This window comes from Tessaracoccus rhinocerotis (assembly GCF_007197885.1).
GTDB classification, from domain to species: Bacteria; Actinomycetota; Actinomycetes; order Propionibacteriales; family Propionibacteriaceae; genus Arachnia; species Arachnia rhinocerotis.
Window position 1 is genome coordinate 903,035 of record NZ_VKKG01000001.1, and the last position, 56,241, is coordinate 959,275.

At 69.7% G+C, this 56,241-nt stretch carries 53 protein-coding genes and 1 tRNA gene (2 of these 54 only partly in view); 29 read left to right on the plus strand and 25 right to left on the minus strand.

Annotation, left to right across the window (positions count from 1 at the left end; translation table 11 throughout):
• From FOJ82_RS04360 to FOJ82_RS04375, 4 genes are all read right to left on the minus strand, one after another.
• Positions 1-1,268: the 5' portion of a sugar ABC transporter ATP-binding protein gene (locus FOJ82_RS04360; protein WP_143937188.1), read on the minus strand. It extends 304 nt beyond the left edge of the window; 1,268 of the gene's 1,572 nt are visible here — the first part of the coding sequence; it begins with the start codon at positions 1,266-1,268; its stop codon lies beyond the left edge, outside the window.
• Between the two features lie 105 nt (positions 1,269-1,373).
• Entirely contained in the window at positions 1,374-2,381 is a 1,008-nt protein-coding gene (locus FOJ82_RS04365) for an ABC transporter substrate-binding protein (RefSeq protein WP_185975609.1), read from the minus strand.
• Between the two features lie 164 nt (positions 2,382-2,545).
• Positions 2,546-4,069 (minus strand): sugar ABC transporter ATP-binding protein, encoded by a 1,524-nt coding sequence (locus FOJ82_RS04370; RefSeq protein WP_143937189.1) that lies wholly within the window; start codon positions 4,067-4,069, stop codon positions 2,546-2,548.
• Positions 4,066-5,094: a LacI family DNA-binding transcriptional regulator gene (locus FOJ82_RS04375; RefSeq protein ID WP_143937190.1), complete on the minus strand. Its 1,029-nt coding sequence runs from the start codon at positions 5,092-5,094 to the stop codon at positions 4,066-4,068. The genes FOJ82_RS04370 and FOJ82_RS04375 overlap by 4 nt, the downstream gene beginning before the upstream one ends.
• A gap of 199 nt (positions 5,095-5,293) precedes the next feature.
• On the opposite strand from FOJ82_RS04375, the gene FOJ82_RS04380 reads away from it, so the two are divergent.
• Positions 5,294-7,660, plus strand: a complete 2,367-nt coding sequence (locus FOJ82_RS04380) for a beta-L-arabinofuranosidase domain-containing protein (protein WP_143937191.1) — start codon at positions 5,294-5,296, stop codon at positions 7,658-7,660.
• Between the two features lie 23 nt (positions 7,661-7,683).
• Positions 7,684-9,948, plus strand: a complete 2,265-nt coding sequence (locus tag FOJ82_RS04385) for an Ig-like domain-containing protein (protein WP_143937192.1) — start codon at positions 7,684-7,686, stop codon at positions 9,946-9,948.
• 86 nt (positions 9,949-10,034) lie between these two features.
• Here FOJ82_RS04385 and FOJ82_RS04390 read toward each other — a convergent pair whose 3' ends face one another.
• Entirely contained in the window at positions 10,035-11,549 is a 1,515-nt protein-coding gene (locus FOJ82_RS04390) for an NCS2 family permease (protein ID WP_246099736.1), read from the minus strand.
• A 110-nt stretch (positions 11,550-11,659) separates the two neighbouring features.
• Here FOJ82_RS04390 and FOJ82_RS04395 point away from each other — a divergent pair, with 110 nt between their 5' ends.
• The gene (locus FOJ82_RS04395) at positions 11,660-12,187 is read left to right on the plus strand and encodes a lipoprotein LpqH (RefSeq protein ID WP_143937194.1); all 528 of its coding nucleotides are present in this window, start codon (positions 11,660-11,662) and stop codon (positions 12,185-12,187) included.
• A gap of 105 nt (positions 12,188-12,292) precedes the next feature.
• Here the strand turns inward: FOJ82_RS04395 and FOJ82_RS04400 are convergent, their stop codons facing one another.
• The 3 genes from FOJ82_RS04400 to nagB form a co-directional block, all read right to left on the minus strand.
• Positions 12,293-13,060, minus strand: a complete 768-nt coding sequence (locus FOJ82_RS04400) for a DUF3027 domain-containing protein (RefSeq protein WP_143937195.1) — start codon at positions 13,058-13,060, stop codon at positions 12,293-12,295.
• A 3-nt stretch (positions 13,061-13,063) separates the two neighbouring features.
• Positions 13,064-13,447, minus strand: a complete 384-nt coding sequence (locus FOJ82_RS04405; protein ID WP_143937196.1) for a cold-shock protein — start codon at positions 13,445-13,447, stop codon at positions 13,064-13,066.
• 95 nt (positions 13,448-13,542) lie between these two features.
• Entirely contained in the window at positions 13,543-14,358 is an 816-nt protein-coding gene (nagB, locus tag FOJ82_RS04410; RefSeq protein WP_143937197.1) for a glucosamine-6-phosphate deaminase, read from the minus strand.
• 188 nt (positions 14,359-14,546) lie between these two features.
• Here nagB and FOJ82_RS04415 point away from each other — a divergent pair, with 188 nt between their 5' ends.
• The gene (locus FOJ82_RS04415) at positions 14,547-15,281 is read left to right on the plus strand and encodes a hypothetical protein (protein WP_143937198.1); all 735 of its coding nucleotides are present in this window, start codon (positions 14,547-14,549) and stop codon (positions 15,279-15,281) included.
• On the opposite strand, the gene FOJ82_RS04420 is transcribed toward FOJ82_RS04415, so the two are convergent.
• Both FOJ82_RS04420 and FOJ82_RS04425 read right to left on the minus strand, forming a co-directional pair.
• Entirely contained in the window at positions 15,245-15,796 is a 552-nt protein-coding gene (locus FOJ82_RS04420) for an NUDIX domain-containing protein (protein WP_185975610.1), read from the minus strand. The genes FOJ82_RS04415 and FOJ82_RS04420 overlap by 37 nt on opposite strands.
• The gene (locus FOJ82_RS04425) at positions 15,793-16,503 is read right to left on the minus strand and encodes a copper homeostasis protein CutC (protein ID WP_143937200.1); all 711 of its coding nucleotides are present in this window, start codon (positions 16,501-16,503) and stop codon (positions 15,793-15,795) included. Before FOJ82_RS04425 ends, FOJ82_RS04420 begins: the two co-directional genes overlap by 4 nt.
• Before the next feature lie 65 nt (positions 16,504-16,568).
• Between FOJ82_RS04425 and FOJ82_RS04430 the strand changes: the two genes are divergently transcribed.
• On the plus strand, positions 16,569-17,096 hold the full coding sequence (locus tag FOJ82_RS04430) for a GNAT family N-acetyltransferase (RefSeq protein WP_185975611.1): 528 nt from the start codon (positions 16,569-16,571) through the stop codon (positions 17,094-17,096).
• Positions 17,097-17,166: 70 nt separating this feature from the next.
• On the opposite strand, the gene groL is transcribed toward FOJ82_RS04430, so the two are convergent.
• The 4 genes from groL to FOJ82_RS04450 all read right to left on the minus strand — a co-directional run bounded on the left by groL (position 17,167) and on the right by FOJ82_RS04450 (position 22,233).
• Positions 17,167-18,804, minus strand: coding sequence for a chaperonin GroEL (gene groL / locus FOJ82_RS04435; RefSeq protein WP_143937202.1), 1,638 nt, complete (start codon positions 18,802-18,804; stop codon positions 17,167-17,169).
• 211 nt (positions 18,805-19,015) lie between these two features.
• On the minus strand, positions 19,016-19,834 hold the full coding sequence (locus FOJ82_RS04440; protein WP_143937203.1) for a hypothetical protein: 819 nt from the start codon (positions 19,832-19,834) through the stop codon (positions 19,016-19,018).
• A gap of 24 nt (positions 19,835-19,858) precedes the next feature.
• The gene (locus FOJ82_RS16450; protein WP_221933012.1) at positions 19,859-21,514 is read right to left on the minus strand and encodes a hypothetical protein; all 1,656 of its coding nucleotides are present in this window, start codon (positions 21,512-21,514) and stop codon (positions 19,859-19,861) included.
• The gene (locus tag FOJ82_RS04450) at positions 21,511-22,233 is read right to left on the minus strand and encodes a hypothetical protein (protein ID WP_143937204.1); all 723 of its coding nucleotides are present in this window, start codon (positions 22,231-22,233) and stop codon (positions 21,511-21,513) included. Before FOJ82_RS04450 ends, FOJ82_RS16450 begins: the two co-directional genes overlap by 4 nt.
• Before the next feature lie 99 nt (positions 22,234-22,332).
• Between FOJ82_RS04450 and FOJ82_RS04455 the strand changes: the two genes are divergently transcribed.
• Positions 22,333-22,800: a hypothetical protein gene (locus FOJ82_RS04455; RefSeq protein ID WP_185975612.1), complete on the plus strand. Its 468-nt coding sequence runs from the start codon at positions 22,333-22,335 to the stop codon at positions 22,798-22,800.
• A gap of 4 nt (positions 22,801-22,804) precedes the next feature.
• On the opposite strand, the gene FOJ82_RS04460 is transcribed toward FOJ82_RS04455, so the two are convergent.
• A complete protein-coding gene (locus tag FOJ82_RS04460) occupies positions 22,805-23,077 on the minus strand; it encodes a DUF3263 domain-containing protein (protein ID WP_143937205.1) in 273 nt (90 codons plus the stop codon).
• A gap of 100 nt (positions 23,078-23,177) precedes the next feature.
• Between FOJ82_RS04460 and manA the strand changes: the two genes are divergently transcribed.
• From manA to FOJ82_RS04475, 3 genes are all read left to right on the plus strand, one after another.
• On the plus strand, positions 23,178-24,362 hold the full coding sequence (gene manA / locus FOJ82_RS04465) for a mannose-6-phosphate isomerase, class I (RefSeq protein WP_143937206.1): 1,185 nt from the start codon (positions 23,178-23,180) through the stop codon (positions 24,360-24,362).
• A gap of 58 nt (positions 24,363-24,420) precedes the next feature.
• Positions 24,421-24,496: transfer RNA gene (locus tag FOJ82_RS04470), tRNA-Thr, on the plus strand.
• A gap of 14 nt (positions 24,497-24,510) precedes the next feature.
• Positions 24,511-25,119: a class I SAM-dependent methyltransferase gene (locus FOJ82_RS04475; RefSeq protein ID WP_143937207.1), complete on the plus strand. Its 609-nt coding sequence runs from the start codon at positions 24,511-24,513 to the stop codon at positions 25,117-25,119.
• Here the strand turns inward: FOJ82_RS04475 and FOJ82_RS04480 are convergent, their stop codons facing one another.
• The gene (locus FOJ82_RS04480; protein WP_246099738.1) at positions 25,120-25,875 is read right to left on the minus strand and encodes a DedA family protein; all 756 of its coding nucleotides are present in this window, start codon (positions 25,873-25,875) and stop codon (positions 25,120-25,122) included. It abuts the gene before it with no gap.
• 160 nt (positions 25,876-26,035) lie between these two features.
• Here FOJ82_RS04480 and FOJ82_RS04485 point away from each other — a divergent pair, with 160 nt between their 5' ends.
• The 8 genes from FOJ82_RS04485 (at position 26,036) to rlmB (ending at position 36,301) form a co-directional block, all read left to right on the plus strand.
• Positions 26,036-27,133 (plus strand): ABC transporter ATP-binding protein, encoded by a 1,098-nt coding sequence (locus FOJ82_RS04485; protein WP_143937208.1) that lies wholly within the window; start codon positions 26,036-26,038, stop codon positions 27,131-27,133.
• A 124-nt stretch (positions 27,134-27,257) separates the two neighbouring features.
• Positions 27,258-28,415, plus strand: coding sequence for a cystathionine gamma-synthase (gene metB, locus FOJ82_RS04490; protein WP_143937209.1), 1,158 nt, complete (start codon positions 27,258-27,260; stop codon positions 28,413-28,415).
• Between the two features lie 36 nt (positions 28,416-28,451).
• Positions 28,452-29,840 carry a DUF4032 domain-containing protein gene (locus FOJ82_RS04495; protein WP_143937210.1) on the plus strand — a complete coding sequence of 463 codons (1,389 nt, stop codon included), beginning with the start codon at positions 28,452-28,454 and terminating at the stop codon, positions 29,838-29,840.
• A gap of 113 nt (positions 29,841-29,953) precedes the next feature.
• On the plus strand, positions 29,954-31,441 hold the full coding sequence (locus tag FOJ82_RS04500; protein WP_143937211.1) for a UxaA family hydrolase: 1,488 nt from the start codon (positions 29,954-29,956) through the stop codon (positions 31,439-31,441).
• Between the two features lie 47 nt (positions 31,442-31,488).
• Complete coding sequence (locus tag FOJ82_RS04505; RefSeq protein WP_143937212.1) at positions 31,489-32,499, plus strand: zinc-binding alcohol dehydrogenase family protein; 1,011 nt, start codon at positions 31,489-31,491, stop codon at positions 32,497-32,499.
• Between the two features lie 14 nt (positions 32,500-32,513).
• Positions 32,514-33,899, plus strand: coding sequence for a tagaturonate reductase (locus FOJ82_RS04510; RefSeq protein WP_143937213.1), 1,386 nt, complete (start codon positions 32,514-32,516; stop codon positions 33,897-33,899).
• A 9-nt stretch (positions 33,900-33,908) separates the two neighbouring features.
• Complete coding sequence (gene cysS, locus FOJ82_RS04515) at positions 33,909-35,351, plus strand: cysteine--tRNA ligase (protein WP_143937214.1); 1,443 nt, start codon at positions 33,909-33,911, stop codon at positions 35,349-35,351.
• Positions 35,351-36,301 (plus strand): 23S rRNA (guanosine(2251)-2'-O)-methyltransferase RlmB, encoded by a 951-nt coding sequence (gene rlmB, locus FOJ82_RS04520; RefSeq protein ID WP_143937215.1) that lies wholly within the window; start codon positions 35,351-35,353, stop codon positions 36,299-36,301. Before cysS ends, rlmB begins: the two co-directional genes overlap by 1 nt.
• A 15-nt stretch (positions 36,302-36,316) precedes the next feature.
• On the opposite strand, the gene FOJ82_RS04525 is transcribed toward rlmB, so the two are convergent.
• On the minus strand, positions 36,317-37,471 hold the full coding sequence (locus FOJ82_RS04525) for a hypothetical protein (RefSeq protein ID WP_143937216.1): 1,155 nt from the start codon (positions 37,469-37,471) through the stop codon (positions 36,317-36,319).
• 62 nt (positions 37,472-37,533) lie between these two features.
• Here FOJ82_RS04525 and FOJ82_RS04530 point away from each other — a divergent pair, with 62 nt between their 5' ends.
• Positions 37,534-39,000 (plus strand): glycine hydroxymethyltransferase, encoded by a 1,467-nt coding sequence (locus FOJ82_RS04530; protein WP_143937217.1) that lies wholly within the window; start codon positions 37,534-37,536, stop codon positions 38,998-39,000.
• Positions 39,001-39,074: 74 nt separating this feature from the next.
• On the opposite strand, the gene FOJ82_RS04535 is transcribed toward FOJ82_RS04530, so the two are convergent.
• Positions 39,075-40,784 carry a DUF2207 family protein gene (locus tag FOJ82_RS04535; protein ID WP_185975613.1) on the minus strand — a complete coding sequence of 570 codons (1,710 nt, stop codon included), beginning with the start codon at positions 40,782-40,784 and terminating at the stop codon, positions 39,075-39,077.
• A 118-nt stretch (positions 40,785-40,902) separates the two neighbouring features.
• On the opposite strand from FOJ82_RS04535, the gene FOJ82_RS04540 reads away from it, so the two are divergent.
• On the plus strand, positions 40,903-42,075 hold the full coding sequence (locus tag FOJ82_RS04540; RefSeq protein ID WP_185975614.1) for a neutral zinc metallopeptidase: 1,173 nt from the start codon (positions 40,903-40,905) through the stop codon (positions 42,073-42,075).
• Between the two features lie 6 nt (positions 42,076-42,081).
• On the opposite strand, the gene ispF is transcribed toward FOJ82_RS04540, so the two are convergent.
• Genes ispF through FOJ82_RS04555 form a run of 3 tightly spaced genes read right to left on the minus strand, consistent with a single transcriptional unit; the run spans position 42,082 to position 43,750 of the window.
• Entirely contained in the window at positions 42,082-42,552 is a 471-nt protein-coding gene (ispF, locus tag FOJ82_RS04545) for a 2-C-methyl-D-erythritol 2,4-cyclodiphosphate synthase (RefSeq protein ID WP_143937220.1), read from the minus strand.
• Positions 42,552-43,247 (minus strand): 2-C-methyl-D-erythritol 4-phosphate cytidylyltransferase, encoded by a 696-nt coding sequence (gene ispD, locus FOJ82_RS04550; protein WP_143937221.1) that lies wholly within the window; start codon positions 43,245-43,247, stop codon positions 42,552-42,554. Before ispD ends, ispF begins: the two co-directional genes overlap by 1 nt.
• Positions 43,248-43,264: 17 nt before the next feature.
• Entirely contained in the window at positions 43,265-43,750 is a 486-nt protein-coding gene (locus FOJ82_RS04555; RefSeq protein ID WP_143937222.1) for a CarD family transcriptional regulator, read from the minus strand.
• Positions 43,751-43,862: 112 nt separating this feature from the next.
• Here FOJ82_RS04555 and FOJ82_RS04560 point away from each other — a divergent pair, with 112 nt between their 5' ends.
• Positions 43,863-44,348, plus strand: coding sequence for a hypothetical protein (locus FOJ82_RS04560; protein WP_143937223.1), 486 nt, complete (start codon positions 43,863-43,865; stop codon positions 44,346-44,348).
• 14 nt (positions 44,349-44,362) lie between these two features.
• Here the strand turns inward: FOJ82_RS04560 and FOJ82_RS04565 are convergent, their stop codons facing one another.
• Both FOJ82_RS04565 and FOJ82_RS04570 read right to left on the minus strand, forming a co-directional pair.
• Positions 44,363-45,040 (minus strand): response regulator transcription factor, encoded by a 678-nt coding sequence (locus tag FOJ82_RS04565; protein ID WP_143937224.1) that lies wholly within the window; start codon positions 45,038-45,040, stop codon positions 44,363-44,365.
• Positions 45,037-46,212 carry a sensor histidine kinase gene (locus FOJ82_RS04570; RefSeq protein WP_143937225.1) on the minus strand — a complete coding sequence of 392 codons (1,176 nt, stop codon included), beginning with the start codon at positions 46,210-46,212 and terminating at the stop codon, positions 45,037-45,039. Before FOJ82_RS04570 ends, FOJ82_RS04565 begins: the two co-directional genes overlap by 4 nt.
• A 220-nt stretch (positions 46,213-46,432) precedes the next feature.
• Here FOJ82_RS04570 and phoU point away from each other — a divergent pair, with 220 nt between their 5' ends.
• The 3 genes from phoU to FOJ82_RS04585 all read left to right on the plus strand — a co-directional run bounded on the left by phoU (position 46,433) and on the right by FOJ82_RS04585 (position 48,904).
• The gene (gene phoU / locus FOJ82_RS04575) at positions 46,433-47,098 is read left to right on the plus strand and encodes a phosphate signaling complex protein PhoU (RefSeq protein WP_143937412.1); all 666 of its coding nucleotides are present in this window, start codon (positions 46,433-46,435) and stop codon (positions 47,096-47,098) included.
• Positions 47,099-47,140: 42 nt separating this feature from the next.
• Positions 47,141-47,890, plus strand: a complete 750-nt coding sequence (locus FOJ82_RS04580) for a phosphoglyceromutase (protein WP_143937226.1) — start codon at positions 47,141-47,143, stop codon at positions 47,888-47,890.
• A gap of 273 nt (positions 47,891-48,163) precedes the next feature.
• On the plus strand, positions 48,164-48,904 hold the full coding sequence (locus tag FOJ82_RS04585) for an SDR family oxidoreductase (protein WP_143937227.1): 741 nt from the start codon (positions 48,164-48,166) through the stop codon (positions 48,902-48,904).
• Between the two features lie 159 nt (positions 48,905-49,063).
• Here FOJ82_RS04585 and FOJ82_RS04590 read toward each other — a convergent pair whose 3' ends face one another.
• The gene (locus FOJ82_RS04590; protein WP_143937228.1) at positions 49,064-49,561 is read right to left on the minus strand and encodes an ASCH domain-containing protein; all 498 of its coding nucleotides are present in this window, start codon (positions 49,559-49,561) and stop codon (positions 49,064-49,066) included.
• A gap of 12 nt (positions 49,562-49,573) precedes the next feature.
• The gene (locus tag FOJ82_RS04595; RefSeq protein ID WP_143937229.1) at positions 49,574-50,710 is read right to left on the minus strand and encodes an iron-containing alcohol dehydrogenase; all 1,137 of its coding nucleotides are present in this window, start codon (positions 50,708-50,710) and stop codon (positions 49,574-49,576) included.
• A gap of 184 nt (positions 50,711-50,894) precedes the next feature.
• On the opposite strand from FOJ82_RS04595, the gene FOJ82_RS17010 reads away from it, so the two are divergent.
• From FOJ82_RS17010 to FOJ82_RS04620, 6 genes are all read left to right on the plus strand, one after another.
• Complete coding sequence (locus tag FOJ82_RS17010) at positions 50,895-50,981, plus strand: putative leader peptide (protein WP_425472476.1); 87 nt, start codon at positions 50,895-50,897, stop codon at positions 50,979-50,981.
• Between the two features lie 98 nt (positions 50,982-51,079).
• Positions 51,080-52,780 carry a nitrite/sulfite reductase gene (locus tag FOJ82_RS04600; RefSeq protein ID WP_143937230.1) on the plus strand — a complete coding sequence of 567 codons (1,701 nt, stop codon included), beginning with the start codon at positions 51,080-51,082 and terminating at the stop codon, positions 52,778-52,780.
• On the plus strand, positions 52,777-53,535 hold the full coding sequence (locus FOJ82_RS04605; RefSeq protein ID WP_143937231.1) for a phosphoadenylyl-sulfate reductase: 759 nt from the start codon (positions 52,777-52,779) through the stop codon (positions 53,533-53,535). Before FOJ82_RS04600 ends, FOJ82_RS04605 begins: the two co-directional genes overlap by 4 nt.
• Positions 53,532-54,449, plus strand: a complete 918-nt coding sequence (gene cysD, locus FOJ82_RS04610; protein ID WP_221933013.1) for a sulfate adenylyltransferase subunit CysD — start codon at positions 53,532-53,534, stop codon at positions 54,447-54,449. Before FOJ82_RS04605 ends, cysD begins: the two co-directional genes overlap by 4 nt.
• Positions 54,449-55,798 (plus strand): sulfate adenylyltransferase subunit 1, encoded by a 1,350-nt coding sequence (locus FOJ82_RS04615; protein ID WP_143937233.1) that lies wholly within the window; start codon positions 54,449-54,451, stop codon positions 55,796-55,798. The genes cysD and FOJ82_RS04615 overlap by 1 nt, the downstream gene beginning before the upstream one ends.
• Before the next feature lie 137 nt (positions 55,799-55,935).
• A protein-coding gene (locus FOJ82_RS04620; RefSeq protein WP_185975615.1) for a sirohydrochlorin chelatase crosses the window boundary here: on the plus strand, positions 55,936-56,241 show its beginning. It continues 384 nt past the right edge of the window; 306 of the gene's 690 nt are visible here — the first part of the coding sequence; the start codon lies at positions 55,936-55,938; its stop codon lies beyond the right edge, outside the window.

Here is a 56,241-nt window from a genome sequence, read left to right on the forward strand (position 1 = left end):
GGCTTCGTGGCCAGCCAGCGGCCGAGGAGCGCCTTCTGCTGGTTTCCGCCGGAGAGGTTCCGCATGGCGCGGTTGGGGTCGGAGGGCCTCACGCCCAGCTCGACCATGTACTTGTCGACGATCTCGTCGACCTGCTTGCGCGGCAACGGCCTGGCCCAGCCGCGCTTGGCCTGCACGCCGAGGACGAGGTTCTCCCGGACCGTCAGGTCCCGGATGATGCCCTCGTCGCGGCGGTTCTCGCTGGAGAACGCGATCCGCCGGCGGAGTCCGGCTGCGGGGGTGTGCACGGCGACCTTGTGGCCGTGGATCTCGACGTCGCCGGAGTCGGGCCTGTCGGCCCCGTAGATGAGCCGGGCGAGTTCGGTACGACCGGAACCGAGTAGCCCGGCGAGGCCGACCACCTCGCCCCGCTTCAGTTCGATGTCGAACGGCTCGATGGAGCCCTTGCGGCCCAGGCCCCGGGCGAGGTAGACCGTCTCGGCGTCCTGCCGGTGGCCCCTGGCCGCGGACTGGGAGTCGAGGCTGCGCAGGGCGGTGATCTCCTTGCCGATCATCTTGCCGATCAGGCTGGCCTGGTCCAGTTCACCGGTGGCGTACTCCCCGACGAACTGGCCGTTGCGCAGCACCGTCAGGCGGTCGCTGATGGCGTAGACCTGCTCCAGGAAGTGGGAGACGAACAGGATCGCCACTCCCTCGTCGCGGAGCTGGCGCATGACCGAGAAGAGTTGCTCGACCTCGTTGGAGTCGAGGCTGGAGGTGGGCTCGTCGAGGATCAGCACGCGGGCCTGGGTGACCATCGCGCGGCTGATGGCCACGAGCTGCTGCATCGCCAGGGAGATCGACGCGAGGGACGCCCGCGGGTCGAGGTGCCCCAGCCCGAGCTTGCGGAGGGTCTTGGTGGCCGCCTCGTGGGTGGCCTTCCAGTTGACGCCGAAGCGGCCGCGGACCTCGTGGCCCAGCATGACGTTCTCGCCGATGCTCAGGTTCGAGCAGAGGTTCACCTCCTGGTAGACGGTTGACACCCCCGCCTCCTGGGCGTCGGCGGTGCCCTGGAACTGCACGACGTCGCCGTCGACCGAGATCACGCCCTCGTCGATCCGGTAGACGCCGGTCAGCGCCTTGATGAGCGTGGACTTGCCGGCACCGTTCTCACCCATGAGGGTGTGGACCTCGCCGGGGAACAGACGGAAGTCGACTCCGTCCAACGCCTTCACGCCCGGAAAACTGATGGAGATGTCCTTCATCTCCACGATTGGCGACTGCGACATCGCGATCTCCCTGAATCTGGTTGGCCGCCGCGAGTCTCCTCGCGGCCCGGAAAGTCGGGTGCGGGGCCCGGTGGGACCCCGCACCCGCCTCATTGCGTCAGTGGCTCAGAACTTCCGGTCCGGCAGGGCCTCCTCGGCGGCCTCCGGCGAGTCGAACGTCAGGCTCGGGACGATGATGTAGGAGTCCACGGACTCCCCGGCCAGCGTCTTGTTGACGACGTCGAGTGCGGTCTCGCCGAAGAGCGGGTTGTACTCCGCGACGAAGCTGAGCTTGCCGTCGGCGAGCGCCTGCAGGGCGTTCTTGGTGCCGTCGATCGTGGCGATCTTGACGTCCTCACCGGGGACCAGTCCGGCCTCCTCGACGGCCTGGACGGCGCCGAGACCCATCTCGTCGTTCTGCGCGAAGACCATCTGCACGTCGTTGTTGTTCGACTTCAGGACGGTCTCGAAGACGCTCTTGGCCTCCTCGGTGGACCAGTTGGCGGTCTGGGCGCCCAGCTTGTTGAAGCCCTCGGCCTCGCCGATCACGGCGTCCCAGCCCTCGTTGCGCTCGTTGACCACGGACACGCCGGCCGGGCCCTCGAGGACGAAGTAGTTCGCACCCTCGGGGAACTCCTCGATGGCCCAGTTGGCCACCGCGGACGAGACCTCGATGTTGTCCGGCGCGATGCGGGTGACGTAGAGGTCGGTGTTGTCCGGCTCGATGCCACGATCGATCAGGATGACCGGGATCTCGGCCTCCTGCGCACGGGTCAGGGAGTCCTCCCAGCCCGAGCCCTCTGTGGCAGAGAGCAGGATCACGTCCACGCCCTCGTCCACGAACGAGGTGAACGCGTCGATCTGGGACTTCTGGTCAAGGTTGGCCGCAGGCGCGTACTTCAGTTCGAAGCCAGCGTCCTCGGTGAACGTCTCCTGGATGTTCGCCTCGTTGGCCTGCCGCCACGCCCCCTCGGGGCCGACTGCCACGAAACCGACGGTGGTGAGGTCCCCCGAGGTTGCCTGGCCCTCTTCGGTCCCCTCGCCCCCGGCGGGGTCACCGCCGCAGGCCGTCAGCGCGAGCGCGCCGACCGCGACAAGTCCCATGAACTTGGCGAGGAATCTGTTGTTTGCCATGAATCTCCTCCTTGAGATGCCGCGGATCGGTGCGTTGCCTGCGCTGCTGCAGGCGGACCCGGTCCGACGAATCGTGCACGCGACCTCCGCGTGCAACACCGATGTTACCGGGAACATTCGGAACACTGCAAGCCCTGTGGCCCGTCGACAAGGTAACGATTTGGTCAAGCAGTGTCGTCGTCGGCGGCGATCAACTCGACGACCGTGTCCACGCTCACGCCTGGGCCGTTGCTCAGTTCCCCGATCTTGCGCCGGTCCTTCAGGACAACGATCCTGTCCCCCAGCCGCACCACCTCGTCCAACTCCGAGGAGATGAAGACCACCGCCATACCCTCGTCGGCGAGGTGGGCGATCTGCTTCTGGATCGCGAGCTTCGCCGCGATGTCGATCCCCTTGGTGGGCTCGTCGAGCACCAGGACCCGGGGGCGGGTGGCCAGCCAGCGCGCCAGCAGCACCTTCTGCTGCGCACCGCCGGACAGCGTGCCGACCAGCGTCTCCGGGCGGACGTCGCCGATCCCCAGGACCTCGATGTACCACTCGACGGTCTCCTGCCGCTCCTGCCTGGAGACCGGCCTGCCCCAGCCGCGGTTCGCCTGCAGCGCGAGCATGATGTTGTCGGAGATGCTCATCGACTCGATGACCCCGCCGAGGTGCCTGTTCTCGGGTGAGAGGACGAGTCGACGCCGCAGCCCCGCTCCCGGCCCCGAGCGGGTGACGGGCCTGCCTGCAACGAGCAACGCACCGCTCTCGGAGCGGTCGGTGGCCGTGAGCAGCCGGGCCAGCTCGGTCCGCCCGGAGCCGCGCAGCCCGGCCAGGGCCACGATCTCGCCCGGGAACAGCTCGAGGTGCGTGGCCTCGAACTCGCCGTCGCGGCCAATGTCGCGGGCCACCAGCACGGGGGGCCCCTCTGGGTCCTGCTGGTGGGCACGGCGCTGCGATCCGAGGGCCTGCAGCTCCTCGAAGTCCTGGCCCAGCATCTTGGAGATCAGCTCGGCACGGTCGATGTCGTCGGTGGCGAACTCGCCCACCACGCGCCCGTCGCGCAGCACTGTGATGCGGTCGCTGATGGCGTAGACCTGTTCGAGGAAGTGCGAGACGAACACGACCGCGACGCCGCTGTCGCGGAGCTGGCGGACCACCTTGAACAACCGGTTGACGTCGGCTGGTTCGAGCGACGAGGTGGGCTCGTCCAGCAGCACCACCCGCGGATCGCCAACCATGGCGCGGGCAATGGCGACGAGTTGCTGGACGGGCGGGGTCAGCGCGTCCAGCCTGGTGCGCGGGTCGAGGTCAGCGAGCCCGAGGCGCGCCAGTTGCTCACTGGCGGAGGTGCGCAGGGCACGCCAGTCGATCCCGAACCTCCCGCGCGGCTCGTTGCCCAGCATGATGTTCTCCGCCACGCTCAGCCGGTGGCCCAGCTCGATGTCCTGGAACACCGTGGCGATGCCGAGGTCCCGGCTGGCCGCCGGTGAGTTGAGCACCACCGACTCCCCGTCGAGGAGCACCTCGCCGGAGGCAGGGGCGTTGACGCCGGTGAGCACCTTCACGACCGTCGACTTGCCGGCGCCGTTCTGGCCCATGAGGGCGTGCACCTCACCGGGGAAGAACCGGATGCTCGCGTCCTGCAGCGCCTCCACCCCGGGGAAGCTGACGGTGACTCCCCTGAGCTCGACCAGCGGCTCGGTCATCTCGCACCGGACCTCGGCGCCGCCGTGGAGGACCGCACCACCAGGTCCACCCCCAGCTTCGTGCGCTGTGGGATCTCGCTGCCCTCGGCGGCAGCCTTCATCACCTCGACGGCCTTCACGCCCAGGTCGTGGAAGCCCTGTCGGACGGTGGTCAGTGGAGGCAGGAAGTGGGAGGCCAGCGGGACGTCGTCGAAGCCGACGACGCTGATCTCGTCGGGGACCGAGATGCCGCGGTCGTGGAAGCCGTGGACCAGACCGAGGGCCATCTCGTCGTTGGCCGCGAAGATCGCCGTGTAGTCGGGCCGGCGCTTGAGGCCCTTGGCGAAGTCATAGGCGAAGTCCGCGGACCAGTCCCCCACGACGATGGGGCGCTCGCGCATCCCCCACTCCTTGCGCCTGTGGTTGTAGGCCCGCTCGCGGGCGCGGGCGTCGAGCCAGTCGAGCGGCCCCGACAGGTGCAGGACGTCGCGGTGCCCGAGATCCGCCAGGTGGTCGACGAGCAGGTTCGCGCCCTGCTTCTGGTCCAGGGAGACGGTCAGGAAGTTGGGGTCGCCCTCGGCCTTGATCACCAGCACGGGCACGTCGATGTTGATCCGACGCAGCGTCGCCACCGATGAGGACCGGGGAGCGATGACGCACAGGGCGTCGACACCCTGGCCCGTCAGGTGGTCCACTGCGGCCTGCGGTGACAGTTCGCCCTCCTCGTCCTGCAGACCCACGGAGGTCACGAAGTAGCCGGCCGCGCGGGCGGCGGTCTCCACGCCGCGCAGCATGCTGCTGGGCCCGTACTCCTGGGCGGCCTCCACCAGCACCCCGAAGCGTCGGGTCTTCTGGGTTGCCAGCGCCCGGGCGGCGACGTTGGGACGGTAGTTGAGTTGCGCGATCACCTCCAGGACCCGCTTGCGGGTCTCCGGTCGGATGCTCGGGTGGTTGTTGACGACGCGGGACACGGTCATGTGCGAGACACCGGCGGCGGCAGCCACCTGCCGGATGTTGGGCCGTGCCGGCAACGTCTGGTCACTCATCGGCACTCCCTTCCCGGACATCGTGACGGCCCCGCTGGCGTTCGTCCGCGGGTCAGGCACCAGTGTGGCACCACTGTGCGGGAAGGGTGTGAATCGCCCTCCCGAAAAGGGTTATCGAAACCGATTGTTCCCGGTAACATCCCTCGGACGGACGTCACCGAACGACGTTTCCGGAGCTCGACTCGAGGAGGAGTAGGCAATGAAATCGTCACAACCATGGCACGCACGGCTTTCCCGTCGCGGTGTCCTCGTGGGGGGCGCGGTCGCAGGGGGAACGCTGACCGCAGGCACCCTGCTGCCGCAGCTGGGGTCCGCGGCACCACCCACCCCCGCGGCGACCGCGGCAGCCCGGCTGATAGCCAACCCGGCGGGCTGGTCGGTGGAGCCGTTCCCCCTCTCGGACGTCACCCTGGACCCGGGCAGCGTCTTCGAGCGCGGCCGACGCAACATGCTGGAATTGGCACGTCGCTACCCGCTCGAGAGCCTGTTGGTCATCTTCCGCCTGCAGGCGGGACTCATCACCCGGGAGGAGGCCCTGGCCGCCCGTCCTGCCGGCGGTTGGGAGGGCTGGCCCGACGGGGGCGTCGATGCCGCCATCGAGCAGCGCTGGGGTGACGACTATGTGCGGGGCACGAACCGGGCCGGGGCATCGGGCCTGCTGCGCGGCCACTACAGCGGACACATGCTGTCCATGCTCTCCATGGCCTATGCATCCACCCACGACGAGGCCATCCTGCAGCGGGTGCAGCAACTCGTCGACGGTCTCGAGGAGTGCCGCGCCGCGATGGCCGCGGGCAAGGGCGGCGTCACGTACTCGCACCCCGGCTTCCTGTCCGCCTACGGCGAGTGGCAGTTCTCGGCGCTGGAGGAGTTCGCCCCCTACGGCGAGATCTGGGCGCCGTACTACACCCTCGCCAAGATCCTGGCCGGGCTGGTGGAGGCGTACCGCCACTGCGGATACCAGCCCGCGCTGGCACTGGCGCAGGGCATCGGGCACTGGGTGCACAGCAGGCTCTCCAAGTGCTCCGTCGAGCAGCTGCAGCGGATGTGGTCCATCTACATCGGCGGCGAGTTCGGCGGCATGAACGAGGCGCTCTACGACCTGTGGGTCATCTCGGAGGGCCAGCCGGACCCGTACGACGCGCCTCGCGACGAGTTCCTCGAATGCGCGCAGCTCTTCGACCAGGATCGACTGATCGCCTCCTGCACGGCCGGCGAGGATCCCCTCACTGACCTGCACGCGAACCAGCACATCCCCCAGTTCGTCGGCTACGCCAAGCTGGCAGCGGCCGAACTGACGCCCCGGGCCGGCGCGGAGGGCTTCGACTACCACGCCACGGCCCGGAACTTCTACGCGATGATCAATCCGGGTCGGATGTATGCCCACGGCGGTACCGGCGAAGGCGAGATGTGGGGTCCCCCGCACACCGTCGCCGGGGACATCGGCAGCCGCAACGCCGAGTCGTGCGCGGCATACAACATGTTGAAGGTGTCCCGGTCCCTGTTCTTCATGGAACCGGACGCCGCCTACATGGACTACTACGAGCGCACCCTGCTCAACCACGTCCTCGGCGGGCGCACCCGCGGACTCGACAACGCCGACAACGAGGGCACGGCCCTGAGCCCCGGCAACTGCTACATGTATCCGGTCCACCCCGGGGCCACCAAGGAGTACGGCAACGGCAACATCGGCACCTGTTGCGGCGGCAGCGCCCTCGAGAGCCACATCAAGTACCAGGACACCATCTGGACCCACGCCAAGGACGACTCGGCGCTCTACGTGAACCTGTACATGCCCTCAACCCTGGACTGGACCACCAAGGGGGTCGTGGTGCAGCAGATCACGGAGTACCCCCAAGCGGAAACGTCCAACATCACCGTCACCGACGGTGGGGGCGAGTTTGCGCTGCACGTCCGGATCCCCGCCTGGACCAACGGTGCGACCGTGGCCGTCAACGGCGCGGAGCCGGAGTCGGCGGCCAGCGGCGGCTACCACGTCGTCCCGGCCCGGAGGTGGGCCGTCGGCGACACCGTCGAGGTCACGATCCCGATGGAGCTGCGCACGGAGGCCTCCGACGACCGGGCCGACATCCAGTCCCTGTTCTACGGACCGACCCTGCTCAATGCACTCGGCAGTTCCAAGTCGTTCCTGAACTTCAGCTTCTACCGGCGGCTGGGGCTCGATGCCACCATCCAGCACGGGTACCGGCGTCGGACCGACGAGACCCACGGCCACTTCCTGTTCGAGATCGACGGCACCACCTTCGAGCCCGCCTGGAACGGCAACAACTCCGCCTACCACATGTACTTCCAGCGCTCGGAGGACACCATCGCCTTCGCCGGCGCCGACTCGGGGCTGCGGAACCCGCAGCGCACCCTGGTCCGGGACGGCCGGGAACAGACTGTGACGCTGCTGGACGAGGTCTGGGAGTCGGCCCCGTTCGTCGACCGAGGCGAGTTCCTGGCGGCGGTGCGCGACGTCACCGACGACTGGCAGGCAGCCGGGCAGCTCAGCTCCCGCAACCGCCAGACCATCCTCGTGACGGCCGGGAAGGCGAGGCTCTGACAATGACTACGAAGGAGAAGAACGTGAACAGGAGCCGAGGCCCAATCGGGCGGCTCGCCGTGGCGGCGCTGGTGTTGGCCACCGCCGTGATGGGATCGCTGGCCCCCGCCGCGGGAGCCGCCCCCATCAACGTGGCCCTGGCCACCAACCCGGGCGGCAACGGCCCCACCGTCGAGTTGTCGCACGTCAACGCGGGCTCACCGGAGATCCTCATCGATGGCGCCTCCGGCAACGGGAGCGACCGGGGGACCAACTGGAACGCCTGGCCGGAGAGCAGCGGCACGACCGTCACGCTCAGCTGGCCGTTCCTGGTGGACGTGAGCAGCACCACGTTCCACGCCTGGACCGACTGCCCCACCACCACCAGCTGCGGCGGCGGGGTGTACATCCCCTCCGACGTGGAGGTCCAGACCTGGGACAAGGAGTCCGAGGACTGGGTCGCCGTCACGCTGGCCGGTGCGGCACCGATGATGCCCGTCGGCGTCGACGACGTGCGGGACTACCCGATCAGCCACGAGTTCGAGGAGGTGCGCACGTCGTCGCTCCGCTTCACCTTCCCCGGCCAGAACCGGCCTGTGGGAGCCACGGAGGTGGAGGTCTTCGGTGAGAACACCGACGTCCCGAGCATCGATCCCGACCCGATCGACCCCGGCCACCCCGGTGTCTTCATCGAGCACGAGCAGGTGGAGCTGCGCACGGTCCCCGGCGAACTGCCAGACCTCCCCGATACCATCTGGGCCCTGTACGAGGCCGACGTGGACCGAGCAGACGCCGGCCTTTCCCCTCTGGTCAATGATCTTGCCGTGGTCTGGGACGCCGACGCGGTGGCCGCAACGGACTATGACGAGGCCGGCGATTCCTTCACCATCCCCGGAACCGTCGACGCCGTCGCTCTCTCGGCGACGGTCACGGTGCACGAGTCCCTCTCCGACGAGGTGAGCGAGGTCGACCCGGCCTCCACCCTCACCACACCAGGGCTCGCGCCGGTGTTCCCGGCAACCGTCACCGTCACCTACGCCGACGGTTCCCGCTCGAGCGGGGTTCCGGCCGACTGGGCCGCCGTCGTGGCCGGGGACTACGACGCCGTGGACGACTTCGCCCTGGTGGACGCAACCGTCGCCGGAGTCGTCAGGGAGGCGCTCGGCGTCTTCTTCGTCGTCGCACCCTCCCCCGCGGACGCCCCGCCGGTGCTCCTGCTCGACTTCGCCGAGGACTCCCTGGCGGCCAGCGGCTGGCACACCACCGCGCCGCGCGTCAGCGTCCAGGCTGACCGGGGTGTCACCGACTCCGAGATCGTCGCACTCGAGTACTGCCTGACCGACTGCACCGAGGGTGGCGCGGGCTGGGCGGACTACTCCTTCCCGGTCTTCATCGAGGAGCAGGGCGAGGTGACCTTCCGTGCCCGGGCCACCGACGACGGCGGCCGCGTCGGCGAGGCGGAGATCCGGATCCGGATCGACACCTCGGCACCGACCACGACCGCCACCGAGGCGGTCGAGGGCCGCGACGCAGTGGTCGAGCTCAACGCCTCCGACGGCGAACACGGCTCGGGCGTGACCCGGACCGTGTGGTCCTCCGGCCCCTCCAGCGACCCGAACAGCTCGGAGAACGTGATGTGGGGTACCTACGACCCGGCCGAGAAGATCCAGATACAGCTGTCCACGGAGCGCCGGACCTACGTCCACTTCCGCTCGGAGGACGCGGCGGGCCACGTCGAGGATGTCCGGACGCTCGAGTACGAGCCGGCCGAGGAGGCCGAGCCGACCCCGACCCTCGAGCCGAGCCCGGATCCCAGCCCCGAACCGACCGGTGAGCCCAGCACGACGCCGAGCGGGCGGCCCACTCCAGCGCCCACCACCTCGCCGTCCACCCCGGCGCTCGACGTCTATTCAACGCCGGGCTTCCACAACGTGAACGGCCGGCGGTGGTACACCACCTGCGAGCCGTACTCGCAGACCATCCGGTGCACCACCCAGATCTGGGCCACCCAGGTCACCGGCGAGAACGGCACCTTCGCCAATCGGTCCGGATGGTACTTCAACAACCTGACCTACCTGCCGTACATGAGCCGCACACAGTGGGCGGCCAACCCGCTGGGCAGGGCGGGCGCCTTCACCAGTGATGGGCGCCAGTGGCGAACCGAGTGCGACACGGCTGCCACCGGGCGCGGTGGTTGCCGCTCCTTCGTGATGGCAGACGTCGTGCACGCCACGAAGGCCGCCGACGGCACCTGGCAGTTCCGGCAGCGGCACGAGTGGGTGTTCAACAACATCGTCCGCTTCGGCTGACCCGGACGCTCCAAGGAGCAGAGCGACGACGGCCACCCCGCCCGGGGTGGCCGTCGTCGTCGTGGTCGAGGGTGTCGTACCGGGTCTCAGCCCTCGATCAGCGAAAGGATCGGGCCCTGCATGAAGTAGATGATGAACATGACAGCCACCACGTACATCAGCGGGTGGACCTGCTTGGCCCGACCGCGCACCAGCTTGATGAACACGTAGGCCAGGAAGCCTGCGCCGATGCCGACGGTGATCGAGTAGGCGAACGGCATCAGGATGATGGTCAGGAAGGCCGGGATAGCGAGGTCGGCGTCCTTCCAGTTGACGTCCACCACCTGGGCGATCATCAGGAAGCCCACGAACACCAGGACCGGCGAGGCCGCCTCGGAGGGGACCATGTTGATCAGTGGCGAGGCGATGATGGCCAGCAAGAAGGCGATGCCGGTGAACACCGACGCGAGACCCGTGCGGGCGCCCTCGCCGACGCCGGCGGTCGACTCGACGTAGGCGGTGTTGGAGGAGACGGAGCCGAGGCCACCGGCCACGGCGGCCAGGGAGTCGACGAGCAGGATCTCGGTGGTGTGCGGCGGCATGTCGTTCTCGTCGAGGATGCCACCTTCGGCGCCGACGGCCACCATCGTGCCCATGGTGTCGAAGAAGTCAGCGAGCAGGAGCGAGAACACGAGCACCAGCAGGGCGACGAAGCGCGTGACGGAGAATTGGCCGTCCACGAAGAAAGCGCCCACCATGTCCACGCGGCCCAACAGGCTGAGGTCCGGTGCGGCGAAGTTGCCGAGCTCGGGGACGTTGAGCGCCCACCCGGTCGCGTTCTCGGCGCTCTGCGGGCCGAGCTTCGAGACGGCCTCGATGATGATGGCGAGGACGGTGGCGGTGACGATCGAGATCAGCATCGCGCCCTTGACCCTGAGCACGTGCAGCGCGATCAGCAGGAACAGTCCGACGACGAAGACGAGGATGGGCCAACCCATGAGCGAGCCGGCGATGCCGAGCTCGACCGGCGGGGTGGCGGTGCTGCGGACCACGCCGGCGTTGATCAGGCCGACGAAGGCGATGAACAGGCCGATGCCGACGCTGATGGCTGTGCGCAGCGCCTTCGGCACCGCCTTGAACACGGCGGTCCGGAAGCCGGTCAGCACCAGGATGGTGATCAGGATGCCCTCCCACACCACCAGGCCCATGGCCTGCGGCCACGTCATCTGCGGCGCGAGGACGTAGGCGACCAGGGCATTGAGGCCCAGTCCTGTCGCCAGACCGATCGGGAACCGGCCGATGACGCCCATCAGGATGGTCATGACGCCGGCGATCAGTGCGGTGGCAGCGGCCACCATGCCGATCGAAGCGGCGACCGCGCCGTCGACGTCCGGCGAGACGCCCGAGATGAGCAGGCCGTTCTTGTCGGTGGCCGTGCCGATGATGAGGGGGTTCAGCGCGATGATGTAGGCCATCGCGAAGAAGGTCACGAGGCCACCGCGCAACTCCTGCCCGACGGTGGAACCGCGGCCGGTGATGTTGAAGTGTCGTTCGATCCAGGAGCTGGTGTCCGCCGGGGCGGACTCGGGCCGACGGACGGCCTTTGGGGACTTGTTGATCACGGGCGACCATGTTAGCGGCCCTGAGCTGATCACGCCGCGTGCCCGCGTGGTACCGAGCGACCTCCTGGACCCGGTAGATTCTGACATGAGGAAAGGCAGGATCCACGAACATGAAGAACTGGAAGTCAATCACCCTCTCCGGAGTCGGCATCGTCGCCGTGCTCGCCATGTCGGCCTGCACCGATTCCGGGGTCGAGGTCCCCTTGCCCGGCGAGGGAACCGGCTCGGCGAACGCCAGCCAGCCACAGGCCGAACCCGAGCAGCCGGCCGAGCCCGGCGAGGTGGAAACCCCCGCCCCCGAGGGTGGCGCCGCCGCCCGCGTGGGTGATACCGAGATCACGATCGACAAGGTCGCGTGCACCGTGATCCAGGGCAAGTGGTCGATGAGCGGCAGCGACGCGGAGGCCGACGACAAGGTGGCCGTCACCGGACCCGAGGACCGTTCCGCCGTCGAGACTGCCAGCGTCGTCCTCGCCGACGGCACCGTCGTCCAGGTCATGCCCGGCACCGGCACCGCCTCCATCGCCTGGGAGGGCGAGACCTTCACCGTCACCGGCACGGGTGCCCTGATGAACCTCAACGAGCCCGACGCCACGGGCGAGGAGGAGGACTTCGTCATCACGGCCACCTGCGGCTGACCGACGCACCGCGAGCGAAGCGAGCCCGGTTCGTCGGAATACGAAGTCCGCGCGAGCGGAGCGAGCACCTGGCTCGGGGCCCACGGGGGCGGGCCCCCGTGCGTGTCAGTCGAAGAGGCCGTCGTCGATGCTGATGGTGTCGAAGACAGGCGCGGGCAGCTCCCGGGGACGCTCCGCCGCGACGACGTCGGAATGGCCCCCGCACCCGTGGTCCAGGCTCACCACGCGGCCGTCGGAGGGCGAGTACTCGTTTGCGCAGGCGCCGAACAGGGTCCCCAGCGAGCCGCGCAGCGGCACGAAGTAGGCGCAGGTGGCGCAATTGGCCGGCGCCTGGCGGGAGGCCTCGTCGTCGGGTCCGGGAGGGCCTGCGAGCCAACGCTCGGCCGCCAGGTCCCTGCCCTCGCGGGAAAGGACGCGTTCACGACCGAGGCCGAGCTCGGCGACGGTGGAGCGCAGCTGCACCCACTCCGCCGGATCGGCGTCGACGGGGAGGTCGGTGGCGGCGAACCCTGGCTCGAGGCGTGGGTCATTGTCCGGCGTCGCCATGAGCATGCCGGCGCCGATGTCACCGGGACCGATCCGGTCCTCCCAAGGGATCCAGTCGGGCGCGAGGAGGGCGCCGCTCTGCGGCAGCAGGACCACCTCGTTGACCGTGGGCTCCTTCGCCCGGGAGGCCCGCACGAGGGTCACTGCCCAGTGCCAGCCGGCGTAGCCGGGCAGCTGTGCGTCGAAGTAGTGGGTGACGATGCGCTCGGCCTCCGCCACGGCTGCCTGGTGCTCGCCGACGGCGTCGGCACCGGCCTGCTCGACGGCGGCCTCGCGGGCGAGGTCGACCGCAGCCGCCGTGACTGCATCCAGTTTGGGGGAGGCCATTGGTCACAACTCCAGTTCGTCGGCGACGCGGCGCAGCAACTGCGCCGTGCTCGCGGCTTGCTTGTCATCGGGGTGGCGGCCACGGCGGTATCCGTTGCCCAGTGAGTCGAGGAGGCTGATCAGGTCCTCGACGATGACCGCCATCTGTTCGGGCTTCTTGCGCAGCGCCTTCGACAGCGATGGCGGTGCGTCGATCAGCTCCACGGAGAGCGCCTGCTCGCCGCGGCGGCCGTCCATGACGCCGAACTCAACGCGCTGCCCGGCCTTCAGGGAGGACACTCCCGCGGGCAGGACGTTGGCGCGCACGTAAACGTCGCCGCCGCCGTCCTTGGTGATGAAACCAAAACCCTTGTCGGCGTCGAAGAACCGCACCTTTCCAGTGGGCACAGCCATTCCCTCGCTATCTACTCGCTCGACTTCCCACTGTATCGCGCCGGGGAAGCCCGCGCCCACCCGGGAGCCGGGCGGGCTCGGCGGGCGGGTCAGCCGGCGGAGACGTTGGACAGCTGGGACCCATCGTCGGGGCCCCCGGTGATGGGGAGCTCGAGCGAGTGGCGGAAGTAATCGGCGTAGCGGAGCTTGGCCCCGGCGGCCTCGTCCACCACGACGAACACCTTGGGATGGAACTGCAGGATCGACGCCGGACACACCCCCGCGACGGGTCCCTCCACCATGGCCGCCACCGCGTCGGCCTTGTGCTCCCCGGAGGCCACCATCACGATCGCCCGGGCCTCCATGATGGTGCCGAGGCCCTGGGTGACGCAGTGCGTGGGCACGGCCTCGCCGTCGGAGAAGAAGCGCGCGTTGTCCTCCCTCGTCTGGCGGGTGAGGGTCTTGACCCGGGTGCGGGAGGAGAACGACGAGGTGGGCTCGTTGAAGCCGATGTGGCCGTTGGTGCCGATGCCCAGGATCTGGACGTCGACGCCGCCGGCGTCGGCGATGGCGTTGTCGTACTCGAGGGCGGCCGCCGCCAGGTCGGGTGCGAAGCCGTTCGGCACGCGGACCCGTGCGGGGTCCATCCGGAACGGCTCCTGGACCGTGCGGCGGATGGTCTCCTTGTAGCTGAGCGGGTGCTCGGGCGGGATGCCGACGTACTCGTCGAGCGCGAACGCCAGCCCGTGGGAGAGGTCGACCTCCCCGGCCTCGATGCGGCGGGCGAGCTCCTCGTAGAGCTGGACGGGTGAGCTTCCGGTGGCAACTCCGAGGACCGGGGTCTGGTTGCCGGCGATGCTCGAGATCACGCGATCGGCCGCGACGGCACCGACTTCCGCCTCATTCGGACAGATGACGACTTCCATTGCTGTACTCCTGTTGATGGCCCCGACACGGGCGTTGCTGCGGACTCCGAACATTTACTGGGGGCCCCAACAAATGGTGGCGCCTGCGGGTGAATCTATCTGGCGGCGGTCCTCGCGCACAGGCCGGGGCCCTGTTTGCACCGAACTGCTCACGCGGGCTGCACAGCACCCACCGTTAGGATGGCTCCATGGCCACTTGGACCGACGGTGCGGCGTACGCGCCCCTTGAGCGCCCCGACGGCTTCGCCACCCCAGAGGTGGAGGAGCTGGAGGTGGCAGTCCCCCAACTGGCACGAACCCCCGGGCCGATCCCGCCGCCGCAGGGCTTCCACCCCTCCGCGCCGCAGGCCCCCCTCGACCAGATCCGCACGGACCCCCCACCCACGCGGGATCCGGCCGCACCCTTCACCACCGCCTCGGCAGCCCTGACCGCAGGTCCGGACCGGCTCCCCGGCGCCGGGCGTGACCCCCGCCAGCCGTTCCACACCTACAGCGCCACCGTCGGCTCGCAGGAACTGCCACCGCCGTCGGGCGATCCCCTGCCCCCGCCGACCGGGGCCCCGCTGTCGCTCTCCGAGCTGCCGCCGCCGGGCCAGTTCAGTATCCCCGGGCCCGCGCCGTTGAACGCGGACACGCTCAAGACGCTGCGCACCCTGTTGGTGCTGGCGATCGTCGGACTGGGCATCGGCGTGCTGGTGCCCGGCACCACCGCGTGGCTGGTCCTGGCCGCCGGCCTCCTCGGCCTGCGCACGAAGCCCTTGACCGGCCGGATGGGAACCGCGGCCTGCGTGGCCGGGATCTCGCTGCTGCTGCTCGGGGTGGTGCTCCCCGAGGTGCCGTGGCTGTTGGGCTTCAGCGCCGCCACGGTCTTCATCGTCTGGGCCTCCTACGGGCTCCGGCGCGGGGCGGAGCCCCGCAGGTAGTCCTGCACCCTCGAAAGCTCCGCGCGGTCCAGCGCGACGGTCGACTCGTCCATCACCCCGAGTTGCACCGGCTCCCCGCCGTCCCACCGCGCGAGTCGTGGCAGGTCGGCGGGCCAGACCTCTTCCGGCAGTTCCGGGACGGGCCACCACCGGAAGCCCTTTAGGCGCCGGTTCTCGTTGTCGCTCCAGGCGAGCCGGTCGGGCTCGAACCGCTCGGTCCGGAGCAGGAAGAAGGACTCGGGCTGCACCAGCACCCGGTCCGAGTAGCCATGCACGGCGATGCGTTCCGCGACGGGCCCCTCGAGTTGTTCGGGGGCGACCGGCAGCCCTGTCTCCTCGTGCGCCTCCCGGGCCGCGGCCTCGCGGGCGCTCTCGCCGTCGTCGACGCCTCCCCCTGGCGTCACCCACCAACAGGAACCCGCGACGCCGGGGTCCGAGTCCGCGATCAGCAGCACCGCGTCCCCCGCGAGCACGAGCACTCGGGCTCCCGGGCGGTGGTGCACGGGGCGCGTCACCGGGTGGGCTGTCGTAGGTGGCGGACGGTGTCGTCGAGGAGGTCGCGCCAGGTCTGCACGAGGTCGGAGTCCACGTAGGCCTTGAACGATCGGCCGGGGCGCGCGGGGCTGCCGATGTGGAACGCCCGCACGCCGGCCCGGACGAGCCACGGTACGTGCTCGGGGCGGAGCCCGCCCCCGGCCATCACCAGTCTCGCGACACGCTCGTCGGCCTTGGCGCGGCGGATCAGTTCCTCCAGCCCCTGCTCCACCCCGCGGGCCGAGCCGGCGGTGAGGACCTGGTCCAGTCCGGGCAGCTCCAGGAGCGTTGCCCAGGCCCGGTCCAGGTCGAGGCAGTGGTCGACAGCCCGGTGGAAGGTCCACGGCCAGTTCCCCTCCCCCGCGAGCTCGGTGACCACCTCGACGTCGACGTGGTTGTGGCCGTTGAGGAACCCGAGCACGACGCCGTCGGCCCCGGAATCCAGGTAGCTCTCGATCAGGCCCTTGAGCCGCACCACCTCGCCCCCGTCCGTGCCGAAGCCAGCCCGCAGCCGCACCATGGGTCGGATGTGGATGGACGTGGCGCGGCGGACCTTCTCGACGGTGCGCGGTTCCGGGGACAGCCCGTCGTGGTCCATGGTGCCGAGGAGTTCGATGCGGTCGGCTCCCCCGGCCTCGGCGCGCTCCGCGTCTGCCGCGTGCAGCGCGATGACCTCCAACATGCTCATGACCCCATCTTGCCAACGCCCACCCCGAACCGGCGGCAGACACTCTGCTCCAGTAGCCTGCGCTGGTGCACTCGCCCGTCATCGCCCCGCCGCAGCCCGAGGATGCGGGCGACTGGTTCGACTTCCTGGTCGCGCAACAGGCCGAGGCCTACCGCGGGATCGTCCCGGACGACTTCGCGGATCGGCAGCGGCTGCAGCGCGACGAGCGGGTGCAGGAACTGCGCGAAAAATTCGCCGAACCCGGAACCGGCAGGCGGCTGGCGGCGAAGGTCGCCGGACGGATCGTCGGCGTGGTCTCCGTGGTCGACGCCCCCATGGACTGGGAGACGGCACTCGGGTTCGTCCCGGCTCCGGAGCCCCGCCAGCTGGACCGGCTGTACCTGCACCCGGAGTTCCGCAACCGCGGGCTCGGGAGCGCCCTGCTGGATGCCGTCGACGACGGCCGGGACCTCTACCTGTGGTTGGTGAGCGCCAACAGGGCAGCCCAGCGGTTCTACCGACGACACGGATTCGTGGACCTCGACGAGTCGCACCGCGCCGGGCAGTCCTGGGGCGGCGTAGCGATGCACCGCATGGTCCGCCGCCGTCCCTGAGCCCGAGCATGCCGAAGGGCGGCCCGACCGGAGTCGGACCGCCCTCGAGATGCGGATCAGCGGTGCGGGCTCAGAAGCCCATGCCGCCCATGCCACCCATGTCGTCGCCACCGCCGGGCATCGGGGCAGCCTTCTCGGGCTTGTCCGCGATGACCGCTTCGGTGGTGAGGAACAGGGCCGCGATGGAGGCCGCGTTCTGCAGTGCGGAACGGGTCACCTTGGCCGGGTCGATGATTCCGGCCTCGACCATGTTGACGTACTCGCCGGTGGCGGCGTTGAGGCCTTCACCCTGCGGCAGTCCTGCAACCTTCTCCGCGACGACGCCGCCCTCGAGGCCGGCGTTCGTGGCGATCTGGCGCAGCGGCGCCTTGGCTGCGGTGATCACGATCTGCGCGCCGATGGCCTCGTCACCCTCGAGTCCGTCGATGACGGAGGCCGCAGCTGCGGAGGCCTGGAGGAGGGCCACGCCACCGCCGGGCACGATGCCCTCCTCGACGGCCGCCTTCGCGTTGCGGACGGCGTCCTCGATGCGGTGCTTGCGCTCCTTGAGCTCCACCTCGGTGGCTGCGCCGACCTTGATGACTGCGACGCCACCGGCCAGCTTGGCGAGGCGCTCCTGGAGCTTCTCGCGGTCGTAGTCGGAGTCCGAGTTCTCGATCTCGCGACGGATCTGGGCCACGCGACCCTCGATGGCGGCGGACTCGCCGGCGCCCTCGACGATGGTGGTCTCGTCCTTGGTGACGAGCACGGAACGCGCACGGCCCAGCAGGTCCAGGGAGACGGCGTCGAGCGACAGGCCGACCTCCTCGGAGACGACCTGGCCACCGGTCAGGATGGCGATGTCGGCCAGCATGGCCTTGCGGCGGTCACCGAAGCCCGGCGCCTTGACTGCGACGGACTTGAAGGTGCCACGGATCTTGTTGACGATCAGGCCGGCGAGCGCCTCGCCCTCGACGTCCTCAGCGATGACCAGCAGCGGCTTGCTCGACTGCATGACCTTCTCCAGCACGGGCAGCAGGTCCTTGAGCGATGAGATCTTGGAGTTGACCACCAGGATGTAGGGGTCGTCCAGGGTGGCTTCCATGCGCTCGGCATCGGTCACGAAGTAGGGCGAGATGTAGCCCTTGTCGAAGCGCATGCCCTCGGTCAGTTCGAGGTCCAGCCCGAAGGTGTTGGACTCCTCGACCGTGATGACGCCTTCCTTGCCGACCTTGTCCATGGCCTCGGAGATGATCTCTCCAACACCTGCGTCAGCGGCGGAGATGGAAGCCGTCTGGGCGATCTGCTCCTTGGTCTCGACGTCGATCGCGAGCTTGGTCAGCTCGTCGCTGATGGCCTTGACGGCCTTCTCGATGCCGCGCTTGAGACCCATCGGGTTGGCGCCGGAGGCAACGTTGCGCAGGCCCTCGCGGACCATTGCCTGGGCCACGACGGTGGCCGTGGTGGTGCCGTCGCCGGCGACGTCGTCAGTCTTCTTGGCGACCTCCTTGACGAGCTCGGCGCCGATCTTCTCGAAAGGCTCCTCGAGCTCGATCTCCTTGGCGATGGAGACGCCGTCGTTGGTGATGGTGGGGGCGCCCCACGACTTCTGGAGCACGACGTTGCGGCCCTTGGGGCCGAGCGTGACCTTGACCGCGTCGGCGAGGGTGTTCATGCCCCGCTCGAGCCCGCGGCGGGCCTCTTCGTTGAATTCAATCAGTTTTGCCATGGTGTTTCGGGAGTCCTCCCGTCAGTGGGGGCGGTTGCCCCGGATGTTCGTTCTGGGTAGATCCGCGACGGTGCCCGCGACGGACGGTCCGTGGACCTCACCTTGCAGATCGGTAGCACTCAGACGAGCCGAGTGCTAAGTCCATTCTTAGCACTCCACCCAAGCGAGTGCAAAGAACTCCCGCCCGAACACCGGAGACCTGCGGCATTCCTCAGATGGCCGCCCTGGGCCACTGCGAGCCGGGCACCGAGCTGGCTGCGTTGTTCATCTCGCTGACCTGCGCGATGATGCCCATCATCGCCTTCACGTAGACCATGATGTAGGTGAAGATCGCGGCCACCAGCGCCAACACCTGGGCGGCACCGATGGCGGTTCCCACGGGCACCGCCGCCATCTCGACGATGGCGATGATGATGCCGCCGATGGCCGTGACCAGCGACGTGATGAACGTCACGGTCGTGGTCACGCCGTCGGCACCGATCTTCTGGACGGCCTGTCCGAACTTCTTCACCGCCTCCGCCACGTCGTTGGCATGGTTGTACTGACGGTCCATCTTGGAGCTGAACATCTCCGCCGCCGGGCCGGTCCACGTCGACCCCGCGGACTTGAGGTTCCCCGGGTGGAGGGTCATGGCGAAGTCGGCACACTTCGGCGCCAGCTGGTCGCGCAGCTGCTCACCCGCGGAGCGGACCTCCCAGGGGGCCAGGACGTGCTTCATGGCCTCGTAGATCCGGTCGTAGATGGTCGCAATGGTGTCCACCGCCCTGCGCAGCACCCTGCAGGCGTTGTCCACAACGGCCTTAGCGAACTTGCCTGCAGGCATCCAGCAGAACCAGGTGAGGATGCCGGACAGCTTGTCCAGGATCCGCTCCGCCTTGTCCAGGACCTGGTGGCAGAACGTCTTCACCTTGCCGATCATGTTCTGGACCTTGTCGATGATGTCCAGGATCCACTGGACGTCCAGCTGGAACGAGCACGCCTCGATGCTCGCGACGGCGCTGGACGAACCGCTGCCCATTCCACGTGTCACTGCATGTGCCATTTCAGTTCACCCTCACTCGTTGATGCTGGCCGCAACCTGCACGGCATCGGATTCTTGCGTCTGGTAGTCGGTGGCCGTCTGCTGGAGGCCCTCCGAGATGGCGGCCAGTTCCCTGGCCGCCCCTGCGTACTGGTTGGCGAACTTCTCGTTGCCCCCGGTGTAGGGGCCCGCGGCCGCGAACCAGAGTCCCCAGTGCTGGACCAGCGGCGAGGCCGCCTCGAAGCACGCCTTCAGGGTCTCCGCGAGGGGCACGAGGTCGGCGACGTACGCCGCGTCGTCCCGGATGTCGGACAGGTCGACGGTGAAGTCCTCCGCAGTCGCGGTGCCGGGCCCACCATCGCTCGGACCACCGCTGGGACCGCCCCCGCCGCCGGGTCCACCACCGGTCGGGCCACCGCCACCACCGGGTCCACCGCCGCTCGGGCCACCGCCACCGCTGGGGCCGCCCCCACCACCGGGTCCACCACCGGTCGGGCCGCCCCCACCACCGGGTCCACCACCGGTCGGGCCGCCCCCACCACCGGGTCCACCACCGCTGGGGAGTCCGCCGCCACCGATGCCGCCGCCGGGTCCCCCACCGCCCGGGGGCGTCTCGCCCGGACGGGGCAGGCCCTCGTCGGGGCGCGCCTCGACGTAGTCGGGGATGCCGTCGTTGTCGGAGTCGACGTCGCGGTAGTCGGGGATGCCGTCGGCGTCAGTGTCGACCGGGTTGTGCACCAGGCCGTCGTCACCGATCCCGGGCGAGGTCACGCCCGACCCGTCATCGACGGTCGTCGGTCCGCCTGTGGGGGGCTGCGGGTAGCTGCCGGACGGGCTCACGCCGGTGTCCGAACCGGGCCAGGTGACGTTTCCGCCGGGGACGGGATCAGCGACACCGCCGGAGGGCAGGCCGCTGCCGACGCCTCCGCCGGGCATCCCTCCGCCGGACGGGAGGCCGCCGCCGATACCGCCGGCGGGACCACCGCCCGCGCCGCCGCCGAGACCCGCACCGGGGTCCTCGCCACCACCGCCGCCGGACGAGCCGCCACCGGAGGGTCCGCCCCCGCCGCCGCCCTCCTGGGCCGCGGGCTCCTCCTCGCCGGCGCCGTCACCCTCGGGGCCGCCGCCACCTCCCTCGGAGCCGATTCCCCCCTCGGCGCCCGAGCCGTGACCCTCGGGGATGTCGACGTCGACGGTGCCGTCTGGGTTGATCGTCATGGTCTGGCCGTTTGCCTGCTCGATCGTGATCGAACCGTCCTCGTCGCGGGTGACGACGGTGCCGGCCTCGGTCTCGAAGGACCCGCCGACCGCCAGCGTGGAGATGTCCAGGACCTCCTCGCCGTTGGTGAAGTCGGAGTCGACGCTCACCGTGCCGTCCGCCGCAATCGTGATCTCGACCCCCTCCGACGTGCTGATCACGGTGTCCTCGCCGCTGGTGTCCACGACGGAACCGTCGGGTGCCACAGCCACCGTGCCGTCGACGACGGTGGTGTCGCCGGTGATGTCCACGGCGTCGTCCGGTACCGAGGTGACGGCCTCGCCGGTGACGTAGTCCTCGGCGGGCTCGGCCTCCTCGGTGAGGGTCCCGGTCTGGGCGTCCGGGCCGGACTGGCCGCCGCGCATGGTGCCGTAGTCGGTCCCGGAGTCGGGCCAGGAGAATCGGCTGCCCGGGGTCACGTTCTCGCTCACAGGGAATCTCCTTGCTTGTTCTGGGCGGCCACGACTGCGGGCAACCGCTCGATGATCTCGTTGAACGACTCGGTGAGGGCGTTGCCGGACCTGCCTGCCGCCCAGCTCTCCTTGATCGAGACCTCGGACACGAGACCCGCCACCACGCGCACCCCGACCATCCGGGAGTCGGTGTGGACCCAGTCACCCACCGACTCGTCCGGGACGAAGTCGGCCGGATCCTGTGGGAGGTCGGCGTCGGTCAGGTTCTGCATCTTCAGGGTCTCGACGTCCAGGCGCCTGCTGAGACCCTCGATCATGTCCGGGAGGGCGTCGACCCTGGCCTGCAGGGTGTCCTCGCTGATGGGGGCCAGCAACTCCTCGGTCTTCTCCCGCAGCAGTGCGTCCCTCGTGGCCTCGACCTGCGCCTCGTCCACCTCCGGGCCCTGTCCCGCCTCCGAGGCCTCGAGGGCGTCGATGTCGAATCCCATCGCCTTGGCCTGGGCGCGGCCGAGTGCCTCTCCGACCACACCGGCGAGCTCACCGGGCTCCACCTTCTCCTGCCATGCGGGAACCACCGAGATGGCGGCAAGCGTCGTGTCCGGACGGACGGTGACCTGGACGACTCCCCTCTCGTCGGAGACGGTGACGTCCTCGGTGACCGGCGCCAGCGTCGCGAGCGCCCCGAGGACGTTGCGCAACTCCCTGTCCAGGTCCGCCATCAGTTCATCTGGTCCCATTGGTTTCCTCCGTGATTCCACCCGTTGTCTCGTCCCGTCGAGTCTTCCAGCCGCTAGGGTCACGAGGGGTAGGTACCGCCACTCAAAAGGAGCCGTGCAATGGGCTCGTCCAGGCTGATGCGCAACGTCGCGAACGTCGCCAACCTCTCCACGCCGCTGGGGCTGCTGGTTGCGCTCGCCACCCGCTCCCGGCTGCGCAGGGTGGACGGCCTGCTGGTGGCGGAGGGGGCGAGGCTGCGGCTGCCCGCGACGGCGCTCACCATCGGCAGCGTCGTGCTGGTGCCGAAGCGGACCCTGGCCGAGGCCCTGGAGCGGATCCCGGGCCTGCTGGAGCACGAGGACCAGCACGCCTGGCAGTACGCCTACTGCCTGGGGCTGCCCTTCGTGCCCGCCTACTTCGTCGCTGCGGGTTGGTCCTGGCTGCGCAGCGGCGACCGCGCCACCGCGAACCACTTCGAGGTGCAGGCGGGGCTTGAGCTGGGCGGTTACCGCGTGGGGAGGCTGCGCACCGTGCGCAAGGGGCTGGTGGACCTGCGGGCGCGGCTGCCCTGGTCCCGCGGCGCCTAGGCGCTCAGCCCTGGAGGCGACGCGCCGAACGCGCCGCCTGGCGCGTGGAGCGGAGCCGGCGGAGCCGCTTCACCAGGAGCGGCTTGTGGGCCAGCGCAGCCGGGGTGTCGATCAGCGAGTTCAGGTGCTGGTAGTAGCGCGTGGTGGAGATCCCGAAGTGCTCCATGATGGCCTGCTCCTTCGGGACGGCCGAGGTGAACCAGTTGTCCTCGAAGTCCAGCATGGCAGCATCGCGTTCGGTGAGTTCGGTGGCCGGGGCGGCGGCTGCGTGCGACATGCGCGCCATCATACGCGTTCCGAATGACACCATTGTCATTCGACGCGCCCCGGCCGCGTGAGCTTGCCCACCGCCCGTCTGACAAGGTTCACTGGAGGCCATGTTCAGACTCGGAGGGATCGAGCAGCACTACGCCTGGGGGACCACCGATGTCATCCCGGGACTGCTCGGGCGCGAGCCGGACGGCGAACCCTTCGCCGAGTACTGGTTCGGCGCCCATCCCTTCGGGGACTCGCCGGTCGACGGCGGCGGCACCCTCTCGGCGCGCCTGGCCCAGCAGCCCACCGAACTCCTCGGCGAGGCGACCGCGGCGTCGTTCGGGGGTCGCCTGCCGTACCTGGTCAAGTTCCTGTCCGCGGCCTCCCCGCTGAGCCTGCAGGCCCATCCGTCGCGCTCACAGGCGGAACAGGGCTACGCCCGCGAGTCGCTGCAGGGCATCCCCACGAACTCCCCGGAGCGGGCCTTCCGCGACGACTGGCCCAAGCCCGAGACGATCATCGCCCTGACCCCCTTCGAGGGACTGCTGGGCTTCCGGGAACCCACCAAGACGGCCCAGCTGTTCGAGTCGCTGGGCGTCGGCGACACCCTCGCCTCGGTGATCGGGCCCCTGCGGGAGCGCACCACCACTCCCGCGCTGCAGGAGGTCTTCCTCGATGTCCTCTCCCTGGGCGAGCGCCGACACCTGGTCGACGAGGTGCTGGGCGCCGCCGTCGGCCTGCTGGACGCGCCGGGCGAGCTCGGCGAGTTCGCCAAGACCGCCGTCGAGCTCGACGAGCACTTCCCGGGCGACCCCGGCATCCTGGCCGCGCTCCTGCTGAACCGGTTCTCGCTGGAACCCGGACAGGCGGTCAGCCTGGAGGCCGGCGTCATGCACGCCTACCTGAAGGGCACCGGCGTTGAGGTGATGGCCAACTCCGACAACGTCCTGCGCGGGGGCCTGACCCGCAAGCACATCGACGTCGACGCCCTGCTGCACGTCGTGAAGTTCGAGCCCACCGAGGTCAGGGTGCTCACCTCCGACGGGGTCGACGGCCTGTACCTGTTCCCCTCCAACGTCGAGGAGTTCGAGGTCTGGCTGGTGCAACCCATCGCCCAGGGCCGCGCCGTGGAGGTGCCCCGCGCCGACTCGGGCCGCATCCTGGTGGTCGCCGAGGGGGACTTCCTCCTCGAGGGCGACGGCGAGCCGATCCGGCTGCGCTGCGGCGAGGCGGTGTTCGTGCCCGCCGGCGAACAGGTGCACGCCAGCGGCCAGGGCCAGCTGTTCACCGTCGCCTCCGGCGTCTGAGGCCCCGGTTTTTCCATATCCGGCGCAGTTTGGGCACAATTGACGACGCTGCACCAGCGCCTCCGTAGCTCAGCGGCCAGAGCGCTCGCCTTGTAAGCGAGTGGTCGAGGGTTCGACTCCCTCCGGAGGCTCCACCACAATGGGAGGCATGACTCCCGAACCAGGCAAGTGGTCCCGCATGATCGCGGTGGACCCCGAGCACTCCCACCGCTACGTCCAGCGCTTCCGGATGATGGCCCGGGCGGGCCATGACCTGGTGGGCGAGGCCCGCACGGTCCACGCGATGCTCTCCCCGAACTCGCGGGTCCTGGACGCCGGTTGCGGGCCGGGCCGGCACGCTGAGCACCTGCACTCACTGGGCCACCGGGTGGTGGGCGTCGACGTCGACCCCGTGCTGATCGCCGCGGCGAAGGACGAGCACCCCGGCCCCGAGTACGTGGTGCAGGACCTGGCGGAGCTGGACCTCCCTGCCAAGGGCATCGAGGCCGGCTTCGACGCCATCCTGTGTGCCGGCAACGTCGTCGGGTTCCTGGCGGAGAGCACCCGGGTGGACGTACTGCGCCGCATGGGCGCACACCTCGCTCCCGAGGGCCGGGCCGTCATCGGCTTCGGAGCGGGCCGGGGCTACGAGTTCGGGGAGTTCTTCGACGACGTCACCGCCGCCGGCCTCGCGGTGCAGCTGAAGCTCTCCACGTGGGACCTGCGGCCCTTCTCGCCGGACAGCACGTTCCTCGTCGCCGTCGTCGGCCGGGCCTGATCAGCCCTGGCGCTTGGCGGCCTCGTCCCTGCGGCCCTTGATGACCGCACCGACGACGATCACCACGACCAGGCCGATGGCCACGTAGCCGGCGATCCTGGCGTACCAGTCGAGGATCTCCACGACGGGCTCGCCCAGCTGCCAGCCGAGCCAGAAGTAGAAGCACAACCACACCGTCGACGCGATGTAGTCGTAGACCAGGAAGCGCCTCAGGCTCATGTTCGCTGCGCCGGAGATGACGAAGACCACCTGCATCAACGGCAGCGGGATGGGGATGTAGGCGATGAAGAAGCCGAGCGGCCCCAGCTTCTCGGCCCAGCGCTCGGCACGGGCGTAGTTGCGGGCGGCGCGCTTGCTGCGGCCGGCCCAGACCTCGATCATCCCGCGACCCCACAGCTTGCCCGCCCACCAGTAGATCCAGTCGAACTTGAGGCTCAGGACCGAGGCCACGAGCAGCACCCACGGCCAGTGGCCCATCTGCCCCACGGAGGCGAGCGCCCCGCTGGCGGCGACGGCGGTGCGGCTGCCGGTGCCCATCGCCAGGATGTCGGGCGCGGCGGCCATCAGCCAGGCGCGCATCGGGATCAGCACCAGGCTGAAGACCCCGACGACGCCGAACCAGACCAGGCAGGCGATGTCGGCGCGACCGGGCTTGGAGTTCCAGGGCATGCCCGAGTCCTCCCACCACTCCTTCTCCTTGTCGGCCGTCGTGTCGGCGGCGGGCTCGGCCTCGGGCAGCTCAGGGGATTGGGTCACGCGTCGAATGGTACGCGGAAGCCACTATGTCTCGAAAAGATCACGTTCCGGGCACCTGCCTCGCGTCAGCACTTGCCCACCTGTAGAGTCCGGGACGGAAGAAGCACTTCCTCCACTACGGATCGTCGGGCACGTACCTGCCCGTGGAAAGGAATGTGGCATGGCCACTGTTAGCTACCGCGATGCATCACGCATCTACCCGGGCTCCGATCGAGCCGCCGTCAACAAGCTCAACCTCGAGATCGAGGATGGCGAGTTCATGGTTCTCGTCGGCCCCTCCGGCTGTGGCAAGTCGACCTCCCTGCGAATGCTCGCGGGTCTCGAAGAGGTCAACGCCGGAAACATCTTCATCGGTGACCGGGACGTCACCGACCTGCCTCCGAAGGACCGGGACATCGCCATGGTGTTCCAGAACTACGCCCTGTACCCGCACATGACCGTTGCGGACAACATGGGCTTCGCCCTGAAGATGCAGAACGTCCCCAAGGCCGAGCGCCAGAAGCGCGTCCAGGAGGCTGCACACCTCCTCGGCCTCGAGGACTTCCTCAGCCGCAAGCCGAAGGCACTCTCCGGCGGCCAGCGCCAGCGCGTCGCCATGGGCCGCGCCATCGTGCGCCAGCCGCAGGTGTTCCTCATGGACGAGCCGCTGTCGAACCTCGACGCCAAGCTCCGCGTCTCCACCCGCACGCAGATCGCCGCCCTGCAGCGTCGTCTCGGTGTCACCACCGTCTACGTCACGCACGACCAGGTCGAGGCAATGACCATGGGTGACCGCGTCGCGGTCCTCAAGGACGGCATCCTGCAGCAGGTCGACTCCCCGCTGGCCCTGTACGACACCCCGAACAACCTCTTCGTCGCCGGCTTCATCGGTTCGCCCGCGATGAACCTGATGATCGGCAAGGTCACCGAGGGCGGTGCCACGATCGGTGACTACACCGTCCCGGTCCCCCGCGAGACCCTGGCCAAGGCCGACGGCGACGAGACGGTCACCCTGGGCATCCGCCCGGAGACCTTCAAGATCTCCTCCACCGGCCAGGGCATCGCGCTCGACATCGCAGTGGTCGAGGAGCTCGGTGCGGACTCCTACCTGTACGGCACGCTGGCCGGCCTCTCCGAGGACGAGCTCGTCAACGCCCCGCAGATCGTGGCCCGCGTCGGCGCCCGCACCGCACCCCAGAAGGGTGAGGTCGTCCGCCTCGAGATCGATCCCGAGCACGTCCACGTGTTCAACAACACCACCGAGGATCGCATCAGCTGATCCAGCTGCTCCCGAGACGAAGGCCCCCGCCGGCGGGGGCCTTCGCCTTTCCTCCCCCAGTGAACGCCCGCGTCATCGCCAGTGGGTCGTTGCTACAGTGACGGCTCGAATACCAGGAGGATGCATGGCAGAACTCGGACGTTGGACCAGGGCGGCCAGGGCCGGCATGGCCCGGGACACCGGCCACGGAGCGGTGGTGCCACCGATCCACCTTTCCAGCAACTACGTGTTCTCCTCGCCCGAGTCCCCCGGGCCCTACGACTACTCCCGCTCGGGCAACCCGACGCGAGACATCCTCAACGACGCCCTCGCCGACCTCGAGGGCGGGGCAGGCGCCACGAACGTGGCCACGGGCATGGCAGCGATCACCCTCGTCGTCGAGGCCTTGGTGCCGGTAGGCGGCCGCGTGATTCTCGCCCACGACGCCTACGGCGGCACCTGGCGGCTGTTCACCGCACTCGCCGCCAAGGGACGGTTCACGGTCGAACTGGTGGACCTGACCGACTCGGAAGCCACCGCGGGGGCGCTGGCCGCGCCCACCGATCTCGTGTGGATCGAGACCCCGTCCAACCCCCTGCTGCGGATCACCGACATCGCGGCGGTCTCCGACCTCGGCCATCGCGCCGGGGCCCAGGTGGCCGTGGACAACACCTTCTGTTCCCCCCTCCTGCAGCAGCCGCTCGTTCTCGGGGCGGACTTCGTGATCCACTCCACCACCAAGTTCATCAACGGCCACTCCGACGTCGTGGGCGGCGTCGCGATCGCCCGCACGCAGGAGCACCACGAGCTGCTGCGCCACTGGGCCAACACCCTCGGACTCACGGCCAGCCCCTTCGACGCCTACCTCACCATGCGCGGACTGCGCACCCTGGACGCGCGGCTGCGCGTGCACCGCGAGAACGCCGAGGCGCTGGCCGACCTGCTCGAGGCGCACCCCTCCGTCGCGGCCGTCCACTACCCCGGGCTGGCCTCGCATCCGGACCACGAGCTGGCCGGGCGCCAGATGTCCGGCCCCGGATCGGTCATCAGCCTCGAGCTGTCCGGCGGACGCCCCGCCGTGAACCGGTTCCTCGACGGGCTGCAGGTCTTCCACCTGGCCGAGTCGCTCGGTGGCGTGGAGTCCCTCGTGTGCCACCCGAAGACGATGACCCACGCCTCCATGACCCCCGCGGCGCAGGCGGCCGCCGGCATCACCGACGGGCTGCTGCGCCTGAGCGTGGGCGTGGAGGGGCGCGACGACCTGCTCGCCGTCACCCGCGAGGCGCTCGGACGCCTGGGGTGAGCGACCCGGCTCGACGCCCCCACTAGACTGTTCCGCGTGCCCAGATTCCTAGCCGCGAAACCAGACGCCGACCTGATTCGGCTGCCGTGGAACGTGCCGCTGGAGTCCTGGCCCACCGCCCACCTGGTGGCACTGCCCCGAGGCATCTCCCGCCACGTCGTCCGCTTCATCCAGGTCGGCGACGACATCCTGGCCGCCAAGGAGATCCTCGAGGAGGTGGCCGTCCACGAGTACCGGCAGCTCACCGAGCTGCGTCGGCTGGACGTGCCAGCCGTCGAACCCGTGGGCGTGGTCCTCGGGCGCAATGACTCCGAGGGCAACGTCCTCGACCCGATCCTGCTCACCCGGCACCTGCCGTTCTCGCTGCCGTACCGCGCACTGTTCTACTCCGGCGTGAAGCTGGACACCGTGAACCGGCTCCTGGACGCGATGGTGGTGCTGTTCGCACGCCTCCACCTCACGGGCTTCTACTGGGGCGACGTCTCGCTGTCCAACATCCTGTTCCGCCGCGATGCCGGAGAGTTCGCCGCCTACCTCGTGGACGCGGAGACCGGCGAGCTGCACGCCAAGCTGACCGACGGACAGCGCGCGCACGACCTCCAGATCGCCACCACCAACCTGTTCGGCGAGTTCAGCGACCTCGAGGCCGGCGGCATGCTGGACCCGTCGCTGCAGCCGCAGTGGCTCGTCGAGACCATCGTCGACCGCTACCACTCACTGTGGGCCGAGCTCACCGGCGTCGAGGAGTTCTCCGAGTCGGAGCTCTACCGGCTCGAGGGACGCGTGCGCCGCCTGAACGCGCTCGGCTTCGACGTCGCGGAGATCGACGTCAGCACCTCGGCCGACGGCAGCACCATCCGGATGCAGCCGAAGGTGGTCGAGGCCGGGCACCACTCGCGTCGCCTGATGCGGCTCACCGGGCTGGACGCCGAGGAGCACCAGGCACGCCGCCTGCTCAACGACATGGACACGTTCCGTGCGAAGATCCCCGGCACCATGACCGAGAGCGTGGCCGCCCACAAGTGGCTGATGGAGGTCTTCGAACCGGCCACCTCGCGCATCCCGCCGGACCTCGCCGGCAAGCGCGACCCCGCGCAGTTCTTCCACGAACTACTGGACTACCGCTGGTACATGTCGCAGCGGGAGAACCACGAGGTGAGCATCGTGGAGGCCGCCTCCGGCTACGTGGCCGACGTGCTGCGCACCCTGCCCGACGAGGAGATGAGCAACGTCATGCCCGTGGGGCAGGAGCTCCTCAACAAGTACGACCCCTCCCAGGGCTTCGCCGACGACGAGGAGGAGCCCCCCTACGACCCGTGGGAGGACGGCGCCAACGACCCGGAACTGCCCGTCTCGTTCGGCTTCGACATCGAGGCCCTCCGCGCCCGCGAACGGGCGAAGTCCCGGGAGCGCGATCCGGGCTGATCCCCCGCCCGAGGGGGCAGGACGCTCACGGACCACGTTGGTGAAAGCCCTTTCACGCGTGTAGTGTTTCGTTTGGACGAGAGCAGCGTTTTGTTCAATGAAACGGGAGCAACATGAGCGAGATCGACGGCCTGCACATCCTCGGGCCCGGTGACGACGTCGGAGTCGTCATCCGCGAGGGCGGACCGGTGCCCGTGGGCCACAAGGTGGCGGTCCACGACGTCGCCGCCGGCTCTCCCGTGATCAAGTACGGCCACGTCATCGGCTACGCCACCCGCGACATCGCCGTCGGCGACCACGTCCACTCCCACAACCTCACCTACGGCGACCACGGTGCCCCCGAGCACGGCGCGACGGCGGCCGCACACCCACCCGAGCTGACGCTGGACGGCTCCGGCACCTTCAAGGGCATCCGCCGCTCCGACGGCAGGGTGGCCACGCGCAACGTGATCGCGATCGTGTCCACCGTCAACTGCTCGGCAACGGTCTGCCAGCGGATCGCCGACGCCGTCACCCGCGCCGGCATCCTGGAGGACTTCGACGGCATCGACGCGGTCGTACCCGTCACCCACACCAGCGGCTGCGGAATGTCGGGCGACGGGGACAACCTGCGCCGCCTGCGCCGCACCCTGGCCGGCTACGCCGGGCACGCCAACGTCGGCGGTGTCCTGGTGGTGGCGCTCGGCTGCGAGGTCAACCAGATGACGGACTTCATGGCGGACATCCCGCGCCGCGACGACCTCCACATCCTCGAACTGGGCATCCAGGACATGGGCGGCACCAGGGCCACCATCGACGCCGGCATCCGGGCCGTCGAACAACTGGCGCGGGACATGGGTGAGGTCACCCGCGAGGACTTTCCTGTCAGCGAACTCGTGATGGGACTCAACTGCGGCGGCTCCGACGGCTGGTCCGGGATCACCGCCAACCCGGCGCTCGGCGTGGCCTCGGACATGCTGGTGGCGCGCGGCGGCAGGTCGGTGCTGGCTGAGACGCCCGAGATCTACGGCGCGGAGGACCTGCTGCTCAACCGGGCCGTCTCGGACGGGGTGGCCCAGAAATTGCGCGACATCATCGCCCGCTGGGAGTCGGACGTCGAGGTCACCGGGGAGTCGCTGGACAACAACCCCTCCCCCGGCAACAAGGAGGGTGGCATCACCACCATCCTGGAGAAGTCCCTCGGCGCCGTGGCGAAGGGCGGGCACTCGCCGATGGCGGCGGTCTACGAGTACGCCGAGCCGATCGACGAGCCGGGGTTCGGCTTCATGGACACCCCGGGCTACGACCCGGTGTCCGTGACCGGCCTGATCGCGGGCGGTGCCAACGTCGTCGTGTTCACCACCGGCCGCGGGTCCGCCCTCGGCTACGGCATCGTGCCGGTGGTCAAGGTCTCCACGAACTCCACGCTGTTCCGCCGGATGCCCGATGACATGGACCTCGACGCCGGCGACATCGTTGAGCAGGGCGTCCCCGTGGCCGACAAGGGCCGGGAGATCTACGAACGCATCGTCTCGGCGGCCTCCGGCGAGCGGACCAGGAGCGAGGACCTCGGCTACGGGTCCCAGGAGTTCGTGCCTTGGCTGCTGGGCCCCGTCTTCTGACCTGCAGCCCCTCCGACCCAGCCACCCACCCCGCCAGAAGGAACCACATGTTGAAGGTCCAGGTGACCAGCCCCGGCGAGATCGCCGTCGTGGACGCCGAGCGCCCCACGCCGGCTCCCGGCGAGGCCCTCGTGCGCGTCCGCTACGCCGGTATCTGCGGCTCGGACCTGCAGACGTTCACCGGGAACCAGCCGTTCGCCAGCTACCCCCGCGTGCCGGGCCACGAGTGGTCCGGCGAGATCACCGAGGTCAACGGGGACTCCGGGGACCTGCGCGCCGGGCAGCTCGTCACCGGCAACCCCTACTTCAACTGCGGCGAGTGCTACTCCTGCCGGCGCGGGTTGGTGAACTGCTGCGAGTCCAACCAGACCATGGGCGTGCACCGCGACGGCTCGTTCCAGGAGTACATCACCATGCCGGTGGACCGGCTCTACCCGGCCGACGGCCTGGACCCGAAGCACGCGGCGATGGTGGAGCCCTTCTCGATCGGCTGGCACGCCATGAACCGGGCGCGAGTCACCGAACGCGATCGCGTGCTGGTCCTGGGCGCCGGCGCCATCGGCATGCTCACCATGGTCTCCGCGCTGGCACGCGGGGCCGAGGTGCACATCGCCGACATCGTGCCCGAGCGGCTCGCCATCGCCCGGGAACTGGGCGCGTCCTCCGCCGTGGACCTGACCGCGACCACCGTCGCCGAGCTGATGTCCGAGGCCACCGGCGGCGACGGGTTCGACGTCGTGGGCGAGGCCACGGGCCTGCCGGTGAGCTTCCTGAACGCGATCGAGGCGGCGGCCTTCGGCGGGCGGATCGCCCTGATCGGCAACGGCAAGCGCGAGGTCTCGTTCAACCAGTCGATGCTGATCCGCAAGGAGCTCGACGTGCTGGGCTCACGAAACAGCCTCGACGCGTTCGCACCGCTGATCGAGTTGCTCCAGCGGGGCGAGGTGGACATCTCCCCGATCCTGACGGCCGTCGTGCCTGCGTTCGCGACCGTCGATGCCATGAGGGACCTGCTCGAGCACGCTGAGCTCAACGTCAAGGTCCTCGTCGAGTTCTGATCGAGGAGATCACAATGAGAGTTGTCCAGTTCGGTGAGGGCGTCTTCCTGCGGGGATTCGCCGACTGGATGTTCCAGCGGTTGAACGCGGAGGCGGGCGCGGACATCCGCGTCACCCTCGTGCAGCCACGCAACTCCGACGGCGTCGCGCGCCTGATGGCGCAGGGCGGCCGCTGGACGGTGGTCCAGCAGGGGCTGCACGACGGCGCGGAGCAGTCGCGGCGCACCGTCATCGAGTGCGTCGACTCGGGCCTCAACACGCACACGAACCCGCACGGCTTCGCCGCACTGGCACGCGACCCACAGGTGCGGGTCGTGGTGTCCAACACCACCGAAGCCGGCATCGCATGGTCCGAGGAGGACGCGGGACTCGGTGACCGGCGCGCGGAGGTCCGTTCGTTCCCGGGCAAGCTCACCTGGTTCCTCGCCGAGCGGTTCGCCACGATCCCAGCCGCCGGCACCCTGTTCGTGCTGCCGGTGGAGTTGATCGCCGACAACGGCTCCACCCTCGCCGCCCTGGTGCGGCGGATGGCCGACGCCTGGGGCCTGGGTCCCGAGTTCCAGGCCTGGCTGGCCGACCAGGTCATATTCCTCGACACCCTCGTGGACCGCATCGTGCCCGGCCGCCCGAGCCGGCCCGTGGAGCTCGCCCCGGGAGTCCCGGACGCGTTCCCCGTGCAGGTGGAGTGGTTCCACTCCTGGTACCTGCGGGGCCCGCGCGAACTCCTCGACGTGCTCCCCCTCGACGCCCTGGACCTCAACGTCCGGTTCGTGTCTGACCTGCGCCCCTACCGGGACCTGAAGGTGCGCGTCCTCAACGCCCTGCACTCCGCCATGGCGGCGGCCGGCACCGCGATCGGCGTGGAGTCCGTGGCCGAGGCGGTGGACCACGATGTGCTCGGCCCCTGGCTGCGCCGTCTCCTCGACGAGGAGATCGCCCCCACCCTCGACCTGCCCGCCGACGAGGTGGCGGACTTCACCGCAGCCACCTGGGACCGCTACCGCAACCCCTTCATCCACCACCGACTCGAGAGCATCCTGCTGAACTCCTCGGCGAAGATCCCGGCGCGGCTGGGTGACATCGCCCTGGATCGCGGTGAGGAGGGCAGCCCGCTGCTGGCCTTCGGGGTGGCCGCGTGGCTGCACCTGACCCGTGGCGCCGGGTTGTCCGACTCCCCGGAGGTGCTCGCCGCCGTCGCGGGCCTGTGGGAGCGCGTCGCATCCGGGGACCTGACGGTCGAGGAGCTGGCGGCTCGCGTGCTCGCGGGGCCGATGGGCGCCGTCGCGTGGCCGCAGCCCTTCGTCGCGGAGGTCGGTTCCCACCTGGCGCGGATCGGGACCGCGGGCCCCCTGACGGCGCTGCGGGCCGTGGCGGCGGTGGAAGCGACTGCGGCCAGATAGACTCGTCGGGTGAGTTTCCGCCTGTACGACACCGCCGCCCGTGCGGTGCGCCCACTCGAACCCCTCGTCGAGGGCGAGGTCTCGATCTACCACTGCGGCCTGACCGTGCAGTCCTCGCCGCACCTCGGCCACATCCGCAAGGAGGTGGTCTTCGACGTGTTGCGCCGGTGGCTGGAGCACAAGGGCCTGGCGGTCACCGTGGTGGCGAACGTGACCGACATCGACGACAAGATCCTCGCCAAGTCCGCGGAGAGCGGGTTCGAGTGGTGGGCGCACGCCTACAAGTTCGAGCGTGAACTGCACGACGCCTACGCCGCGCTGGGCTGCAAGCCCCCCACCTACGAGCCGCGGGCAACCGGACACATCACCGAGATGCTGGAACTGGTCGAGGTCCTCCTGGAGCGCGGCCACGCCTACGTGGCCGAGGACACCTCCGGCGACGTGTACTTCGACGTGCGCTCGTGGCCCCGCTACGGCGAACTCTCCGGCCAGAAGGTCGACGAGATGGAGGCCGCCGCCGACGCCGACCCACGAGGCAAGCGTGACCCGCGCGACTTCGCACTGTGGAAGGGCCACAAGCCCGACGAGCCCGAAACGGCCTCCTGGCCCGCCCCCTGGGGACGCGGCCGGCCCGGCTGGCACCTGGAGTGCTCCGCCATGGCGGGCAAGTACCTCGGTGACACCTTCGACATCCACGGCGGCGGCATCGACCTGCGCTTCCCCCACCACGAGAACGAGCTCGCCCAGTCCGCCGCGGCCGGCCACGGCTTCGCCCGGCACTGGATGCACAACGCCTGGGTGACGATGGCCGGCGAGAAGATGAGCAAGTCGTTGGGCAACACCGCGCAGGTCAGCGAGGTCACGAAGACCTACTCGCCGCGTGCGGTCCGTTACTTCCTCGCCGCCCCGCACTACCGCTCAACCATCGAGTTCTCCCCCGCCGACGAGGCCACCCGCGGCTCGCTCGCCGAGGCCGAGAAGGCCATCGAACGGATCGACACCTTCCTGGCCCGCGCCGTCGAACTGGTGGGCGAGGCCCAGGTGGACCCCACCCCCTCCACGGAGCACTGGGCCACGTTCCAGCGCTCGATGGACGAGGACCTCGGCACCCCCGGGGCCGTGGCGGCGCTGTTCGACGCGATCCGCGCCGGCAACCAGGCCATCACCTCCGGCGACGCCGACACCGTCGGCACCCACGTCGTCGCGATCACCGCGATGCTCGACGTGCTGGGCCTGAACCCCTCCGCGCCCGAGTGGGCCGGTGCCATGGCCGTCGACAACCTGACCCCCGTCGTCGACGGCCTGGTCGCGCACCTCCTCGAGCAGCGCAACACCGCCCGCGCCGCCAAGGACTGGGCCGCGGCCGACGCCATCCGAGACACCCTGGCCCACCTCGGCCTCAACATCACAGACACCCCCAGCGGTCCGCGCTGGAGCTTGGAGAAGCACTGATGCCCGGAAACTCGTCCCGTCGCGGCGCCACCTCGAAGGGCAAGGCGAACACCGCCGGCTCCGGGGGTCGCATCCGCCGATCACTCAAGGGCAAGGGCCCCACGCCCAAGGCCGAGGACCGCACCTACCACAAGGCCTTCAAGGCCAAGCAGGCCGCGGCCAAGCGCACGCCGGCGAAGAACAGGACCACCCGCACCGCCGTCGGCGCCGACTGGGTGGTGGGCCGCAACCCAGTGCTCGAGGCACTGCTCGCGGGCATGCCCGTCAAGCAGGCGCTGGTTGCCGAGGGCGCTGAGCGCGACGACAGGCTGCGCGAGATCCTGAAGTTCACCGCCGAGCGCTCGATGCCGCTGCTGCAGGTGACCCGCGCAGAACTGGACCGCGTGACGGGAGGCCTCGTCCACCAGGGCGTGGCCATCCAGCTGCCCGCCTACGAGTACGCCGACGTCGAGGACGTGCTTGCAGACGCCGTCGCCGCGGACGCCAAGGGGCTCGTGGTGGCGCTCGACGGCGTGACCGACCCCCGCAACCTCGGGGCCATCGTGCGCTCGGCCGCGGCGTTCGGCGCGCAGGGCGTCGTAATCCCTGCCCGACGTTCGGCCTCGATGACCGCAGCCGCGTGGAAGACCTCGGCCGGCGCCGCCGCCCGCATCCCGGTGGCGATGGCCACCAACCTGAACCGTGCACTGGAGAAGGCCTCGAAGCTGGGCATGACCGTCGTGGGGCTCGCCGGTGAGAGTGACGTGCCGCTGTCCGGCGTCCCGAGCGACGGTCCCGTGATGATCGTGGTCGGCTCCGAGGGCGAGGGGCTGTCCCGCCTCGTGCGGGAGCACTGCGACCTGCTGGTCTCGATCCCGATCGCGAGCGAGGTGGAGTCCCTGAACGCGTCGGTGGCCACCTCGGTGTCGCTGTACGAGATCAGCCAGCAGCGCCTGCTCGCCGCGGAGTGATCCGGGCGCCGCGGCTCAGCTCGGGCGGGGCCGCGGCTGGTACTCGATGAGGAACTCCAACGGCTCCGCCGGCGTCGAGAAGTCAGCCGGGATGTTCTGGTAGTCGGTGTAGTCCACCTCGATGGGCCCCGTGGGGTTGATGCCGAGCACGCCGCTGGCGTCCCTGCCCGACACCGGCCAGATCACCATCAGGTCCACCTGGGTGCGGGCGAGGGCCTCTGTCGTGACGCTCTCCGGGTGGGCGGCAGGGATCTTCTGGCCAGCAGCGTCCTGGTAGGTGAACGACTGCGCCACGTTGATGTTCTGCTGCCCGAAGACGTCTCCCCCCGCCTGGATCCGCGCGTTCATGGCGGTGACCAGCCACTGCTTGCCCTCCGGCGCCCAACCAAGGATCGGCGTCCAGGGAAGGAGTTCACTGTCCGGCCGCAGCGTCAGCACCACCTCGCCGCTCTGGGCCTGCAGTTCCGCGGGGGGTTGCGTGGTGAACCCGCGCCTGAACGTGCCGTTCTCCGGGGCACAGGTGATGTCCCAGCGCTCCCGGAAGCCCAGGTTGGCGTTCCAGGCCTCGTCGGTGACCGGAAGGCCGGTGCGCAGGTCGACGCTGACGGTCTGGCCCTCGTCGGTGACCTCGAGTGTGATCTGGTCATCCGGCAGCACGCTGAAGATGAACATCTCCCACTCCGTGAGGTAGCTGCCCGAGGACGGGTTGAACTTGTCGAACAGGTTGGGCAACGGGATGCGGTTGCTGCCCACCCTGAGCTCGCTGGTCACGACGTGCTCGGTGGTCTCGACGTAGGCCGGCAGGCCGCCCTTGAGCGTGAACGCCGCGAGCTGGTAGCCCGGTGGAGCCTTCAGCGGTGTCGCCTCGCCCACCTGCGCCGCGGTCTCCAGCGACAACCTGTCGCCGGTGAACCAGCCCTGCAGTGTCGCGTCGAAGTGCGGGGTGGATACCACCAGCGAACCGTAGTCGCCCTCGGGCAGGTTCTTGGCAATGCCGTCGCGGGACCGCAGGAAGTACTCGGAGTCGACCTCCTTGGCGGGATCGACGCTGGCAGTGGGGGTGGGACTCTCGCTCGGGGGGTTGAAGTCCACCGGCTCGAACGAACAGCCGGACACCGCTGCTGCCGCGAGGCCCAGGAGGGCGGCGCGTCTCGTAACTTCGTGACCCACGGGTCGAGGGTAGACGATCAGGGAGCCACGGCCGCTCGGCCCCGACGCCCGGGCGCCCTAGACTGAGGGCAAGACACCCGACAAGGAGAACTGTGACCGACATCTCTGAACTCAGCAAGGCCTACCAGACACTGCTCAGCACCATCGAAGCAGTGGAACCCCGCATCGCGGAGGCCACGCGCTCGGAGCTCGCGGACCAGCGTGACTCGCTGAAGCTCATCGCGTCCGAGAACTACGCAAGCCTGCCCGTCCTCGCCACCATGGGGACCTGGCTCAGTGACAAGTACGCCGAGGGTACCGTCGGGCACCGCTTCTACGCCGGTTGCCAGAACGTCGACACCGTCGAGTCAGTCGCTGCGGAGCACGCCCGCGAACTGTTCGGCGCCGAGTACGCCTACGTCCAGCCGCACTCCGGCATCGACGCCAACCTGACCGCCTACTGGGCGATCCTCGCCCACCACGTGGAGATGCCCGCCCTTGAGGAGTTCGGCGTCAAGAATGTCCAAGCCCTCACCGAAGCCGACTGGGAGACCCTGCGCGCCCGTTTCGGACAGCAGCGCCTCCTGGGCATGAGCCTCGACGCCGGTGGGCACCTGACCCACGGCTTCCGCCCCAACGTGTCGGGCAAGATGTTCCACCAGAACCACTACGGCACCGATCCCGAGACCCAGTTGCTGGACTACGACGCCGTCGCCGCGAAGGCCCGGGAGTTCAAGCCGCTGATCCTCGTCGCCGGCTACTCCGCCTACCCCCGCCGCGTGAACTTCGCCAAGATGCGTGAGATCGCCGACGAGGTGGGCGCCGTGCTGATGGTTGACATGGCTCACTTCGCCGGCCTCGTCGCCGGCAAGGTGTTCACCGGCGAGGAGGACCCGATTCCCTACGCCCAGGTCGTCACCACCACCACCCACAAGTCGCTGCGAGGGCCTCGCGGCGGCATGGTGCTGGCCACCCAGGAGTACGCGGCGGACGTCGACCGTGGCTGCCCGCTCGTCCTGGGCGGTCCGCTCAGCCACGTGATGGCCGCCAAGGCCGTGGCGCTGGCCGAGGCCCGCACCAAGGAGTTCCAGACCTACGCGCAGGCCGTGGCCGACAACGCCAAGGCGCTCGCCGAGGGGCTCCTGACCCGGGGCGGGAAGCTCGTCACCGGCGGCACCGACAACCACATCGTGCTGCTCGACGTCACCGGCTACGGCCTGACCGGCCGCCAGGCCGAGTCGGCGCTGCTGGACGCGGGGATCGTGACCAACCGCAACGCAGTCCCCAACGACCCCAACGGCGCCTGGTACACCAGCGGCGTCCGTCTGGGAACCCCCGCCCTGACCTCGCGCGGCTTCACCACCTCGGACATGGACTCGGTGGCGCAGCTGATCGACGAGGTCCTGCGCTCCACCACCCCGGTGCCCACGAAGGACGGCAAGCCCGGCAAGGCCAAGTACGACCTGGCGTCCGACGTCGCGGCGAACAGCCACAACGTCGCCGGCGGCATGCTGCAGGCCCACCCCCTCTACCCGGGCTTCGAGCTCTGAGCCCGACCTGACGTTGCAGCGGGGCGCCGACCGGATGATCCGGTCGGCGCCCCGCTCTCGTCAGGTCCCGGTCCTCAGCGGGCGAACAGCTCCCCCTGCACCGTGTGGATGAACTGGGTGAGCGAGGCCGGAAGGTCCCTCAGGTGCCAGGTCTCGGGTGCGTGGTACCAGGAGATGTCGGTGGGGTCGGGGGTGGCGTCGTCGTCGGCGCGGACCATCGCCTCCAGCCAGCGGCCCTTACCTCCCAGCACGACGGCATACGGCAGCAGCCGTGAGATCTCCGGCAGCTCGCGCCCCGAGGGCATGTTGTCCGTCGGGTGCGTGGTCAGCAGGGACGACAGCGCTCCGAGGCCGCTGACGAGCTTGGCACCCTTCTTGGTGCGGCGCGGCATCCGGTCGGCCACCCACAGCAGCGCCAGCGCGAGCAGCACGAGCACGAGTCCCAGGAAGCCGAACTGGGTGAACACGATCAGCAGGCCGGCGGCGACCGCGGCCGCGACGACGCCGATGATGCCGATGCGGCGCCAGTTGTTCCGGGTGGAGTCCGGCCGGGACTCGAACCAGCCACGCTGCACGACGTCGTCGTAGAGGGCGCTCTGGATGTTGCCGATCACGGGACTGAGCGTCGCCGGCAGCGTCGAGACGAGCGTCTCGCCGCCGATCGGGGCGATGGCGTCCAGGATCTGGGTCTCGAAGGCGGCCAGCTCGTCGCCGCCGGTCTCGGTACGGCTGAGCTTCCAGTCCAGCAGCCCGTGCTGGTCGTGCGGGAGCTCGGTGATCAGGAGGTGGCCCCGGACCGCCAGGTCCAGCAGGGTGGCGGTGACGTCGACGGGGTCCACCCGCTCGTCCGCGACGGTGCCGACGTGGCCCGGCCGCACACCGTCGTGGATCTCGAAGACGGACTCGCCGTCACCGACGGGACGGAAGGTGGCCACGGGGGCGAACTCGCCGTCGTGGGAGGCGTCGACGCCGGTGCGGCGGTGCAGCAGGTACAGCGCCAGCGCGCCGAGCAGGAGGGCGCCGAGGGCGGTGAGGATGGTGAGCGGAGTGATGGCGAAGGCGCGGTTGAGGCTCCAGTCCTCGTGCACGACGTCGGTGGCCGCCACTGCGGAACCGGCGACGCCGACGGTGATGGTCACCTGCTCGCCGATGCCGCGCTCGAAGCTCTTGAACGTGGGCAACGGGGCGTCGTGGGTGCCGGCGGCGTAGAGCTCGCACTTGACCACGGCACCGGGCGGGCCCGCGAGGCAGTCGATCAGCTCGACGACGGCGCCGACGCGGATCGTGCCGCTGACCTCCGCCACCTCGACGCTGAGGCCCTGGAGGGCGCGCCAGCTGAAGATGGTGAGCTCGCCCGTGGCGCCCTGGTCCGAGCGGGTGGCGCCCGAGACCTCGTAGCTGATGGTGATCGGCTGGTTGCCGGCGTCGGAGGTGTCCAACGCCACGACGAGGTAGTCGCCGTCCTCCGTGACCTCGGCGTCGGCCGCGGCACCGCCGATGGTTGCCTGCACACCCGTGATCTCGTAGACGAAGCTGCGGGTGTCGTCGATCGGCGCCCGCAGCGCCAGGCGCTGGGTCAGCCGGTCGGGGGCGGCGTCACCGAAGGTGATGGTCTCGGTGGCCTTGAGGATTCCGTCGGGGCCCAGCTGGCCGTCGAACTCGTAGGTGTCTGCGATCGGACCCTCGGCGTGCGCGGCGGTGGCCCCGAGGAACGTCGCGAGCACGACCAGGCAAAGCACGGATAGCAGGCGCTGGACGCGCCCGACGGAGGAGGTCTTCAACAAGGTCCGGTCTCCTATTTGTTCGTGAGTCTCGCAACGGACGGTATCGCACCGTCGGACCGCTGGGAAGACAATGTTGCATCTTTCAACCCCTGCCCCGGCTTGCGGTTACCCTGTGCTCGTGACGCAACCGCAGAATCCTTTCGGGCGCCCCCAGGGACCTCAGTTCGGCAACCCCGCCCCGCACCCCGGCCAGTCGAGCTTCGGCGGTTGGGGCGGCGGCCAGTTCCAGGCTCCCGGCCAGGCGCTGCCCCAGCAGCAGTTCGGCCAGCAGTACCAGCAGGGCACCGGGGCCTTCGGGCCCGGCCACGGCGCACCCGGCCAGTTCGGTCCGCCCGCGGCACCCAAGAAGAAGGGACCGCCGCCGGTGCTGGTCGGGGCCGTCATCGGCGCCGGCATCGCACTGATCGCGCTGCTGGTCTACGCGTTCGTCTCGGGCGGCGGCTCCGAAGACGTCGGGCCCGACTACCGCAACGAGGACTACCAGGTCCCGACCGTCAGCAGCTCCCCGCCGGAGCTCAAGTTCCCCGAGACCATGGGCGAGCTCATCGAACTGCTGGAGGAGAACCCGATCTACGAGGAGACCTTCCCGGTGCCGGTGCGTTGCGACCTCACCTTGGACGGGGCCACCGGCTCGTTGACCAACGACGAGCTCGAGGACCGGATGACCACCTACATCGGGTGCCTGACCCGGGCCTGGGGACCCACGCTGGAGGCCGCGGGCTTCGTCGCCTACCAGCCGCGCGTGACCGTGTACCCGGGCGGCGGCACCGTGAACACGCCGTGCGGCACTGCGGAGTCGCAGAACGCGTTCTTCTGCGGCGGCGACCAGAACCTGTACCTGGCCCCCGACATCGCCGACGTGCTTCCCCCGGGCGTCGCGTCCGAGCGGATCCTGTTCGAACTGATCATGGCCCACGAGTACGGCCACGCCATGCAGGGACGGACCGGGATCTTCGCCTCGTCGGCCTACCTCGCCTACGAGGAGGAGGACGAGTCGGTGGCACTGGAGCTCAGTCGCCGCACCGAGGTCCAGGCGGACTGTTTCGCCGGCCTGGGGCTGCGTTCGCTCGGCGAGAGCATGGGGGTCGAGGACGCTGACGTCGACGCCATCTCCACGATCAGCTTTGAGATCGGCGACGACCAGCTGCGCGAACGCTTCGGCGGGGACCCCAGCGAGCCCGGTGACCACGGCCGCGGCGAGAACCGCGAGCTGTGGATCCAGCGCGGCTTCAACGACCCGGGGATGTCGGTGTGCAACACCTGGACCGCCCCCACCAGCGAAGTGCGCTGAAAACCGCTAGGTGGTGAGCGAGGCGACTGCCGTGGCCGCGACGCCCTCGCCCCGGCCGGTCAGGCCGAGGCCGTCGGTGGTGGTGGCGGACACGCTGACCGGTGCCCCGAGTGCGTCGGAGAGCACCCGTTCAGCCTCCTCGCGGCGCGCGGCCATCCGGGGACGGTTGCCGATCACCTGCACCGCGACGTTGTCGATCTCGTAGCCGGCCGCGCGCACGCGCCGAGCGGTCTCGGACAGGAACGCGACGCCGCTGGCGCCGGCCCACTCCGGTTCGGCCGTGCCGTAGTTGGAACCCAGGTCGCCCAGTCCCGCGGCGCCGAGCAGCGCGTCGCAGGCCGCGTGGGCCGCGACGTCGCCGTCGGAGTGGCCGCTGAGACCCACACGCTCCTCCGGGAAGTGGAGCCCCGCCACCCACATGGGCACGCCCTCCACGAGCCGGTGCACGTCGGTGCCGATGCCGACACGGTTGCCCATCACTTCCTCCCTGCGAGGATCGCGTGTGCGAGCACCATGTCGACGGGCTCGGTGATCTTCATGGCGTCGCGGTGGCCCGGCACCAGGGTCACGGCGTGCCCGATGGCCTCGGCAGCGCCGGCGTCGTCGGTCACCTCGATCCCCTCCGCCTCGACGTGCCGGTGTGCCGCCAGCAGCGTCCCGAGCCGGAAGCCCTGCGGGGTCTGGACGGCCCGCAGCCGGGACCGCTCCACGACCCGGCTGCCGAGGTCGTCCAACTCGCGGATCGAGTCGATCACCGGCACGGCCGGAACAACTGCTCCCGCACCCGCGGCGACCGCGCGGCTGACGTGGGCGACCACGCCGGAGGGGACCAGTGGGCGGGCCGCGTCATGGACCAGGACGACGGCGTCAGCGGGATTCCCGGCGGCCAGCGCCTCGGCACCGAGACGCACGGAGTCCTGCCTGCGCGCCCCTCCCACGACCGTCCGGAACGGCACCGGGGAACCTGAGAGAGCTTCTTGGAATCGGGCCTCGTACGAGGCCGGGACGGTCACCACGACGGAAGTGACACCGCCGTCGGCGAGGGCATCGAGGCAGCGCCTCACCATCGGCACGCCGTCCAGCTCGACGAGCGCCTTCGGGACGTCGGCGCCGAGGCGGGAACCAGAACCGGCCGCCACCACGATGGCGACGGCCGGCACGAAATCGTTCAATGCAGTGCTTCTGGTGTTCAGGAAGCCAGGACCTCGTCCAGGAGGTGCTCGGCCCTGTCCTCCGCGACGTCCTCCGCGAGCGCCAGTTCGGCGACGAGGATGGTGCGGGCCTTGGCGAGCATACGCTTCTCGCCCGCGGAAAGACCCTTGTCACGGTCACGTCGCCAGAGGTCGCGGACGACCTCGGAGACCTTGATCACGTTTCCGGAGTGCAGCTTCTCCAGGTTCGCCTTGAAGCGGCGGGACCAGTTGGTGGGCTCCTCGGTGTGCTCTGCCCGCAGCACGTTGAAGACCCGCTCGAGGCCATCGGCGTCGACCACGTCCCTCACTCCGACCAGATCCAGGTTCTGCGCCGGAACCCTCACCACCAGATCGTTCTGCCCGATGATTCGAAGCACCAGGTAAAGTTTGTCCTCGCCCTTGATCTGACGGGTCTCAAGGTCCTCGATGACTGCTGCCCCATGATTGGGGTAGACCACCGTTTCGCCGACTGAAAAAGTCATAGGTTATGGCCCCTTTCCACAGGCCATTCTATCACGAAGCGGGGGTGGATCCCCTTGATCCGAGTTCTTCGGTATAGGATGACCGCGACCCGCGCCTACCCAGAGGAGCTCCATGTCCGTGCCCACTCCGAAGCGACGCATCCGCACCCTGCTGGCAGCAACGGCCCTGACCGCCGTACTGGCCACTGGCTGCACCGCAGGTGACTGGCACTACGAGTCCCCGCCGGCGGCCGGCACGCAGGCCGATTCCGGTCCTGTGAAGGCACGCAACTTCGTGCTCGTGACCGACGGCTCCCAGGCCGTGCTGCTGGGCACCATCAGTTCGTTCGAGGCCGTGACGCTGCAGGGCGCGGTGGTCACCCCCGAGGACGAGAACGGTGGGCGCGGCCAGTCGACGGCACTCGCCGTCACCGCCGACATCCCCCGCGACGGGGCCCTGAAGCTCGACGCCTCCAACGCGCTGGTCGAGGACGCCGCCCTGGTCCCGGGCCGGCTGGCGGAGGTCACGCTGCAGTTCGACGGCGGCACGAACCTCACGCTCGACGTACCGGTGTTCTCCACCGAGCACGAGGACTTCGCCGACGCCCTGCAGGCCTGAGGCCGCCGGGCGGCTCAGCCCTGGTACTTGTAGCCCAGTCCCCTGACCGTGATCACCCGTTCCGGGTTCGACGGGTCCCTCTCGATCTTCGAACGCAGCCGCTTGATGTGGACGTCGAGGGTCTTGGTGTCACCGACGTAGTCGCTGCCCCAGATCCGGTCGATCAGCTGGCCGCGCGTCATCACCCTGCCCGCATTGCGCAGCAGCAGCTCCAACAGTTCGAACTCGCGCAGCGCGAACCGCACGTCCTGGCCGTCCACGTTGACCTGGTGGCGCTCGACGTCGATGCGGACGCCCTGCACCTCGACCACCTCCGGCAGCAGCTCCTGCTCCTGGCCCCGGCGCAGCACCGCACGGATGCGGGCCACGAGTTCACGGTGGCTGAACGGCTTGGTGACGTAGTCGTCGGCCCCCAGCTCGAGGCCCACCACCTTGTCCACCTCTGAGTCGCGCGCAGTCACCATCACGATGGCGACGTTGCCGCGCTGCCGCAGCTGGCGGCACACCTCCATGCCCGGCATGCCGGGCATCATGAGGTCCAGCAGCACCAGGTCGGCCCCGGTGGCGTCGAACTCGGCCAGGCCGGCGGCACCGTCGGGAGCCGACGAGACGTCGAATCCCTCCTTGCGGAGCATGAAGGCGAGAGCCTCACGGTAGGAGTCCTCGTCCTCGATGATCAGGATGCGGGTCATTCGATCAGTTCCTCGTCCTCTGGGATGTCGGGGTCGGCCTCTGCGGACTGGATCGGCAGACGCAGAGTGAAGGTCGAACCCTGGTGCGGTTTGGACCACACCCGGATGCTGCCGCCGTGCGAGAGCGCGATGTGGCGGACGATCGAGAGCCCGAGCCCGGTGCCGCCGCTCTCCCGGCTGCGGCCGTAGTCCACCCGGTAGAAGCGCTCGAAGATGCGGCTCTGGTCCTCGGGCTCGATCCCGATGCCGTTGTCGGCCACCTTGATGTCCACGAACTCCTCGCCGTCCTCGGCGACGCCCACGACGGTGACCGCCACCCGGGCGTTCACGTCCGAGTAGACGATGGCGTTCTGGACCAGGTTGGTGACTGCGTCGGCCAACTGCCAGGAGTTGCCCTGCACCCGGAACGACGCGGCGCGGGCGCGGATCAGGTTCACCCCGCGGTTGGCCGCGAGCACGCGGGACCGGTTCAGCGCCTCGTCGATGACCTCGTCGATCTCGACCACCTCCTCCAGGGCCGTGTGGTCCGAGGACTGCAGTCGGGACAGGTCGATGATCTGGCTGACGAGCTCGCCGAGGCGGTTGCTCTCCACGTGCAGGCGGCGCACGAAGTTGGAGACCTGTTCGGGGTCGTCGCTGGCGGCCTCGATCGCCTCGGCGAGGATCGCGATGGCGCCGATCGGGGTCTTCAGTTCGTGCGAGACGTTGGCGACGAAGTCGCGACGGACGGCGTCTATGCGTCTGGAGGCGGTCTCGTCCTCGGTGATCACGAGCACCATCCCGTCGTCGAGGGGCACGACGCGCCCGGTCAGGTCCATCGGCTCCTCGCCGGGTTCACGCTCCCGCGCGATGGCCCCCTTGTAGGTGTGTCCGGTGTCCCTGACCTCGCGGACGAGCGCCAGGAGCTCCTTGAATCCGACGCGGGCGCCGCGCACGATGCCCATCGCGGCCCCGGCGTCGTTGGAGGCCAGCACCTCGTCGTGCGAGCCGACGAGGATCGCGCCCTGGTTCAGCGCGGCGATGATCCGGGACAGGTCGGGGGTGGCCTCGGAGCCGGGGGCGGGTCCGGACAGGTCCCGCCGGGCCCTGATGCCGCGGCTGATGCCGTAGCCGACCGCGACCACCGCGAGCGCGACCAGGGCACCGATCAATCCGGCCAGGGCAGGGGACATGACGGCATCCTATGCCCCACCCCACCGGTGTGCTCGACCACACCCGGGCGGACCGAGTCCGAGGATTCACCTGCTGTTCACCTGCGCGACACCCTCACGCATGGAACTGTCGGATGCGTTGGCTATGTTCGATGGAGTCCTCGTCCCCAACGGCGGGGGTGCCCGCAGACTAGACTCCTAGAACTCAACGATGAATGCCGAAGAAAGGGCCGTGACCATGATGCGCGCCAGCTACCACGAGGAACTCGAGTCCGTCCTCGAGCAGCTCCACGAGATGTCACACCTTGTCGAGATCGCGATGGTGGAGGCCACCCAGGCCCTGCTCAGCGCAGACCTCGAACGGGCTGAGACAGTGATCTCCGACGACGCCAAGCTGGACACCATGCACGAGGAGCTCGAGTACAAGTGCCTCTCGCTCCTGATGCTGCAGGCCCCGGTCGCCGGGGAGCTGCGCACCATCGTCTCCGCCATCCGCGTCGTCTTCGAACTCGCCCGCATGGGTGACCTCGCCGCCCACATCGCGAAGATCGCCCGGCTCCGGTTCCCGAGCCACGCCGTGATCGGGGACCTCGAGCCGAACTTCCTGCGGATGAGCGAGGTGTGCGTGAAGATGATCCGCGTCGCCTCGGCCAGCCTCCGGGACCACGACGCCACCGAGGCCCTCCAGCTGGCCGCCATCGACGCCGAGGTTGACGACCTGCGTCGCGAGCACTTCACCACCGTCCTCGACGACAGCTGGACCGGGACCACCGCCCAGGCCGTCGACGTCGCCCTGCTCGGTCGCTACTACGAGCGCTTCGCGGACCACGCCGTCGCCGTCGCCCGTCGCGTCATCTACCTGGTCACCGGCAGCACCCCCGAGGGCCACGAATGGCCCAACGCCTGACCCCGGTTCCCGGCGCACGGCGCGGCTTGTAGTGTTTGGTGCATGACGCAGAAGTTGATCCTGCTCCGCCACGGCGAGAGCGAATGGAACGCCAAGAACCTGTTCACCGGCTGGGTGGACGTCGACATCAACGAGAAGGGCGTCGGCGAGGCCGAGAAGGCCGCCGAGCTGCTGAAGGTCGAGGGCCTGCTCCCCGACGTGCTGCACACCTCGCTGCTGCGCCGCGCCATCCACACCGCGAACATCACGCTGGACGGCTGCGACAGGCACTGGATCCCGGTGAAGCGCAGCTGGCGTCTCAACGAGCGCCACTACGGCAAGCTGCAGGGTCTCAACAAGACCGAGATCCGCGACCAGTTCGGCGAGGAGCAGTTCATGCAGTGGCGGCGCAGCTACGACGTGCCGCCGCCGGCCATCGACCCCGACGGTGAGTTCAGCCAGCACAACGACCCGCGCTACGCGGACATCCCCGAGTCCGAGCGCCCGCTCACGGAGTGCCTCAAGGACGTCGTCGCCCGCATGCTGCCCTACTGGACCTCGGACATCGTCCCGGACCTGCAGGCCGGCAAGACGGTGATGGTCGCGGCCCACGGCAACTCGCTGCGGGCACTGGTCAAGCACCTCGACGGCATCTCCGACGACGAGATCTCGGGCCTCAACATCCCCACCGGCATCCCGCTGTACTACGAACTCGACGAGAACCTGTCCCCCGTCACGCGCGGTGGCCGCTACCTGGACCCCGACGCCGCAGCCGCCTCCATCGAGGCAGTGAAGAACCAGGGCAAGAAGTAGACGCACGGGGGCTCCGCCCCCGTGGACCCCCGAGCCCCGGTACAGACACGTGCCGGGGTCTCGACTTCCAACGACCCCCGAGCCCCGGTACAGACATGTGCCGGGGTCTCGACTTCCAACGACCCCCGAGCCCCGGTACAGACATGTGCCGGGGTCTCGACTTCCAACGACCCCCGAGCCACTTCCAACGACCCCCGAACCCCGGTACAGAAATGTGCCGGGTCCGCGTCATCGTGGGAGCAGGCCCGCGGCGGGCGGACTAGATTTGTCTGCATGAGGACCCCAACCGCCGTTGTCACCGGCGCCTCGTCGGGAATCGGCGAGGCCACCGCCCGCCGCCTCGCCTCCCTCGGCTTCCACGTCCTGTGCGTGGCGCGCCGCACGGAGCGGATCGAGGCACTGGCCGCCGAGGTCGGCGGCACCGCCGTCACCTGCGACATCACCGTCGAGGCCGACGTCGCCCGTCTGGCCGAGGCGGTGGGAGGGCGGCTGGACGTCCTGGTGAACAACGCCGGGGGCGCCTTCGGGCAGGAACCGGTGGCCGAGGCCGACCTTGACGCCTGGTCGCGGATGCTGGAGCTCAACGTGGTGGGCACCGGTCGGGTGACCAAGGCGCTGCTGCCGGCGCTCGAGGCCGCCGAGGGCGTCGTCGTGTTCGTCACCTCCACCGCCGCCGAGACGGCCTACGAAGGCGGTGCCGGCTACAACGCGGCCAAGTTCGGTGAGCGCGCGGTCGCCGGGGCGCTCCGCCTGGAGATCGTGGACCGCCCGGTGCGGGTCTGCGAGGTCAGCCCCGGCATGGTGGAGACCGAGGAGTTCTCCCTCACCCGCTTCGGGGGTGACACGGAGCGCGCCTCGAAGGTCTACGCCGGCGTCGAGGAGCCGCTGGTGGCCGACGACGTCGCGGACTGCATCGCCTTCGTCGCCACCCGCCCGGCGCACGTCAACATCGACCGGCTGGTGGTCCGGCCGCGCGTGCAGGCCGCGAACCACAAGGTCCACCGCACCTCCTGAACGCAACATCTCGACCGACTGGCCGCCCGTCGGCCCTCCACGAAGTCAACAAGTGGTTCTGTGCCCGAGAACGGGCCCAGAACCACTTGTTGAAACGCCACAGGAGAACCTGGACACGAACTCATCGGCCGGTGGCGGCAAACTCGAGGGCCGCATGCGTCAGCGTTCCACCGGTTCGCTGTAGAGCACCTCGAACTCCTCCAGCACCACGGGCATGTCGGGCGCGAACCCGCGACCGTGGCTGGCGTAGTCGGTGAAGAATTGCTCGTGGATCTCCCGCCACGAGGCGAGGGTGCGATCCCGCTCGCCCTCGGCGCGGGCGTGCGCCTCGTCCACCTCGTCGAACGGCACGGTCCGCACGCGCGTGACCCCGAGCAGCGCCCTGGGGACGCCGGCCCCGTCGGTGATGATGCTCAGGGTGCCCACCGAAGGCAGCGCCTCGCCCTCCGCCTCGAACTCCCAAAGGGCCGTGGCGGTGGCCGTCTTGGTGCCGTCGAGCACCAACTGCAGCAGGCCGTCGGCGTGCTCTGCGGTGGCGCCGAAGGACCAGGCGGGTGGACGCAGCGTCGCCAACGGGTTCACCCCCAGCACGGACGGCATCCCGACCAGGCGTGCGTGCTGCTGTGCGCGTTGCCAGAAGGCTTCGATGTCATCCATGCGCCCAGTGTCTCAGGCCGCGGCGAGGACCTGGTGCAGTTCCTCCTCGGTGAGGTCGATGGGGTTGCCCTTCATGGAGCTCGCCCGCACCGCCTTGGCCACCACCTCGTCGTGGTCCGCGGAGCGCAGTCCCAGCTCGGCAAGCGTGGGGCTGTCGAGGCGGGCGGCGAGGTCCGACAGCCAGTCCAGCAGGCTGGGCAGTGAGAGCACCCCGGTGAGCGCCTCGGCCCCGAGCAGGTAGCCCGCGAGTGCGGGGTTGTCCGGGTCGCGCTCGCTCATCGCGGAGATGTTGGCAGCTGTGGTGGGCGCCAGCAGCGCCGCACAGATGGCGCCGTGCGGGGCTCCGGTGATGCCGCCCAGCACCCCGGCCAGGCCGTGGACCGCTCCGAGTTTGGCGTTGGCCAGGGAGAGTCCGCCCATCAACGAGCAGAAGGCGACGTCGGTGCGGGCCGCGAGGTCACGCCCGTCGTCGTAGGCGCGCATCAGGCCGCGGGACGCGGAGCGCAGGCCCGCCAGCGCCAGTGCCTCGACCAGTGGGTTGGTCATCCTCGAGGTCAGGGGCTCCAGGCACTGGGTGAGCGCGTCCATCCCCGACTGGGCGGTCACCTGGGGCGGGCAGGTGACGGTCAGTGCGGGGTCGACGATGGCCACCCGCGCCAGCATCGACGGCGAGCGCAGCGACACCTTCACCCGGTGCACCGGCGAGGACAGCACGGCGTTGGCGGTGACCTCGGACCCGGTACCGGCTGTCGTCGGGACGGCCACGAACGGCAGGGAGGTCGCCGGGAGCCTGTGGCCGGCGCCGATGACCTCTGCGTAGTCGAGCGGTTCGCCGTCGGCCCCCACCAAGATGGCTACGGCCTTGGCCAGGTCCAGCACCGCCCCTCCCCCGATCCCGACCACCACGTCGGCCTCGCAGGCCCGCGCGGCGGCGACGGCGGCCGTGGCGTCGTCGAAGGTGGGCTCGCCGTCGAGCGCGAAGTGGCCCACCTCGCCCAGCTCGCCGGTCACGGGATCGGTGCGGCCACGGTTGGAGCCGGTGACGAGGAAGGGACGACGTCCGAGCCGGCCCGCCTCGTCGGCCAGGGCCTCGACGGCACCCACCCCGAACCTGATCGCTGCGGCCGTGGCGAAGGAGAACCCAGTCATGGCGCCAGCTTGCCAGAGGCCCTCCCCGAGCAGCGACCCTGCGCAACATTCGCCTGAAACTCGTCGGGGTTGTGGGAATACCCGTTCGCCTGTGGAGAACGTTGCGCTCAGGGCCACGGGAGGCGTCCAGTGCCTGAGATCCTGGGGTTCCGGTGACCCCGGATTCCGCGTAGGTTCCTCACCCATGAAGCACAGCCGCAACCCCAGACTCGTGAGCAGGGCTCACGTGGACCTGGTGCGCGTCGCATCCGCCATGTGTCCGGGCAACTGACGCCCGACAACCCCCAAGTCTCCGGGCCGTGACTGAGCCCGGATCACCTCCCGGTTCATCGGGCCCCTTTCTGTGCAGCCCCACCCCCAGAAGGAACCATGACCACCACCAGCACCAGCGACCGTGTCCGCCCGTCCGCGTCCGGCAAGTCCAACGGCCAGTGGCTCGTCGACGGCACCGCGCCCCTGAACCCCAACGAGGAGATGAAGGGGGTCGAGAACCCGCTCAACGTGGCCCGGCGCATCAAGGAGATCTACTCGAAGGAGGGCTTCGACTCCATCCCGGAGAGCGACGCCTTCGGCCGTTTCCGCTGGCTGGGCATCTACACCCAGCGCGCCCAGGGCTTCGACGGCAGCAAGACCGGCAAGCTCAGCGACCAGGAGCTGTCCGACCGCTACTTCATGATGCGAATCCGCATCGACGGCGGCGCGCTCACGACCGAGCAGTTGCGCGTCGTCGGGAACATCTCGAAGGACTTCGCCCGCGACACCGCCGACATCTCCGACCGGCAGAACATCCAGCTGCACTGGGTGGCTATCGAGGACATCCCGGAGATCTGGCGGCGGCTCGAGGAGGTCGGCATGCAGACCACCATGGCCTGCGGCGACACCCCGCGCGGGTTCCTCGGCTCGCCCGTGGCCGGGATCGCGAAGGACGAGATCATCGACCCGACGCCGGTCATCCGCAGGATCGTGGAGACCTACGTCGGCGACGAGACGGTCGCGAACCTGCCCCGCAAGTTCAAGACCGCCATCACCGGGCACCCCAGCCTCGACGTCGTGCACGAGATCAACGACATCTCGCTCGTGGGCGTGAACCACCCCGAGCTCGGCCCCGGCTACGACCTGTGGGTGGGCGGAGCACTCTCGACGACGCCCCGCCTGGCCGAGCGGCTGGGCGCGTTCGTCACCGAGGAGCAGGCCTTGGACGTCTGGTACGGCGTCATCCGGATCTTCCGCGACTACGGCTACCGCAGGCTCCGCAACAAGGCCCGGCTGAAGTTCCTGCTGGCGGAGTGGGGCCCGGAGAAGTTCCGCGAGGTGCTGGAGACCGAGTACCTCGGCCACCGCCTCCCCGACGGCCCCGCCCCCGAGCCCGCCAGGACCCCGGGTGACCACGTCGGCGTCCACGAGCAGAAGGACGGCAACCTCTACGTCGGTCTCGCCCCCACCGTCGGGCGGGCCTCCGGAACCCGCCTGCTGGCCCTGGCTGACCTGGCCGAGGCGGCGGGCTCGGGAAGGATCCGATTCACTCCGCACCAGAAGGTCCTGGTCCTGGACGTCCGCCCCGACGCGGTGGATGAGCTCACCGCGGCGACCGAGGAGATCGGGTTCACCGCCAAGCCCTCCCCGTTCCGGCGCAACACGATGGCCTGCACCGGCATCGAGTTCTGCAAGCTCAGCTTCGTCAACACCAAGGACACCGCGCGCGAGACCATCGCCGAACTGGAGCAGCGGCTGGCAGGCGTGGAGCTGGACACGCCGATCACGCTCAACGTCAACGGCTGCCCCAACTCCTGCGCCCGCATCCAGGTGGCCGACATCGGCCTGAAGGGTCAGCTCGCGCGTGGGGCCGACGGCAGCAACGAGTTCGCCTACCAGGTGCACCTGGGCGGTGGACTGGCCTCCGACAACCGGGAGGAGCCCGGCCTCGGCCGCACCCTGCGCGGCCTGAAGGTCACGGCGGCCGACCTGCCCGACTACGTCGAGCGGGTGGTGCGCAACTACCTCGCCGGGCGCACGGTCGGCGAGACGTTCTCCGAGTGGGCGCACCGCAGCGACGAGGAGTCCCTGCGATGACCACGATCGCACCACCGGCGCACGGCCCGGGCCGCGTGCGCAGCAGCGAGGAGCTGCGCGCCATCGCCGAGGAGGCCGCCACGCGCTTCGCCGACGCCTCAGCCGACGAGGTGCTGGCCTGGGCCGCCGAGACCTTCGGCAGGAACCTCGTGGTGGCCTGCTCGATGGCCGCCGACACCGTCGTGCCGCACCTCGCGGCCCGGCACGTCCCCGGCGTCGACGTGCTGTTCCTGCAGACCGGCTACCACTTCGCCGAGACCATCGGCACCCGGGACGCCCTCGCCCACACCGTCGACGTCCGCATCGTCGAGGCGCTCCCCAGGCTGACGGTCGTCGAGCAGGACGCCCAGTTCGGCCCGAGGCTGCACGACAGGGACCCGCAGGCGTGCTGCGCGATGCGCAAGGTTGAGCCGATCAACCGGGAGCTGGCCAGCTACGAGGCCTGGGTGACCGGCGTCCGGCGCGAGGACAACTCGCTGCGCGCGAGCACGCAGGTGGTCGAGTGGGACGCCGCCCACCAGATGGTCAAGATCAACCCCGTCGCCGCCTGGAGCACCGAGCAGGTCATGGAGTACGCGGGCACCCACGGGGTACCCGTGAACTTCCTGCTCGACGAGGGCTATCCCTCCATCGGGTGCGAACCGTGCACCCGCCCCGTCGCGCCGGGCGAAGACCCCCGTTCCGGCCGCTGGGCCGGGCACGCCAAGACCGAATGCGGGCTGCACGTGGCCCCCGGAGAGAAGGAATCCGCATGAGCGACACCGCTGTGGCCGGCAGGACACTCACCCACCTCGAGGCCCTCGAGTCCGAGGCCATCCACATCTTCCGCGAGATCGTCTCCGAGCTGGAGCGTCCGGTGCTGCTGTTCTCCGGCGGCAAGGACTCCATCGTGATGCTGCACCTCGCGGCGAAGGCGTTCTGGCCCGCACCGGTGCCGTTCCCCGTGATGCACGTCGACACCGGGCACAACTTCCCCGAGGTCCTCGCGCACCGTGACGCCACCGTCGACCGGCTGGGGCTGCGGCTGGTGGTTGCCAGCGTCCAGGACTACATCGACGACGGTCGCCTGCTGGAGCGCGCCGACGGCACCCGCAACCAGCTGCAGACGCAGCCGCTGCTGGACGCCATCGTCGAGGGCCGCTTCGACGCGGTCTTCGGCGGCGGCCGCCGCGACGAGGAGAAGGCCCGCGCCAAGGAGCGCGTGGTCTCCCTGCGTGACGAGTTCGGCCAGTGGGACCCCCGCAACCAGCGCCCGGAGCTGTGGAACCTGTACAACCCGCGGCACCGGCCGGGCGAGCACGTGCGCGTGTTCCCGCTGTCCAACTGGACCGAGTTGGACGTGTGGCGCTACATCGAGGCCGAGGCGATCTCGCTGCCGGAGCTGTACTACGCCCACGAGCGCGAGGTGTTCCGGCGCGACGGGATGTGGCTCGCAGTCGGGGACGTCTCCCAGCCCCGGGACGGCGAGGCGGTCGAGAGGCGGCAGGTGCGCTACCGAACCGTCGGCGACATGTCCTGCACGGGCGCCGTCGAGTCGGAGGCCCGCACCGCGGCCGACGTCATCGAGGAGGTTGCCCTCACCCGCATCACCGAGCGTGGCGCCACGCGCGCCGACGACAGGGTCACCGAGGCCGCCATGGAAGACCGCAAGAAGGAAGGCTACTTCTGATGCACGAGTTCAACCGTCCGAGCAGCACGCCCGGCACCAGCACCCTGCTGCGCATCGCCACCGCCGGGAGCGTGGACGACGGCAAGTCCACCCTCGTGGGGCGGCTCCTCTTCGACTCGAAGGCGGTTCTGGCGGACCAGTTGGAGTCCGTCGAGCGCGTCAGCCGCGCCAAGGGCCTCGGCCACGTCGACCTCGCCCTGCTGACCGACGGCCTGCGCGCCGAGCGGGAGCAGGGAATCACCATCGACGTCGCCTACCGCTACTTCGCCACGGCGCGGCGCACCTTCATCCTCGCCGACTGCCCCGGACACGTGCAGTACACCCGCAACACGGTCACCGGTTCCTCGACGGCCGACGCGCTGGTGCTGCTCGTGGACGCCCGCAAGGGTGCCCTTGAGCAGACCCGCCGTCACCTCGCCGTCGGCCAGCTGCTGCGCGTGCCGCACATCGTCGTGGCCGTGAACAAGATCGACCTCGTCGACTACTCGCGAGACCGGTTCGAGGAGATCAGCGCGGACATCGTGCGCATCGCCGAGGGACTCGGGGTACCCAGCATCCACGTGCTGCCCGTGTCCGCGCTGGTGGGAGACAACATCGTCGAGCGCTCCGACAGGCTGACCTGGTACGAGGGCCCGACGCTGCTGCAGCTGCTCGAGGAGCTGCCGCCGGCCGACGCCACCGAGCACTCGTTCAGGTTCCCCGTCCAGCTGCCGATCCGCCCCCAGGGGGCCGCGCGGGACCCGAGGTACGTCGAGTACCGCGGCTACGCCGGCCAGATCGCCTCCGGGGTGGTGCGCGTCGGCGACCGCGTCGTCGTGCTGCCGTCCGGGCGCGAGACCACCGTGGTCGGGATCGACACCGCCGACGGGGAGCTCACCGAGGCGTTCGCGCCCCAGTCGGTGACGCTGCGACTGGCCGACGAGATCGACATCACGCGCGGCGAGCTGATCGCCGGCGTCGCCGACGCCCCGGAGCCGACCCAGGACCTCGACGGCATGGTGGCCTGGCTCGCCGAGCGGCCACTGCGCGTGGGCCAGAAGGTGTTGGTCAAGCACACCACCCGCACCACGCAGGCGGTGGTCCGGGACATCGACGGGCGGCTGGACCTGGACACGCTGCGCCCCCAGCACACCGATGCCCTGGAGCTCAACGACCTCGGCCGTGTCCGACTACGACTGGCAGCACCGATCATGGGCGAGCCCTACTCGACCTCCAGGCGCACCGGCTCGTTCCTGCTGGTCGATCCCCAGTCCGGCACCAACCTTGCCGCCGGCATGATCCGCGGCGACGAGGCGTTCTCCGACGAGGCCGCAGTCCCGCTGGACACGACGCTGAACTGGTCCATCTGATGGCCGAGTCACCCGCTGGTCGACCAGGCCCCACCCCAACCACCGCTGGTCGAGTAGGACGCGAGGAACGAGCGTCCGTGTCGAGACCCCCCACCCCAGCCACCGCTGGTCGAGTAGGACGCGAGGAACGAGCGTCCGTGTCGAGACCCCCCACCCTCGTCATCGCCCTCCACGGGACGCGGCGGCGCCGCGGCACCCGGTTCGCAGAGGCTCTTCGCAGGGCGGTCGCGTCACGGTTGCCGGGGGTCCCGGTGGAGCTCGGATTCGTCGACATCCACGACGAGCTGCTCGGGGAGACGGTGCAGCGCTTCGAGAGGTCCGTCATCGTGCCCGCCTTCCTGGCGGCGGGCTACCACGTCGCCCACGACATCGTCGAGGCGGTCGAGCACTCCGGCGGCCGCGCCGTCGCCACGCAGCACGTGGGGCCGGAACTCGTCCACGCG

Excerpts from the sequence above, each read along its gene's own strand:
- FOJ82_RS04365 (WP_185975609.1), bottom strand. The coding sequence starts at position 2,381 with ATGGCAAACAACAGATTCCTCGCCAAGTTCATGGGACTTGTCGCGGTC.
- FOJ82_RS04370 (WP_143937189.1), bottom strand. The coding sequence starts at position 4,069 with ATGACCGAGCCGCTGGTCGAGCTCAGGGGAGTCACCGTCAGCTTCCCC.
- FOJ82_RS04375 (WP_143937190.1), bottom strand. The coding sequence starts at position 5,094 with ATGAGTGACCAGACGTTGCCGGCACGGCCCAACATCCGGCAGGTGGCT.
- FOJ82_RS04380 (WP_143937191.1), top strand. The coding sequence starts at position 5,294 with ATGAAATCGTCACAACCATGGCACGCACGGCTTTCCCGTCGCGGTGTC.
- FOJ82_RS04395 (WP_143937194.1), top strand. The coding sequence starts at position 11,660 with ATGAAGAACTGGAAGTCAATCACCCTCTCCGGAGTCGGCATCGTCGCC.
- FOJ82_RS04400 (WP_143937195.1), bottom strand. The coding sequence starts at position 13,060 with ATGGCCTCCCCCAAACTGGATGCAGTCACGGCGGCTGCGGTCGACCTC.
- nagB (WP_143937197.1), bottom strand. The coding sequence starts at position 14,358 with ATGGAAGTCGTCATCTGTCCGAATGAGGCGGAAGTCGGTGCCGTCGCG.
- FOJ82_RS04415 (WP_143937198.1), top strand. The coding sequence starts at position 14,547 with ATGGCCACTTGGACCGACGGTGCGGCGTACGCGCCCCTTGAGCGCCCC.
- FOJ82_RS04425 (WP_143937200.1), bottom strand. The coding sequence starts at position 16,503 with ATGAGCATGTTGGAGGTCATCGCGCTGCACGCGGCAGACGCGGAGCGC.
- groL (WP_143937202.1), bottom strand. The coding sequence starts at position 18,804 with ATGGCAAAACTGATTGAATTCAACGAAGAGGCCCGCCGCGGGCTCGAG.
- FOJ82_RS04450 (WP_143937204.1), bottom strand. The coding sequence starts at position 22,233 with ATGGGACCAGATGAACTGATGGCGGACCTGGACAGGGAGTTGCGCAAC.
- FOJ82_RS04455 (WP_185975612.1), top strand. The coding sequence starts at position 22,333 with ATGGGCTCGTCCAGGCTGATGCGCAACGTCGCGAACGTCGCCAACCTC.
- FOJ82_RS04460 (WP_143937205.1), bottom strand. The coding sequence starts at position 23,077 with ATGTCGCACGCAGCCGCCGCCCCGGCCACCGAACTCACCGAACGCGAT.
- manA (WP_143937206.1), top strand. The coding sequence starts at position 23,178 with ATGTTCAGACTCGGAGGGATCGAGCAGCACTACGCCTGGGGGACCACC.
- FOJ82_RS04475 (WP_143937207.1), top strand. The coding sequence starts at position 24,511 with ATGACTCCCGAACCAGGCAAGTGGTCCCGCATGATCGCGGTGGACCCC.
- FOJ82_RS04485 (WP_143937208.1), top strand. The coding sequence starts at position 26,036 with ATGGCCACTGTTAGCTACCGCGATGCATCACGCATCTACCCGGGCTCC.
- metB (WP_143937209.1), top strand. The coding sequence starts at position 27,258 with ATGGCAGAACTCGGACGTTGGACCAGGGCGGCCAGGGCCGGCATGGCC.
- FOJ82_RS04500 (WP_143937211.1), top strand. The coding sequence starts at position 29,954 with ATGAGCGAGATCGACGGCCTGCACATCCTCGGGCCCGGTGACGACGTC.
- FOJ82_RS04505 (WP_143937212.1), top strand. The coding sequence starts at position 31,489 with ATGTTGAAGGTCCAGGTGACCAGCCCCGGCGAGATCGCCGTCGTGGAC.
- FOJ82_RS04510 (WP_143937213.1), top strand. The coding sequence starts at position 32,514 with ATGAGAGTTGTCCAGTTCGGTGAGGGCGTCTTCCTGCGGGGATTCGCC.
- rlmB (WP_143937215.1), top strand. The coding sequence starts at position 35,351 with ATGCCCGGAAACTCGTCCCGTCGCGGCGCCACCTCGAAGGGCAAGGCG.
- ispF (WP_143937220.1), bottom strand. The coding sequence starts at position 42,552 with ATGGGCAACCGTGTCGGCATCGGCACCGACGTGCACCGGCTCGTGGAG.
- FOJ82_RS04555 (WP_143937222.1), bottom strand. The coding sequence starts at position 43,750 with ATGACTTTTTCAGTCGGCGAAACGGTGGTCTACCCCAATCATGGGGCA.
- FOJ82_RS04560 (WP_143937223.1), top strand. The coding sequence starts at position 43,863 with ATGTCCGTGCCCACTCCGAAGCGACGCATCCGCACCCTGCTGGCAGCA.
- FOJ82_RS04565 (WP_143937224.1), bottom strand. The coding sequence starts at position 45,040 with ATGACCCGCATCCTGATCATCGAGGACGAGGACTCCTACCGTGAGGCT.
- FOJ82_RS04570 (WP_143937225.1), bottom strand. The coding sequence starts at position 46,212 with ATGTCCCCTGCCCTGGCCGGATTGATCGGTGCCCTGGTCGCGCTCGCG.
- phoU (WP_143937412.1), top strand. The coding sequence starts at position 46,433 with ATGCGCGCCAGCTACCACGAGGAACTCGAGTCCGTCCTCGAGCAGCTC.
- FOJ82_RS04580 (WP_143937226.1), top strand. The coding sequence starts at position 47,141 with ATGACGCAGAAGTTGATCCTGCTCCGCCACGGCGAGAGCGAATGGAAC.
- FOJ82_RS04585 (WP_143937227.1), top strand. The coding sequence starts at position 48,164 with ATGAGGACCCCAACCGCCGTTGTCACCGGCGCCTCGTCGGGAATCGGC.
- FOJ82_RS04590 (WP_143937228.1), bottom strand. The coding sequence starts at position 49,561 with ATGGATGACATCGAAGCCTTCTGGCAACGCGCACAGCAGCACGCACGC.
- FOJ82_RS04595 (WP_143937229.1), bottom strand. The coding sequence starts at position 50,710 with ATGACTGGGTTCTCCTTCGCCACGGCCGCAGCGATCAGGTTCGGGGTG.
- FOJ82_RS17010 (WP_425472476.1), top strand. The coding sequence starts at position 50,895 with ATGAAGCACAGCCGCAACCCCAGACTCGTGAGCAGGGCTCACGTGGAC.
- FOJ82_RS04600 (WP_143937230.1), top strand. The coding sequence starts at position 51,080 with ATGACCACCACCAGCACCAGCGACCGTGTCCGCCCGTCCGCGTCCGGC.
- FOJ82_RS04605 (WP_143937231.1), top strand. The coding sequence starts at position 52,777 with ATGACCACGATCGCACCACCGGCGCACGGCCCGGGCCGCGTGCGCAGC.
- cysD (WP_221933013.1), top strand. The coding sequence starts at position 53,532 with ATGAGCGACACCGCTGTGGCCGGCAGGACACTCACCCACCTCGAGGCC.
- FOJ82_RS04615 (WP_143937233.1), top strand. The coding sequence starts at position 54,449 with ATGCACGAGTTCAACCGTCCGAGCAGCACGCCCGGCACCAGCACCCTG.